Annotated in this window: 46 protein-coding genes (2 of these 46 cut by a window edge); 27 read left to right on the top strand and 19 right to left on the bottom strand. The window is 71.4% G+C overall.

Annotation, left to right across the window (positions count from 1 at the left end; translation table 11 throughout):
• Positions 1 to 906 carry the 3' portion of a PQQ-binding-like beta-propeller repeat protein gene (locus ACIPJI_RS10045; RefSeq protein ID WP_356621405.1) on the top strand. 327 nt of this gene lie to the left of the window's left edge, so 906 of the gene's 1,233 nt are visible here — the last part of the coding sequence; the start codon falls outside the window, past its left edge; its stop codon occupies positions 904 to 906.
• A gap of 92 nt (positions 907 to 998) precedes the next feature.
• On the opposite strand, the gene ACIPJI_RS10040 is transcribed toward ACIPJI_RS10045, so the two are convergent.
• From ACIPJI_RS10040 to ACIPJI_RS10025, 4 genes are all read right to left on the bottom strand, one after another.
• On the bottom strand, positions 999 to 2,105 hold the full coding sequence (locus tag ACIPJI_RS10040; RefSeq protein ID WP_402245454.1) for a nuclease-related domain-containing protein: 1,107 nt from the start codon (positions 2,103 to 2,105) through the stop codon (positions 999 to 1,001).
• Between the two features lie 565 nt (positions 2,106 to 2,670).
• Positions 2,671 to 3,312: a hypothetical protein gene (locus tag ACIPJI_RS10035; RefSeq protein WP_402245452.1), complete on the bottom strand. Its 642-nt coding sequence runs from the start codon at positions 3,310 to 3,312 to the stop codon at positions 2,671 to 2,673.
• A complete protein-coding gene (locus ACIPJI_RS10030; RefSeq protein ID WP_402245451.1) occupies positions 3,309 to 12,398 on the bottom strand; it encodes a DNRLRE domain-containing protein in 9,090 nt (3,029 codons plus the stop codon). The genes ACIPJI_RS10035 and ACIPJI_RS10030 overlap by 4 nt, the downstream gene beginning before the upstream one ends.
• A gap of 173 nt (positions 12,399 to 12,571) precedes the next feature.
• Positions 12,572 to 13,651 carry a polyprenyl synthetase family protein gene (locus ACIPJI_RS10025; protein WP_402245449.1) on the bottom strand — a complete coding sequence of 360 codons (1,080 nt, stop codon included), beginning with the start codon at positions 13,649 to 13,651 and terminating at the stop codon, positions 12,572 to 12,574.
• A 229-nt stretch (positions 13,652 to 13,880) separates the two neighbouring features.
• On the opposite strand from ACIPJI_RS10025, the gene ACIPJI_RS10020 reads away from it, so the two are divergent.
• The 3 genes from ACIPJI_RS10020 (at position 13,881) to ACIPJI_RS10010 (ending at position 17,208) form a co-directional block, all read left to right on the top strand.
• Positions 13,881 to 15,113, top strand: coding sequence for a GAF domain-containing protein (locus ACIPJI_RS10020; RefSeq protein ID WP_356621400.1), 1,233 nt, complete (start codon positions 13,881 to 13,883; stop codon positions 15,111 to 15,113).
• A gap of 173 nt (positions 15,114 to 15,286) precedes the next feature.
• On the top strand, positions 15,287 to 16,804 hold the full coding sequence (gene adh / locus ACIPJI_RS10015; protein WP_307708272.1) for an aldehyde dehydrogenase: 1,518 nt from the start codon (positions 15,287 to 15,289) through the stop codon (positions 16,802 to 16,804).
• A complete protein-coding gene (locus ACIPJI_RS10010; RefSeq protein WP_356621398.1) occupies positions 16,804 to 17,208 on the top strand; it encodes a DUF779 domain-containing protein in 405 nt (134 codons plus the stop codon). The genes adh and ACIPJI_RS10010 overlap by 1 nt, the downstream gene beginning before the upstream one ends.
• Positions 17,209 to 17,364: 156 nt before the next feature.
• On the opposite strand, the gene ACIPJI_RS10005 is transcribed toward ACIPJI_RS10010, so the two are convergent.
• The 4 genes from ACIPJI_RS10005 to ACIPJI_RS09990 all read right to left on the bottom strand — a co-directional run bounded on the left by ACIPJI_RS10005 (position 17,365) and on the right by ACIPJI_RS09990 (position 19,558).
• Complete coding sequence (locus ACIPJI_RS10005) at positions 17,365 to 17,439, bottom strand: 50S ribosomal protein bL37 (protein WP_373297613.1); 75 nt, start codon at positions 17,437 to 17,439, stop codon at positions 17,365 to 17,367.
• Between the two features lie 66 nt (positions 17,440 to 17,505).
• On the bottom strand, positions 17,506 to 17,955 hold the full coding sequence (locus ACIPJI_RS10000) for an SRPBCC family protein (RefSeq protein WP_356621397.1): 450 nt from the start codon (positions 17,953 to 17,955) through the stop codon (positions 17,506 to 17,508).
• Positions 17,956 to 18,070: 115 nt separating this feature from the next.
• Positions 18,071 to 18,526 carry a carboxymuconolactone decarboxylase family protein gene (locus ACIPJI_RS09995; protein WP_307710488.1) on the bottom strand — a complete coding sequence of 152 codons (456 nt, stop codon included), beginning with the start codon at positions 18,524 to 18,526 and terminating at the stop codon, positions 18,071 to 18,073.
• Positions 18,527 to 18,664: 138 nt separating this feature from the next.
• A complete protein-coding gene (locus tag ACIPJI_RS09990; protein ID WP_402245446.1) occupies positions 18,665 to 19,558 on the bottom strand; it encodes a DUF2867 domain-containing protein in 894 nt (297 codons plus the stop codon).
• A gap of 45 nt (positions 19,559 to 19,603) precedes the next feature.
• On the opposite strand from ACIPJI_RS09990, the gene ACIPJI_RS09985 reads away from it, so the two are divergent.
• Positions 19,604 to 20,197: a TetR/AcrR family transcriptional regulator gene (locus ACIPJI_RS09985; protein WP_402245444.1), complete on the top strand. Its 594-nt coding sequence runs from the start codon at positions 19,604 to 19,606 to the stop codon at positions 20,195 to 20,197.
• Between the two features lie 201 nt (positions 20,198 to 20,398).
• On the opposite strand, the gene ACIPJI_RS09980 is transcribed toward ACIPJI_RS09985, so the two are convergent.
• On the bottom strand, positions 20,399 to 21,457 hold the full coding sequence (locus tag ACIPJI_RS09980; RefSeq protein ID WP_402245442.1) for a Ku protein: 1,059 nt from the start codon (positions 21,455 to 21,457) through the stop codon (positions 20,399 to 20,401).
• A gap of 51 nt (positions 21,458 to 21,508) precedes the next feature.
• Between ACIPJI_RS09980 and ligD the strand changes: the two genes are divergently transcribed.
• From ligD to ACIPJI_RS09935, 9 genes are all read left to right on the top strand, one after another.
• Complete coding sequence (gene ligD, locus ACIPJI_RS09975) at positions 21,509 to 22,393, top strand: non-homologous end-joining DNA ligase (RefSeq protein ID WP_402245440.1); 885 nt, start codon at positions 21,509 to 21,511, stop codon at positions 22,391 to 22,393.
• Positions 22,390 to 23,295, top strand: a complete 906-nt coding sequence (locus ACIPJI_RS09970) for an ATP-dependent DNA ligase (protein ID WP_402245438.1) — start codon at positions 22,390 to 22,392, stop codon at positions 23,293 to 23,295. The genes ligD and ACIPJI_RS09970 overlap by 4 nt, the downstream gene beginning before the upstream one ends.
• A gap of 84 nt (positions 23,296 to 23,379) precedes the next feature.
• Positions 23,380 to 23,811: a DUF4440 domain-containing protein gene (locus ACIPJI_RS09965; RefSeq protein ID WP_356621391.1), complete on the top strand. Its 432-nt coding sequence runs from the start codon at positions 23,380 to 23,382 to the stop codon at positions 23,809 to 23,811.
• A gap of 250 nt (positions 23,812 to 24,061) precedes the next feature.
• The gene (locus tag ACIPJI_RS09960; RefSeq protein WP_402245436.1) at positions 24,062 to 26,191 is read left to right on the top strand and encodes a PBS lyase; all 2,130 of its coding nucleotides are present in this window, start codon (positions 24,062 to 24,064) and stop codon (positions 26,189 to 26,191) included.
• A gap of 56 nt (positions 26,192 to 26,247) precedes the next feature.
• Positions 26,248 to 26,553: a zinc-ribbon domain-containing protein gene (locus ACIPJI_RS09955; RefSeq protein WP_307708262.1), complete on the top strand. Its 306-nt coding sequence runs from the start codon at positions 26,248 to 26,250 to the stop codon at positions 26,551 to 26,553.
• A 137-nt stretch (positions 26,554 to 26,690) separates the two neighbouring features.
• The gene (locus tag ACIPJI_RS09950) at positions 26,691 to 28,082 is read left to right on the top strand and encodes an FtsW/RodA/SpoVE family cell cycle protein (protein ID WP_402245434.1); all 1,392 of its coding nucleotides are present in this window, start codon (positions 26,691 to 26,693) and stop codon (positions 28,080 to 28,082) included.
• Complete coding sequence (locus ACIPJI_RS09945; RefSeq protein ID WP_402245432.1) at positions 28,079 to 29,539, top strand: penicillin-binding transpeptidase domain-containing protein; 1,461 nt, start codon at positions 28,079 to 28,081, stop codon at positions 29,537 to 29,539. The genes ACIPJI_RS09950 and ACIPJI_RS09945 overlap by 4 nt, the downstream gene beginning before the upstream one ends.
• Positions 29,536 to 30,591, top strand: a complete 1,056-nt coding sequence (locus tag ACIPJI_RS09940) for an amidase family protein (protein ID WP_402245431.1) — start codon at positions 29,536 to 29,538, stop codon at positions 30,589 to 30,591. Before ACIPJI_RS09945 ends, ACIPJI_RS09940 begins: the two co-directional genes overlap by 4 nt.
• Positions 30,588 to 31,040, top strand: coding sequence for a DUF3291 domain-containing protein (locus ACIPJI_RS09935; protein WP_402245429.1), 453 nt, complete (start codon positions 30,588 to 30,590; stop codon positions 31,038 to 31,040). Before ACIPJI_RS09940 ends, ACIPJI_RS09935 begins: the two co-directional genes overlap by 4 nt.
• Positions 31,041 to 31,174: 134 nt before the next feature.
• On the opposite strand, the gene ACIPJI_RS09930 is transcribed toward ACIPJI_RS09935, so the two are convergent.
• A complete protein-coding gene (locus ACIPJI_RS09930; RefSeq protein ID WP_402245803.1) occupies positions 31,175 to 32,299 on the bottom strand; it encodes a ferritin-like domain-containing protein in 1,125 nt (374 codons plus the stop codon).
• A gap of 172 nt (positions 32,300 to 32,471) precedes the next feature.
• Between ACIPJI_RS09930 and ACIPJI_RS09925 the strand changes: the two genes are divergently transcribed.
• From ACIPJI_RS09925 to ACIPJI_RS09910, 4 genes are all read left to right on the top strand, one after another.
• Complete coding sequence (locus ACIPJI_RS09925) at positions 32,472 to 33,407, top strand: diiron oxygenase (RefSeq protein ID WP_402245427.1); 936 nt, start codon at positions 32,472 to 32,474, stop codon at positions 33,405 to 33,407.
• Between the two features lie 43 nt (positions 33,408 to 33,450).
• Positions 33,451 to 34,179: a TetR/AcrR family transcriptional regulator gene (locus ACIPJI_RS09920; RefSeq protein ID WP_307708257.1), complete on the top strand. Its 729-nt coding sequence runs from the start codon at positions 33,451 to 33,453 to the stop codon at positions 34,177 to 34,179.
• Positions 34,180 to 34,189: 10 nt separating this feature from the next.
• Positions 34,190 to 34,465, top strand: coding sequence for a hypothetical protein (locus tag ACIPJI_RS09915; protein ID WP_402245425.1), 276 nt, complete (start codon positions 34,190 to 34,192; stop codon positions 34,463 to 34,465).
• A gap of 243 nt (positions 34,466 to 34,708) precedes the next feature.
• On the top strand, positions 34,709 to 35,947 hold the full coding sequence (locus tag ACIPJI_RS09910) for an NlpC/P60 family protein (RefSeq protein WP_402245423.1): 1,239 nt from the start codon (positions 34,709 to 34,711) through the stop codon (positions 35,945 to 35,947).
• 4 nt (positions 35,948 to 35,951) lie between these two features.
• On the opposite strand, the gene ACIPJI_RS09905 is transcribed toward ACIPJI_RS09910, so the two are convergent.
• From ACIPJI_RS09905 to ACIPJI_RS09885, 5 genes are read right to left on the bottom strand one after another with little or no spacing between them, the layout of a single operon-like run.
• The gene (locus tag ACIPJI_RS09905; protein ID WP_402245421.1) at positions 35,952 to 37,187 is read right to left on the bottom strand and encodes a styrene monooxygenase/indole monooxygenase family protein; all 1,236 of its coding nucleotides are present in this window, start codon (positions 37,185 to 37,187) and stop codon (positions 35,952 to 35,954) included.
• A gap of 38 nt (positions 37,188 to 37,225) precedes the next feature.
• Entirely contained in the window at positions 37,226 to 37,897 is a 672-nt protein-coding gene (locus ACIPJI_RS09900) for an ATP/GTP-binding protein (protein ID WP_373465331.1), read from the bottom strand.
• Positions 37,878 to 38,276 (bottom strand): DUF742 domain-containing protein, encoded by a 399-nt coding sequence (locus tag ACIPJI_RS09895; RefSeq protein ID WP_189465957.1) that lies wholly within the window; start codon positions 38,274 to 38,276, stop codon positions 37,878 to 37,880. Before ACIPJI_RS09895 ends, ACIPJI_RS09900 begins: the two co-directional genes overlap by 20 nt.
• A complete protein-coding gene (locus tag ACIPJI_RS09890) occupies positions 38,276 to 38,758 on the bottom strand; it encodes a roadblock/LC7 domain-containing protein (protein ID WP_307708253.1) in 483 nt (160 codons plus the stop codon). Before ACIPJI_RS09890 ends, ACIPJI_RS09895 begins: the two co-directional genes overlap by 1 nt.
• Positions 38,755 to 42,030, bottom strand: a complete 3,276-nt coding sequence (locus ACIPJI_RS09885; protein ID WP_402245419.1) for a nitrate- and nitrite sensing domain-containing protein — start codon at positions 42,028 to 42,030, stop codon at positions 38,755 to 38,757. The genes ACIPJI_RS09890 and ACIPJI_RS09885 overlap by 4 nt, the downstream gene beginning before the upstream one ends.
• Positions 42,031 to 42,394: 364 nt before the next feature.
• Between ACIPJI_RS09885 and ACIPJI_RS09880 the strand changes: the two genes are divergently transcribed.
• A complete protein-coding gene (locus tag ACIPJI_RS09880) occupies positions 42,395 to 43,183 on the top strand; it encodes a hypothetical protein (RefSeq protein ID WP_402245417.1) in 789 nt (262 codons plus the stop codon).
• A gap of 28 nt (positions 43,184 to 43,211) precedes the next feature.
• Here the strand turns inward: ACIPJI_RS09880 and ACIPJI_RS09875 are convergent, their stop codons facing one another.
• Complete coding sequence (locus ACIPJI_RS09875) at positions 43,212 to 43,694, bottom strand: MarR family winged helix-turn-helix transcriptional regulator (RefSeq protein ID WP_307708250.1); 483 nt, start codon at positions 43,692 to 43,694, stop codon at positions 43,212 to 43,214.
• Between the two features lie 230 nt (positions 43,695 to 43,924).
• Here ACIPJI_RS09875 and ACIPJI_RS09870 point away from each other — a divergent pair, with 230 nt between their 5' ends.
• On the top strand, positions 43,925 to 44,749 hold the full coding sequence (locus tag ACIPJI_RS09870; RefSeq protein WP_356621382.1) for a lysozyme: 825 nt from the start codon (positions 43,925 to 43,927) through the stop codon (positions 44,747 to 44,749).
• 37 nt (positions 44,750 to 44,786) lie between these two features.
• On the opposite strand, the gene ACIPJI_RS09865 is transcribed toward ACIPJI_RS09870, so the two are convergent.
• Together ACIPJI_RS09865 and lon are read right to left on the bottom strand one after the other, a co-directional pair.
• A complete protein-coding gene (locus tag ACIPJI_RS09865) occupies positions 44,787 to 45,590 on the bottom strand; it encodes a pentapeptide repeat-containing protein (RefSeq protein ID WP_402245415.1) in 804 nt (267 codons plus the stop codon).
• A gap of 108 nt (positions 45,591 to 45,698) precedes the next feature.
• A complete protein-coding gene (lon, locus tag ACIPJI_RS09860; protein WP_402245413.1) occupies positions 45,699 to 48,110 on the bottom strand; it encodes an endopeptidase La in 2,412 nt (803 codons plus the stop codon).
• A 139-nt stretch (positions 48,111 to 48,249) separates the two neighbouring features.
• Here lon and ACIPJI_RS09855 point away from each other — a divergent pair, with 139 nt between their 5' ends.
• From ACIPJI_RS09855 to ACIPJI_RS09825, 7 genes are all read left to right on the top strand, one after another.
• Positions 48,250 to 49,062 (top strand): nucleotidyltransferase domain-containing protein, encoded by an 813-nt coding sequence (locus ACIPJI_RS09855; RefSeq protein ID WP_402245411.1) that lies wholly within the window; start codon positions 48,250 to 48,252, stop codon positions 49,060 to 49,062.
• Between the two features lie 113 nt (positions 49,063 to 49,175).
• A complete protein-coding gene (locus ACIPJI_RS09850; protein WP_402245409.1) occupies positions 49,176 to 49,817 on the top strand; it encodes a GNAT family N-acetyltransferase in 642 nt (213 codons plus the stop codon).
• 129 nt (positions 49,818 to 49,946) lie between these two features.
• Positions 49,947 to 50,642 carry a spermidine synthase gene (locus ACIPJI_RS09845; RefSeq protein ID WP_307708244.1) on the top strand — a complete coding sequence of 232 codons (696 nt, stop codon included), beginning with the start codon at positions 49,947 to 49,949 and terminating at the stop codon, positions 50,640 to 50,642.
• Between the two features lie 103 nt (positions 50,643 to 50,745).
• Positions 50,746 to 51,483: a response regulator transcription factor gene (locus ACIPJI_RS09840; RefSeq protein ID WP_037776309.1), complete on the top strand. Its 738-nt coding sequence runs from the start codon at positions 50,746 to 50,748 to the stop codon at positions 51,481 to 51,483.
• Positions 51,480 to 52,586, top strand: coding sequence for an ATP-binding protein (locus ACIPJI_RS09835; RefSeq protein ID WP_356621377.1), 1,107 nt, complete (start codon positions 51,480 to 51,482; stop codon positions 52,584 to 52,586). The genes ACIPJI_RS09840 and ACIPJI_RS09835 overlap by 4 nt, the downstream gene beginning before the upstream one ends.
• A gap of 323 nt (positions 52,587 to 52,909) precedes the next feature.
• Complete coding sequence (locus ACIPJI_RS09830) at positions 52,910 to 56,728, top strand: multifunctional oxoglutarate decarboxylase/oxoglutarate dehydrogenase thiamine pyrophosphate-binding subunit/dihydrolipoyllysine-residue succinyltransferase subunit (RefSeq protein ID WP_356621376.1); 3,819 nt, start codon at positions 52,910 to 52,912, stop codon at positions 56,726 to 56,728.
• 78 nt (positions 56,729 to 56,806) lie between these two features.
• Positions 56,807 to 56,989 (top strand): DUF6104 family protein, encoded by a 183-nt coding sequence (locus ACIPJI_RS09825; protein WP_005312030.1) that lies wholly within the window; start codon positions 56,807 to 56,809, stop codon positions 56,987 to 56,989.
• Positions 56,990 to 57,057: 68 nt separating this feature from the next.
• On the opposite strand, the gene ACIPJI_RS09820 is transcribed toward ACIPJI_RS09825, so the two are convergent.
• On the bottom strand, positions 57,058 to 57,435 hold the final stretch of the coding sequence (locus ACIPJI_RS09820) for a hypothetical protein (RefSeq protein ID WP_402245406.1). The gene runs 381 nt beyond the window's last position; the window shows 378 of its 759 coding nt (coding positions 382-759); its start codon lies off the right edge, out of view — the gene reads right to left on this strand; the stop codon is at positions 57,058 to 57,060.

The following is a 57,435-nucleotide window of genomic DNA, read 5'->3' as shown; positions in this document are numbered from 1 at the left end:
AAGGAACGGTGGTCGCGGCAGGGCATCACCGTCCCCGGCGCGAGGCTGATCATCGGCGGGGGGACGCTCTATCTCGCGAGCGCCGAGTACGACGGCGACGTGGTGGGCATCGATCCGGCCACGGGCAAGGAGACCTGGCGCAGCCGCCTGGGCAAGGAGTACGAACAGCCGCGCCCCATCGCGGCCGACGACCGTCATGTGTACGTCCTCGCCGGCATCCTGGAGGAGGACTTCTCGACGCCGACCAACGTGATCGCCGCGATCGACACCACCTCCGGCAAGATCGCCTGGCGTGAGCAGCGCGACAAGGGGACCGAGGAGTACGGCATCACCGCCGCGGTCGTCGGCGAGCGCCTCGCGTACACCGACTTCCGGGAGAACGTGACCGTCCGCGACACGACGACGGGCCGGCAGCTCTGGACGAAGAAGATCGGCCGGTCCAACCACCGTCGCTTCGCCGTGCACGAGGACCTGATGATCGTGGCCGACGGGCAGCGGTTGCGGGCGTTCGCGCTGGCCGGGGGCGCGGAGCGCTGGTCGCTCGCGACGGAGGAGTTCAGCGCGTTCAACGATCCGCAGGTCCTGGACGGGGTGCTCTACGCCTCCGACAGCGTGCGCGGCATGTGGGCGGTGGACCCCGGTACGGGCAAGAAGATCTGGCACAACGAGGACCTCCTGGAGACGGCGGCGGAGGCGTGGCAGTTCACCAAGGTGGACGGCACTCTGTACGGCGCGACCGAGCACGACAAGGACGGCGGAGTGCACGCCTTCGACGCGGCGACCGGGAAGCTGCGCTGGACGTACAACGACAAGACCGGCGCCATCCAGCAGTGGTACGTGGTGGGCGCGGGCAAGCGGCTGGCCGTGATGCACGCCAAGCGGCTGTACGCGCTGCCGGCCGTCTGAGCGGACCGGGCGGCGGGAACCGGACCGGGCCCCGCCCTGGGAGCGCCGGGAAACGGGTCGGGCCTCGGCGGCGGCGCGTCTCCAGTCGTGCGCTACGCCTCCTGCCAGACCTCCGCGAGACGGGCCACGTCGTAGACGCGGTCCGCCTCGTGGGCGGTGAGCTCGCCCGCCAAGGGGGCCAGCGCGGACACTTGGCGTTCGCGGTAGACGCGTACGTCGGTCTGGGTGGCCGCCACGTCGAGGGACGCGGCGTCCACGAACACCAGCACGGGCTGGACGCGGACCGGGAAGTCGCAGTAGCTCTCCAGGACCTTCCGGACAAGGGCGGCCTCGGCCCGGCACTCGGCGATGTACGGGCGCGGGTCGCCGTCGTCGATGCGAACGGTGTCGTCGTCGGCCCGTACGGACTGCTGCGGGTGGTACTCGGTCCGGACCGTGAACACGCCGCCCGGGCCGATCAGCAGATGGTCGATGTCCGCGCCGTCGGCGAGCGGGATCGAGTGCAGGACGCGCCAGCCGTGACGGGTGAGACGGCCCAGTTCGGCGCCGGTCCGGCGTTCACCGAGCAGTTCCTTGCGACGCGCCTCGTCCATGGGGCGGCGGCGCAGGAGTCGCGAGCTGAGGCGTTCGAGCCGGCCGGAGTCCGGGGCGGCGGCGGAATCACCGGACGGGGAGTTGGCGCGCAGCGTCGCGCCGGGCCGGCGGGAGGCGAGGTCGTTCTCCGGGGTCAGGCGGGGCAGCCGGTCCCCCGGGCCGTGGCGTACGAACGGTTCCGCCCCTGCCGGATCGGGGAAGCCCCGCGCGGGTGCGGCAGGCGGTGGCGCGACGACCGTACGGTGCGCCTCGGCGGCTCCGCCGGTGGCGGCAGGTCCGACCGCGTCGGGGTACGCGTCACCCCGGGGGTACGCATCACCGCCGGCGTACGGGTCGGCGTACGAGTCGGCGTACGTGTCACCGTCACCGTCGGTGTCGGCGAGAGCGCCCGGGTGGACGAACACCTGCGGTTCGGCGCGGGTCAGCAGTTCGGGAGCTCTGCGGGCCAGCGCGTCGGTCACGTCGTCGCGATAGCGGGCGTGGACCACGGTGATGCCGCCGGTCCTGCGGTCCGCCCAGCCGATGGGCGTCCCGTCGGGCAGATTGACGTACAGGCGGTCGTGCCCGAAGTACTGCCAAGCGGTGACCGTCAGTTCCTCGAGCATGCCCTGCCTCCTTCGCCCCTGAGTGGAGCACGACCCTGCGGTGATGTCCGGTGCCGCCGGACGGCGGCACCGGCCCCCGTGGACACAGACTCACCCGTGAACGCGCCGCGCAGAAGGGCGCAGACCGGGCGCATTGGTCGACGGGGTGTCACGCGGAGGCGGGACCTGGGTCTATGCCGTCGGTACGTGCCCTCGGACAGCGGTCGACGGCGCGGCGGGGCGCACGGGCGCAGGAGACAGCAGCGGCTCCCGGGGCGCGGACTCCGGCCGCTCGACACCGGTTCCGGGGCCGTTGCCCGGCACTCGGTGGGCCGGTTCCGGCCGGGTACCGACCCCATGTTCCGACCACGTCAGTTCACGCGTCCCACGCCCCCGTACCGTAGGGCTCCGTGACGGTCGCCGCTCGTCTCGTAGCCACCGTAGCCGCCCCGCTGGACCCGGCGTCCGCGGATGCAGACCGCGGCCCCGGCCGTCGGGAGCCCCGCACCCGGGCCGGTATCCACGCCCTGACCGCATGGCGGCGCCCGCCTCCCTTTACGGGGAGACGGGCGCCGTCGTGTCACTGTCAGGACCTGCCGGCCTCCTCGTTCGAGTAGCACCGGGCGATCACGTCGGCATACGGACGGGCGAACGCCTCGCTGCGGGCGAGCATGGCCGTGAGGTCGATCCCGGTTCCGTCCGGCCCGGCCGAGGAGAGGGAGCGGATGTCGGCCGTGCGGGCCTCGGACTCGAGGGTCGCGAAGTCGACCTCCTCCCACTCGCCCCCCGGATAGTCCTCGGTGCCCATGTCGTACCGGGCCTCGGCCAGTTCGTCCGCTCGCTCGAAGGCGTGCACGAGGTGCTCGGTCGCCTCCGGCTCCTGAAGGGCGTCGAGCACCTCGGTGGCGAACACCAGGTGGTCGACGACCTCGGTCTCGAAGGGCGGCCCGTCGGGGTCGCTGTCCTCGAGTACCCCTTCCAGCCTGCCGCGGAGCCCGTCGAGTTCCTCGTCGGACACCTCGGACCGATCCGTGGCGGCATCGTGTCGGCAGATCCGCAGCGCGACGTCCCGCGCCGCGGCGAGTGCGTCGTGGTGCCGCTCGAACCAGGGAGCGAACTTGGGATCCTCCAGGAACCCGCAGTAGCGGACGAGCAGCAGCGCGGCCACCCGCTTACGGTCCTGCGGCGCCAGCAGTGACGCCTGTTGCACGTCGTCGTCCGCGCTCATCTGCGGAACATCCTCTCGCCGAAGAACTGGAACCTACCCGCGAGCGTCTGCACGAAGCCCGGGAAGGTCGGTCCGGAGAGCTTGAGACCCCGGCCCCGCACCGCATTCTCGCAGTACGCGCAGACGTTGCGGTTGGCCGCTCCGCCCAGGAACTCCCAGCCCTGGCTGTCCATGTACTGCAGCGCGGTCATCTCCGCGTGCCCCTTGCCGTTGGCGAACACTTCGCCCGCGGACTCGTCCAGCTTGCTCTTGATGGCCTTCGGGACGTAGCGGCGGTTGGAGGCGACGATGGTACGGATGTTGCCCGCCTGGTCACGCGCCATGACGACGGCGGTGGTGTCGTTCTTGTAGGCATAGCCGCCGTCCTTCTTCCCCGGGACCTTCAGGTTCTCGTGGAGGGCGCCGGCCTTGTCACTGGCCGCCTGGTCGTAGTCGGGACCGCACTCGTTGTGGACGAGGAGGCTGCGGCCGCCGGCGACGACGTAGTAGTCGTGGTCGGCCGCGACCGTGAGGTTGTGGACCCGCTTCTTGGCGTGGTCGTGGTCGACCGCCGTGATCTGGACCCACGTGCCGGACGAGGTGCGCAGCCACATCCCGGGCTCGAGCTGCTCGGCCTTGGCCCAGCGGCCCGAGTCGGGCAGCCAGTAGTGGTGGCCCGCTGTCGAGGTGATCTCGCCGGTGGCGTGGCCCTTTGTGCCGTCGACGTCGACCGTGAGGGTGACCAGGTGCTTGTCGCCCTCGTGGCTGCGGGTGTCGGTGACCTGCCGGCCTCGGGTCTCGCCGCTCTCGACGTCCGTCGCGAGGACGTGGTCGCCCTCGCGCAGGTCCTCGATGGCCTTGGTGGAGCCGTCGGCGAGCACGACCTGTGTGCCCGGTACGAAGCTGTTGACCTTGCAGGTCTTGGCATCGGTCTTGGCCGGGGTGCTGGGGGCGTCGCCGTCCGCCTTGCGGACGTCGTTGCCCGCGTCGGCCGCGTCCCCGGCACGGTCGGTGGTCTTGCGGGCGTCGTTGGCCGAGTCGAGGGCGTCCATACCCTTCTCGGCGTACCTGCCCGCCTTGACGGCGGACGCGCCGTAGCCGACCAGCGGGATCGCCGACGACATCGAGAGTGCGGCGTCGACGTAGTTGCCTTCCGCCGCGTACCAGATGCCGTTGGCGACGTCGGCGACTTCACCGACGACCGGGATGAGGCCGACCACGTCGAGGGCCGCGTGGCCGATGTCGGACAGCGAGAGCCCGAAGAGGTGTCCGTCGAGTTCGACGAAGCTGATCGGGTTGCCGCCGGCGAAGGCGTAGCGGTTGCCGGTGAACGGGTCCGTGGCCAGCGACATGTCGGCGAGCGCGCCGCCGTACGAGTCGCGGGTCAGGAAGCGGTTCAGGCCCGGGTCGTAGTTCCGGAAGCCCATGTCGTACGTGCCCGACGCCTTGTCCCAGCGGGACGAGTTGTAGCGGAAGGCGTTGTACGACTCCTTGTCGGGGTTCTGTGCGTCGGGCTTGTCCTCGCCGGTCATCTGCGACTCGTCGTCGCTGCCGTAGGCCGTGTAACCGTACGTGGACCGGGTCTTGCCGTCCTCCTTCGTGATGGCCTCGACGTCACCGCGCGGGCTGGTGGTGTACTGCGAGTACTCCTTGGCCCCGTCGTCCTTGTGCTTGATCTGCGTGGCCCGCTTGCCGGATGCCAGGTACTGGTACGACTTGTCGGCCTTGCCGTCGATCTCCTCGCGCAGCAGCGTGCTGTCGAGGCCGAGGTAGGTGAAGGCCGTGGTCTTGGGATCGGTGCCGGAGGTCGACTGCGAGACGGTCCGGTCGAACGGGTCGAAGACGTAGCTGGTGGTGGTGGCCGCGGCGCCGGTTCCGGAACGGGTCTTCACCGTCCGGTCGAACCCGTCGTAGTAGTACTTCTCCAGGCTCTGACCGCCGGTGCTCGTGGTGTCGAGCCGGCCCAACGGGTCGTAGTTGTAGGTGGAGGCGACCCCCGCCGTGGTCGACGACAGCAGGCGGTTGCGGTCGTAGCGGTGGGTGGTGGTGACGCCCGCGACCGACTGCTCGGTGATGTTGCTGTTGGCGTCGTAGCTGTAGGTCTCCGTGGACGGCGAGTCGCCGGCCTTGCCGACCTTGGTGACCCGGTCCTGCGGGTCGTAGTCGAAGGTGTAGGTGTTGTTGATGTACGCCGTGCTGTCGTCGGCGTTCATCAGTTTGAGCACGTCCTTGGAGCGGTGCCCGTTGGGCGAGTACTCGAGGTCGTGCTGGGAGACGACCGTGCCGCCGGACGTCTTCTCGACGGACTGCTTGACCGAGCCGTCGAGGTAGTACGTCAGGTCGAGCGTGTTGCCGTTGGGCTTCGTCTGCCGCAGCAGCTGTCCGCGCCCGGTGTACGTCAGCGTGGTGATCTGCTGGTTGCCGGCCGTCGGCGAGTCGGCGTTGGTGACCTTGGCGACAAGGCCGCGCGCGTCGTACTCGATCTTCGACCAGGTGAGGTCGTGGGTGGAGGTGAGCGGGTTGCCGTTCTCGTCGTAGGTCAGTGCGGAGGTGTTCTTCACCGCGCCGGCCGCGAGTTCCTCGACCTTGCTGACCCGGTTGATCCCGTCGTAGGCGATCCGGTAGGTGTCGATCTTCGCGCCGGGGCTGTTGTCCTTCACCTCCACCTTGTTGGCGTTGGCGTCGTAGGCGTAGGTGAAGTCCTTCTGCTCGGTGTCGCTCTCGCCCGTGTTGTCGCGGACCAGCTTCACCGCGTCGGCGAGAACCGTGCCGTTGGCCTTGTCGGTGAGGGTGACCTTCTGCGGCCCGTCCTCGACGAAGGCGTGCTTTCCGAGCGAGATCCAGGTCCCGGGATCCCGGGTCTGGTCGACGGTCCGGCTGGTGGTGCCGCCGTCGTGCGTGACCGCGAATGTGGCGTCGGTGGCCGCCCCGGAGACCTTCGGGTGGCGTACGAACACCTCGTACGTGCCGTTCTGCGGGATGTTGAGCTGCCACACGAACTGTGCGGTGCCCGTGCCCGCGGGGTGCGAGGCCATGTCGTGGCCGTACTGCTGCTCGGCCTGGCCGCGGGTCCAGGTGCCCTGGGTCGCGGTGTTGTGGAAGTCCGAGCTGTCGACGAGCACGGCCTGCCGGCCCACCGGCACTCCGTTGTCGAAGAACGCCCTCTCATTGCCGGACCGGTAGAAGTCCCAGCTCAGCGTGCGCTGCTGGGAACCGCCGGCGGAGGTGATGGTGTTCTTCGTCTGCTGGCCGAGTTCGTTGTAGTCGTAGGACGTCGTGATGTCCCACGGGTCCTTGGACGTCCTCGCCCAGCCGTTGTCGTAGTAGGTGTACCGGGTGGTGTTGCGGACCGTCTGACCGTCGGACGGGGGCGCCGAGACGGACTCCAGGTTGCCGACCTCGTCGTAGGCGTAGACGGTCGTGTCCGGAGTCGTGTACCCAGGGGTGTCCTTGTCGAACGGGGAGCGTTCCTCCTTCACCCGGTTGAGCTCGTCGTAGACCGTCTCCGACGTGAAGTCGTCCGGGTCGTCGGCGGTCGCCACTCCGCGCGGGGTGATCGTGCGGGTCTTGTTGCCGACCGGGTCGTACTCGTACCTCGTGGTGTGGTACTTGATCGTGCCGCCGGCGTCCTTGCTCACCGGGACACGGGACTCCACCAGGGCACCGCGCTCGTCGTACGAGGCGAGCGACTCGTTGCCCTCGGCATCGGTACGGCCGATCGCGAGTCCGTCCTTGTCGTACCGGCCGGAGGTGGTCCAGCCGAGGGCGTCGGTGGTCCGTGTCACCCGGTGGTTCAGGTCGTACTCGTACTTGGTGCTGTAGTCGTCGGGGTCGGGTGTGGCGTTCGTCCTCGGGTCGGTTTCCTTGACGATGTTGCCGACGCTGTCGTATTCCGAGGTGGCCCGGCCGCCGTTCGCGTCGACCACTGCGACGGGCTGATAGATCGCGTCGTAGGTGGTCGTGGTGGTGTGGTCACCCGCCGTCGCCGTCTCATTGCCCTTCGGCGAGGTGGTCGTCAGGACATTGCCGACCTTGTCGTAGGTCGTGGTGGTCCTGCGGGGCGCGTCGGTCGCGAGGTCGCCCGGCACGGTGGACTCGGTGACCTGGTCGGCCTTGTCGTACACCGCAGTCGACACGGCACCGTTGGGCGCCGTGACCTTGGTGATGTTGTCGTTGGTGTCGTAGACCGGCGCCGGGGTCGTGATGAACACGCCCGCTGCCTGGTCCTTGGGCTCCTTCTTCTCCAGCGGCCGGCCGAAGGCGTCGTAGGTCTGGGTGACCTCCGCGCCCTTGGCGTTGGTGACCTTGAGGACGTTGCCGCGCGCGTCGTAGGCGAAGGCCGAGGTGCCGCCCGCGGCGTCGGTGATCTCGGCCGGGTAGCCGACCGGCTGGAAGCCGCTGTTGACGGTCGCGTGGCCGTTGGCGTCGATCGACCGGGTGACCTGGCCGTAGGTGTCGTACTCGGTGCGCGAGGTGTAGTCGCCCTCGGTGGCGGACGCCACGCCCTTCGGGTCGGTCACCGAGGTGACGTTGCCGCGGGTGTCGTAGCCGAACTGCCAGGTGCGGCCCTCGGGGGACTTCTTCTGGAAGAGGTCGGCGATGTGGCCGTCCAGGCCGGTGGCGTAGGTGAAGGTCTGAGCCTCGGTGCCGTTCTTGTTGGCCTCGGCGTCCTTCTGCTCCAGCGGGTAACCGGTCTTCGGGTCGTAGGCCCAGGTGGTCACCGCCCCGTTGGCCTCTTCGAGGCGCGTGACGTTGTTGTCCGCGTCCCAGGCCAGCTTCGTCGTCTCCGACTTGGCGTTGGTGATGGTGTTCGGGCGGCCGTAGCCGTCCAGGGACTGGGTCGTGGTGTGGTTCTCGGCGTCCGTCACCTTGGTCTCGATGAACGAGCCCGCGGTGCCGTCCGGGTCGCGGTAGACGTAGCCGGTGGTGCCGGCGAGGCGGTCGGTGATCGTCTGGGTGTTCCAGTGGAACTTCGGGTCGTCACCCTCGCTCGGGTAGTAGTAGTCGAGCGAGGTGGCGTTGCCGCGCGGATCGGTGACCTTGACCAGCTTGGCGTTCTTGTTGCCCTGGGTGGCGTCGTACTCGAAGCCGAACACCTTCGGCTGGGACGAGCCCGCACCGTCGGTGAGCCTGGTGAGCAGGCCCTTGTCCGAGTATTCGAAAGTGAGCTTGCGGCCCGAGATGTCCGTCATCGACCTGACGTGGTCGATGATCTTCGGGCTGGTGGTGTCGGCCTTCGTCCAGTAGTCGACGGTCAGGCTCTGCCGCCCGGCCGGGTCGGTGATGTACCGCAGGAATTTCAGCGGCTTGTTGTTCGACTTCCGCTCTTCGTACGTGTAGGTCTGCGTGTTGCCGTTCTTGTCGGTGATCGACGTCAGGTAGCCGTCGCAGTCGAAGAAGAACTGCGTCCGGTCGGGCCGGGTCAGCGACCAGGCCTTCGGGTCGCCGTCCTTGTTCGGGGTGCAGTCCACGCCCTCGCCCTGCCGCAGCAGGTAGTGGACGCCGGCCGGGGCCTTCCACGTACCGTCGTCCTGCTTGCGGAAGGTGTGCTCGGTGCCGTCGCCGTCGGGCAGCGTCACCTGGGTCGGGTTCGGGTTGGGGTGGAAGTCCAGCGCCGTGCCGAGCCGCAGCGGCATCGCGGCCTGCGCCGACCAGCCGTGGCCGAGGACGGTGTCGGAGGTGTCCTGCGAGTTGTAGGCGAAGCGGGCGAACGTGGTCAGTCCGCGGCCCGGGTTGGAGAAGGCGTTGTACTGCCAGACCGTGTTGCCCGCGTACAGGTTGGTCATCAGGGTCGAACCGGCGCCGGTGTTCTTGCCCGCGTACGAGTAGAACTTCTCCAGGCCGAGCTGGTTCGAGGTCGGGTCCTCGACGCGGACGTTCTGCGCGAGCGGCGCGATGGACTCCGTCGCCGACAGCCAGGTGCCCGCCGTCCGGTTGCGCAGGTCCCACTTGAGGACGTAATCGAGGCGCTTGTTGCCAGAGTCCGAGTTGATGGGGGCCTGCAACGCCGCCTTGACGGTGGCCGACTGACCGGGCAGCAGGTCCTCCGGCAGCGCCGTGGAGAGCTGGTTGCCGCCGGTGGTGGCGTCGGTGCCGTCGGGCAGCGACCAGGTGTAGGAGAGGGCCTGGTCGGCCGCCTTCCACACGCTGGTGGTGGTGTTGGTGACGGTGACGTCGACGGTGTACCGGTCACCGGGCGTCATCCGGGCGGGGGTGTAGGGCGAGAAGTACGTCGAGTCCGTGGACCTGGCGAGGTAGGTGACGACGAGCTGCGGGCGCAGCTGCGGCTCCTCGGCCTCCGAGGACAGGAAGAGCGTCCGCTCCTGCGGGCCGGTGGCCGACTCGTTCTGGAGCTTGATCGCGAGGCCCTTGTCGGACGCCGGGTCGCTCACCCAGGACTGGGCGAGCGAGGTGACGTTCCAGGACTGGCGGGCGGGGTCGTTGGTGACCGTGCCGACGGTGTCCGCGACGGCCGGGTCCATGTCGCCGCCGGGCGTGGTCCACGCCGTGGTGGCGTCCGCCTTGTTCCAGGAGGCGTCACTCTCGGCGAAGTCCTTCTTCAGGGCGTGGACCTCGTAGACGGCGCCGTCGCTGCCGGTGGTCGTCGTGGTGCCCCACAGGTCCAGCTGGGCGTCGATGACGCGGGAGGCCGACGGCACCTGGCTGAGCGCCGGGAACTTCAGCAGCGCCCGGGTCGTGCCGTACGTCGACGAGTTGTTGCCGACGGACAGCCACGGGTGACCGATGCCGGACTCGGTGATGGCGTCGTGACCGGTGGCGGGCCGGGCACTGGAGAGTGTGGTGTCCGCCGCGTCGCCTTGCAGGACCAAAGTGGTGCGGCCCGCCTTGGGCAGCTTCACGATCCGTGTCGGGGCGGGAACGACCTGGCCGTCCTTGGTCTTGACGGCGACCATGTAGTAGAAGACGTTGCCGAACGCGTCCACCGAGTCGGCCGGGGTCGGCGTCGCGGTGGTGTCGGTGTACGAGGTGGTGCTCTCCGGGACGGGCGCGATCAGCGTCTGCGGTGACGGCGTGAACGTCTGGAAGACGCTGCGGTGCACCTGGTACTCGACGATGTCGTCCCGGTCGCTGATCGGGTCCTGGTCCTGGTACGCGGCCCAGTTCAGCTCGGCCCCGGTGGCGTGGATCACGGTGGGGGCGTGCAGCGTGGCGCCCGGCCGGCCCCAGGTGAGCACCAGCTTGGGGTAGTTGGCGACCTCGCCCTTGTAGGCGTACTCGGCGGCCTCGTAGCGCGGGCCGCCCTTGGGGGCGTTCGCGCTCTCGTCGCCCGCCTTGACCACGAAGCCGTGGTTGGTGTGCGTGCCGTCGATCCAGGACTGGACGGTCCTGGTCACCGGGAAGCTGTGCCAGGTGTTGGCCTCACCGGGCTTCTTGGTGACCACGCCGCCCTTGGTGAAGCGCACGGCGTCGGCCAGGACGGCGGTCGAGGTCGACGCGGGGCCGTCGCCGAGTACCACCTTGCCCGCGGTGCCCGCCTTGAACGGGTGGGTGCCCAGCGTCTTCCACACGCCGCCGCTGCCGGCCCGCTGGTCGACGGCGTACGTGGTGCTGCCGCCGGCGTGGGTGACGGTGTACGGGGCGTTCCCGGCGCGGTCGGAGGCGGGCACGTAGTGCGCCTCGACCTGGTAGTCGCCGTCCTCGGGGAGGTTCGGCTGCCAGGTGTACGTGTCGCCCGCGACCGAGTCCTTGTTGTACAGGTAGTCCTTGTTGACCGCGTACTGCGTGTAGGCGGTGTTGCCGGACGCCGGCCAGGAGCCCTTCGCCGCGGTGGTCCCGCTGTCGCGGTCGTCGACGAGGACGGAGGTGCCGGACAGCTCGCCGGTGATGCCGGAGGCGTTGTCCCACGTCGCGGTGGTCTCGTCCCAGGCGGCGGTGGCTCGGTGCGCCTCCAGCCGGACCTCGCTGTCGCCCGTGGTGTGGGTCTGGTCGAAGTACAGCTTGAGGTCGGCCGAGTCCAGCTTCGTGCCGGCCGGCACGGCCCCCAGCGGGAACCTGAGCAGGGCCCGGGAGGAACCGCTGGTGGTGTTGCCGACGGACAGGCGCCAGTTGCCGTCGTAGTTCGACGCCGGGCCGTCGGAGCTGATCATCACGTCCTGCGACTGGGAGGCCGTGGGCGCGATGGAGATGGTCGGGTCGACGATCACCGGGTAGCGGCGCTCGGGCGCCCCCAGCCACGCGGCGTCGGGCCGCAGCGTGAGCGTGTACGAGGTGCCCTTGCCGCGCAGGGTCTGCTCGACCCGGTCCGTGCCGGCGACCCCGTACGGCGACTCGCCGTCCTTCTTGGCGTCCGTCATGAAGGGGGCGGGGATGACCAGTGCGGGGCGGGTGGGGCCGGAGCTCTCGCTGTAGAGGGCGATCGAGCCGCCCGCCCGGCGTTCGGCCTTCAGGCCGCCGGTGGTGAGGGTGAACTCGTAGGACGGCGCCGTGGTGGGCGCCGCGTTGAGGACGATGCCCTCCTTCACGGTGCCGTTGCCGACGGTGTAGGTCAGATCGGCGCCGTCGCCCAGCGCGTTCTTGTAGGTGACCGTGGACCCGTCGGCCTCCGGCTTCAGGCTGCCGGTGGCGCCCTTGACGCCGATGGCGGCCCAGCGGCCCTCGTCGAGCTCGAAGCGGACAAGCTCACCGGGACGCTCACCGAAGTAGGTGCGCGCCACGTTGGTGGTGTTGGCCAGGGTGAAGCCCTTGCGGTCCGCCGGCCTCACGGTGGGGTCGATGGCCCGCCAGCTCTTGCCCGCGTCGTAGTGCGTGGGAACGGCGGAGACCTCGGACTGGATCCGCCCGTCGGACAGCTGCCAGTGCCGGGAGCCGGGGGTGCGCCGGTCGGTGAGCTCCTTGACCCGCTCGGGCTTCGGAGCGGCCCTGCCCTTGGGCAGGTGCTCGTTGCTGGGCACGGCGGTGTCCGGCAGTTCCGGGGGTTTCGCTGCCGGCTTGTCGTCGTCGTCGAGGCCGAAGAAGTCCTTCAGCCCTTCCGTGAAACCGGAGCCGCCGCCGGATGGCGCGGCGAACGCCGGTTGCGGTACGCCCGTGAGGGCCACCGCCACGACGCAGCTGATCACCAGCGAGCGTCGCATCCGTCTCTCTGACATCGTCTCTCCTCGCTCAACTAACGCCTTCCAGGGGCGAGTTGTAGCGAGGTTGGCCCTGCCCATGTCAAGCAAGGCGACATTTGGTACTCAGGGCGCGAGACGGGCGGAGGTGGTGACGGACCCGCCGCCCGGCCAGGGTGCCGGACCCCCTGGCCGGCCGGCGGGGCTGCGCGTCAGAGCAGGACGCGGGACGAGCTGGTCACCAGGTCGGTCAGTGGCGGCAGGAACTCCGGGTCGCCACCCAGGCCGGTGAGGATGCGCAGGGCGTGGTCGCGGAAGCCGTGGATGTCGTGGCGGAAGCGGTCGAGTGCGGCGGGGGCGCGGAGGAGGCCGGTCAGCGTGGTGCGGGCCGCGGCGGAATCGGGGGCGGCGGCGTGCAGGGCCGTGATCCGGTCGGAGTGTTCGGGGGCGGCCCCGTCGAGGGCGCAGGCGAGAAGGTAGGTGACCGTGCCGTTCCGCAGGTCCTCGTCGCGGCCGGACAGCAGGTCCTCCTGGTCGTTGAAGAGCTGCCACAGGATGCCGAAGACGGAGCCGAACTCACGCCAGCGGTCCACTCTCTCCGCATCCGCTCCCGACAGCGTCGCGGCCATTGCCGTGATCATCGCGAACGGTGCGCCGGACTTGCCGCGGTAGACCTCCGCGACCACCTCACGCGTCGCGCGCCCGGCCTCCCCGCCCAGATCGGCCAGCTGGCCCTCGGCCGCCGCGGCGGCGCACCGCAGCGCCTCGTCCGTCAGTGCGCCGCGCACCGGTTCGGGGACGGGCAGCGAGCGCAGGATCCGCAGGGGCAGGACGTGTCCGGTGACGACGGAGGCGAGGAGCGCCTCGTGCGCGCCGAGGGCGCCGCCGGCCACGATCGAGGTGTTGCCGTCGGCGATGTCGTCGAGGTAGCAGGCGGAGGTCCACCACAGGTCGTGGACGGCCGCTATCGGAACGGCGGGGCCGGGATCGCCCGTCTCCGCGCCGTGCACGAGCAGAGCCAGCGCGGACAGCGGGTACGTGAACGTCTGGTGCCGTAAGAGGCCGGCGACCGCGGTCCTCAGCTCGCTCGAGGACGGACCGAGGCCTTCGAGGGCGCTGTCCACCTCGGCGTCGATGTCCGCTGCGAACTTCTGGTGCAGGTCCACGTACGCGTTCGCGTTCCCTGCGGCGATCCCGGTGCCCGGCCGGTCGCGTACGCCGCGTGCCGCGCGTTCCGCCGCTGCGGCCCCACGTCGGTGGTCGCCGCCTATGTGATCTCCAGAGCTCGTCATTCCGGGATCGTAACCAGCGTGCGACGGGCGGTGGTTGGGCCTCCGGAAGCGGAATGCCGCGGCTTCCCATCGGCTGTGCGGCCGGCATGAGCGACGCCGCCGGCCCGCCGGGGTCGTCCCCCGGCCGCGCCGCGGCCCACCGGAAGATTCAGCCCGACGGCATGGTGCGCCGTCCGCCCTCCGCGGGAACAATGGTCGGTCGTCCCCCCGATCCGCGACAGGGGAGAACATGTCACAGCGCAGTGACCTCCGGCGGCGCAGGGCCGCCCTGGAGGACGAGTGGTCCCGATGGGTGCCCGGGTCGAAGGCGGCCACATGGTCACCGGCCGGCGGCGAGACGTTGCGGCCCGAGGTCACGGAGTCCTGGGTGCGGTCGCTCAGCAGCGTCGATCCCGGCCGGGACAGCGCCCCCGTCTCGGACGGTGGCGCGGTGCACCAACGCTGGGCCCGATCACCACTGCGCGGCCCCGTCGAGGGGCTGACGGACGAGCTGCACAGCATCGCCGACGACGCCGGGTTCGTCACCGCGGTCACCGACGAGTGCGGCACCATCCTGTGGACGTGCGGCGGCCGGACCATGCAGCGTCGCGCGGAACGGGTCAACTTCGCGCCGGGCGGCCGGTGGGACGAGCAGGCCATGGGGACCAACGCGCTGTCGCTGGCGCTGCGTACGGGCCGCCCGAGCACGATCTTCTCCGCCGAGCACCTGGTCACCGCCCTGCACGGCTGGGTCTGCTACTGCGCGCCGATCCGCGACGCCGGCGGCCGGATCCTCGGCGTGCTGGACCTGTCGACCACCTGGGACCGCTCGCACCCGCTGGCCATGTCCACGGTGCGCACGCTGGTCTCGACGATCGAGACCCGGCTGCGGGCGGAGCCGCCGGGGCCGCGCACCGGGGGCGTGCGGCTGCGGTGCCTGGGGGCGCAGGGAGCCGTGCGGGACGGTACGCCACTGCCGTTGCGGCCGCGTCAGCTGGAGATCCTGACCCTGCTCGCGCTGGAGCCCGACGGCTTCCCGCCGGAGCGGCTGCGCGAGGCGCTGTACGGCGAAAGGCCCGTCACCGCCTCCACGTTCAAGGCGGAGATCTCCCACCTGCGCCGCGCCCTGTCCGGCGGCATCGCGACCCGCCGCTACGCGCTGACGACGCCCGTCGCCTGCGACGCCGTCGATCTGCTGCGCGCACTGGAGACCGGCGACACCGCCGCCGCGCTGCGCCTCTACCGCGGGCCGCTGCTGCCCCGGTCGGAGGCGCCGGGGATCGTGGAGTGGCGGGCCCAGCTGGAGGTCGCCGTACGGGAGGCGGTCCTCGCCAGCGCCCGCCCGGAACACGCCCTCCGCTACGGCGAACGGGCCCCGTACGACACGGAGGTGCACCAGCACGCGCTGCGCCTGCTGGGACCGGGCGACGCCCGCCGGGCGCTCGCGGCCGGGCGGTTGAGCACCGCCCTGCGCGACGACTGACAACCAACCGGAGGCCCGGGCCCCCGGCGCAAGCGCGGGGCCACGCCCTCGACCGTCCGAGGCGGCCGGGCCGCGCCAACCCCGCGCCAACCTCGCGCGCCCACAGTGTGCTCAGCGCAGCGGCGTGACCGCCGCCGTGCCACCGCACTCGCCATCCACCGAGGAGAGCCGCCATGGTGTACGCGCAGCCAGGTTCCGAGGGCAGCATCGTCGACTTCGCCCGGCGATACGACAACTTCATCGGGGGCGACTGGGTCGCCCCCGTGGAGGGCCGGTACTTCGACAATCCGACGCCGGTGACGGGCAAGGTCTTCTGCGAGGTCGCCCGGTCGACGGGCGCGGACATCGACCTGGCCCTGGACGCGGCCCACGCCGCGGCGGGCAAGTGGGGCCGGACGTCCGCCACGGAACGGGCCAACATCCTCAACCGCATCGCGGACCGGATCGAGGAGAACCTCGAGAAGATCGCCGTCGCGGAGACATGGGAGAACGGCAAGCCGGTGCGCGAGACGCTCGCGGCCGACATCCCCCTGGCCGTGGACCACTTCCGGTACTTCGCCGGCGTCGTCCGCGCCCAGGAGGGCAGCATCGCGGAGATCGACGCGGACACCGTGGCGTACCACTACCACGAGCCGTTGGGCGTGGTCGGCCAGATCATCCCCTGGAACTTCCCCGTCCTGATGGCCGCCTGGAAGCTGGCGCCCGCGCTGGCCGCGGGCAACTGCGTCGTCATCAAACCGGCCGAGCAGACGCCGGTCAGCCTGCTGCTGGTGGTCGAGCTGATCGCCGACCTGCTCCCGCCGGGGGTGCTCAACGTCGTCAACGGCTTCGGCGTCGAAGCCGGCAAACCGCTCGCCTCCAGCCCGCGCGTCGCCAAGGTGGCGTTCACCGGAGAGACCACCACCGGGCGTCTGATCATGCAGTACGCCAGCGAGAACATCATTCCCGTCACGCTGGAGCTGGGCGGCAAGAGCCCGAACATCTTCCTGCCCGACGTGACCGCCGCCGACGACGACTACCTGGACAAGGCCGTCGAGGGCTTCGTGATGTTCGCGCTCAATCAGGGCGAGGTCTGCACCTGCCCGTCCCGGGCGCTGATCCACTCGTCGGTCTACGACGAGTTCATGGCCCGCTGCGTCGAGCGCACCAAGGCGATCGTCAGCGGCGATCCGCTGGACCCGGCGACGATGATCGGCGCGCAGGCGAGCAACGACCAGTACGAGAAGATCCTTTCGTACATCGACATCGGCACCCAGGAAGGCGCCGAGATCCTCACCGGCGGCGGGCCGCGCACGGTGGCAGGGCTGGAAGGCGGCTACTACATCGAGCCGACGATCTTCCGCGGCAGGAACGACATGCGGATCTTCCAGGAGGAGATCTTCGGCCCGGTCGTCTCCGTCACGACGTACGACTCGGTCGACGAGGCGCTGAAGATCGCGAACGACACGCTGTACGGCCTGGGGGCGGGCGTGTGGACCCGGGACGGGAACACCGCGTACCGCCTGGGCCGGGAGATCAAGGCCGGCCGGGTGTGGACCAACTGCTACCACGCCTACCCGGCGCATGCGGCGTTCGGCGGCTACAAGAAGTCCGGCATCGGCCGGGAGAACCACAAGATGATGCTCGACCACTACCAGCAGACGAAGAACCTGCTGGTCAGCTACTCGGCGAAGAAGCTCGGATTCTTCTGATGGCCGAGCGGGCGAGGCGGGTGGCACTGTCGGCCGCCGCCGAGGAACTGGTGGGACGACTCGCCGCGCGGCACGGGCCGGTGATGTTCCACCAGTCCGGTGGCTGCTGCGACGGCAGCGCGCCCATGTGCTACCCCCGGGGCGAGTTCAGGGTCGGCGGCTCCGACGTGCTGCTCGGCGAGGTGGCCGGCGGCACCCCGTTCTGGATGAGCGCGGACCAGTACGCGTACTGGCGGCACACCCACCTCACCGTCGACGTGGTGCCCGGACGGGGCAGCGGCTTCTCGCTGGAGGCGCCGGAAGGAGTGCGGTTCCTGCTCCGGTCCCGGCTTCTCACGGACGCCGAGCTGGCCCGGATCGAGGCGGAGCCGCCCCTGCCGACGGGTGACGAGGTGACCGGCTGACCGATTCACCGGCCGAGCGGCTGAACGGCTGACCACCCGGCCGGGCGGCTGCGCGGCACGGACCCGCCGGCCGGACGCTCCACGGCCTCACGGCACGGGAGCCGGACCCGTAGTGCCGGGTCCGGCTCCCGTGAGTCCGTCTGCGCGACGGCTCGGTCAGGCGTTGGGGCGCTTGCCGTGGTTCGCGCCCTTCTTCTTACGGGCGCGCCGCTTGTTGCCTCGCTTGGACATGCGCGTCTCCCTCGGATCGGGACCTTTCGGACGCCGCCAGTCTAGGAACCGAGCCCTGGGGCCGCATCAGCGCGCCGGGGTCAGCACACGCTCCAGGTCCGCCAGGTCCTTGCCGATCGAGCCACGCACCTTGCGCGCCATCAGCGGGGCGGCGAGGCGGTAGTAGCCGCCCGTCTCGCCGCGCACCCGGATCCGGGCCAGGGTGCCGTTCCGCCGTGGCGCGAAGGTGTACGTGACGTGCATCGGCATCGGACCCGCCACAGAGACCATGTCGAGCAGCCGGAGCGGCTCGTGGGCGGCCACCCGCAGCACGTAGTCGATCCGCTTGCCCAGGAAGTAGGCCGTCCGGGTCACCTCGGCCCCGACTCCGAAGCCGCCGCCCTCGGCCTCCCGCGTCAGTGCGGCGCGGCGGATGCCCTGGGTCCACTCGTGGTCGTGGCGCCAGTCCATGGCGTAGGACGCGACGCGCTCGGGCGGCAGCGGGATCAGACGCTCGGCCGTCTCGTCGATGCTCATACCGCTCACCCGCTCCGCTCCCGGCCGGACCTGCCGACCTGCCGACCTGCCGACCTGCCTGCGGTAAGGATCGCGGCGGCGGGCCCGCACCGCGACCGGCCGGGGCGGCGCGGGCCTACCAGCCGGCGCCGGCGATCTGGCGGGTCGTGGCGTTGAACCGGTTGAACATGTTGGTCACGCCGATCATCAGCGTCAGCGAGGCGAGCTGCTTCTCGTCGTAGTGCTCGGCGGCCGCGTTCCAGACGTCGTCCGGGACGGGGTCGGACCGGTCGGCCAGCCGGGTCGCCGCCTCGGTCAGCGCCAGGGCCGCACGCTCCGCGTCGGTGAAGTACGGCGCTTCCCGCCAGGCCGCGACGGCCGCCAGCCGCTCCTCGGTCTCCCCTGCCTTGCGGGCGCTCTGCGTACCGGCGACGACGCAGTAGCTGCACCCGTTGATCTGACTGGCCCGCAGGTGCACCAACTCCAGGGTCGCCGAGGGGACTCCGCCCGTACGGACCGCCTTGAGCAGGTCGAGTACGGGCTGCATGGCCTCGGGGACGACGACTGCCGGGTTGCTGATCCGTGCCTGCATGATCGTGCTCCTCATCGCTTCCGCTCCGTTCTTGCTCCGTCACTGACATGACCCTCGGCGACGGGCGGATGTGACAGGCCGGGCGGAATGCCCGGGAACGCCTTGCACGGGCAGCTGCCGGCCGGGGCGCCGTATCCGTCAGCGCGGCGCCGGTTCGGCCGGGCGCAGCGGTGCGGGCGCGGCCCGGCGGGCCAGCCGGTGGCGGGTACGGGTGAGCATCAGACGGGCCGTCAGGGGGTGGAAGTGGCGCACCAGGGCCCAGTACAGGCGGCCGCGCAGGTTGTGGATCGTGACGACGGTGGTGAGCGTGGCCGTGTCGTCCTCGATCAGGAGCGAGGCCCGGAAGTCGAGGTGTCCGGCGTCCTTGCCCAGGAGGATCTCGTTCGGGGCGGTCGCACGGACGGGGAACGGGAGGACGGTGCGCCAGGCTTCGGGATCCCGGGGCATTCCGGGATTCAGCGGGATCCGGCAGGCGTCCATGAAGTCCGGCTTCTCATAGGCCTGTCGGGCCAGGGTTGCCGACGCCGGGGGCGGGGCGGCCTTCGCCCGGTCGCCGACGGCGCGGTGCAGGAGGCGCGCCCTGCGGGTCCAGCGGGTGGGCCGCAGCGGGGCGCCGGGGCTGGCGGCGCGGACGGCGTTGTCGAGCAGTTCCTCGACCATCGTGTCGTGCAGGGGCCCGATCACCAGCGCCCACAGCAGGGTCTCCCGGACGTTCTGCCGCTGTTCGAGCACATGCCGCACCAGGCACCGGCCGGGGCCGAGCGGCTCTATCTCCAGCGCGTGGAAGCCGTTCTCCGGGGGCGGGAAGTCGAAGCGTATGCGGCGGCCGGGCTCGTACTCGCCGACCGCGTAACGGACGAAGCCGTGGCCGCCGGCGGCGCCGACACCGAGCGGACGGTCGAAACGGATGGGGGGCCACACCGGAGTGGGGCTGAGCGGGTCGTCGGGGGCCGAGACGCGGTCCAACAGGGCCCCGGCGGTCTCCGCCGGGGCGTCGACGATCCGCTCGTGAACGTTCCGCAGCGTGCGCATCACGCACCTCCATACGGTGGCGTACGTTTCTCCGTACGGTACCGTATGGAGATGCGGAAAGGTGAGACGGAGAAGAACCGGGAGCGCAAACGGCTGACCGTCGGCGACTGGGCGGACGCCGCTCTCGCGGCCATGGCCGAGCGCGGGCTCGCCGGAGTCGCCGTGGAGCCGCTCGCCGCCCGGCTCGGCACCACCAAGGGCAGCTTCTACTGGCACTTCACCAACCGGGACGCGCTCGTCGCGGCGGCGCTCGAGCGCTGGGAGGAGATCTGCACCGAGCAGATCATCGTCGCCGTCGAGGCGGAGGCCGATCCGGAGAAGCGGCTCCGCACCCTGCTGCACCACGCGACGACGTCGGCCGCGGACGATCCGCTCGAGGTGTCACTGCTCGCCACCGCCGCCGACCCCCGCGTGGCCGCGGTCCTTCAGCGGGTGACCGAGCGCCGCATCGGGTACGTGGCCGGGCTCTTCGAGGAGTTGGGCTTCGGCGCGCAGGAGGCGGCCCGGCTCGGCCTGCTGGCCTACAGCAGCTACCTCGGGCACACCCAGCTCAGCCATGCCGTCCCCCACGTCCTGCCCGCCGGCGCCGGACGGGACGCCTACCTCGAGTCGGTCATCGACACCCTGCTCCGCCGGTAACCGCGCACCGCCCCCGGCCGGCACTCGGCCGGACCGTCGCCCACCGCGACCCGGCCCGGAGCCCCGGCCCGCGGGCCGCGTGCCGGAGCGGACCGCGCCGACCGCGCGACGCCCGCCACCGCCGGGCGCGGCCGGAGCCCGGCGGCCAGGCCCGCCACCTCCGACCCGCGCTCCCGGCCCCCCCCGCAGGCGGAGGAGCGCTCAGGCCGAGGAGCGCTTCCGCTGTGCGGCCTTCTTCGCCGCCGGCTTCTTCTCCGCGGAGGACGCCGACTTCTCCGTGGACCTGGACGCCGACTTCTTCGCCGCCGTGGAAGTCGACTTCGTCTTCTTGGCGACCGTCTTCTTCGCCGCCGTCTTCTTCGCCGCCGTCGAGGTCGACTTCTTCGTACCGCCGGACGACTTCGGCGAGGCCGCGGCACGCCGCCCCTTGATCGGCGTCACCCGCGCCTTCTCGCCCGAGGGCTCCTCCACCCCCTCGCCCCGCGCCTCCTGCGCCGCCCGCACGCTGCTCTCCAGCGCCGCCATGAGGTCGATGACCTTGCCGCCCTCGCGTTCCGCCGGGGCATGCTCGGGGAGCTCGCCGCCTCCCTCCACCTTCGCGGCGATCATGGACTCGACCGCCTCGCGGTAGTCGTCGTGCAGCGAATCGAGATCGACCTCACCGAGGGTGTTCATCAGCGCGTCCGCCAGGTCGAGTTCGGCCTCCCGTACGGCCACGTCGGTCTGCGGCGCCACCCCCTCCGGCTCTCTGATCTCGTCCGGCCACAGCAGCCCGTGCATGGCGATCACTTCGTCCACGACCCGGAGCATGCCGAGCCGTTCCCGGCCGCGGAGCGCGAACTTGGCGATCGCCACCCGATCGGAGCGCTTGAGGGCCTCGCGCAGCAGCGTGTAGGGCTTGGCGGCCGGAGCGCCGTTGGCGGAGAGGTAGTAGGCCGCGTCCATCTGAAGCGGGTCGATCGCGGAGGCGGGCACGAAGGCGACGATCTCGATCGTCTTCGCCGTCGGCAACGGGAGGGCCGCGAGATCCTCGTCGGTGATCGGGATCATCGAGCCGTCGGCGTCCTCGTAGGCCTTTCCGATCTCGGACTGCGTGACCTCCTTCTCCTCCAGTTCGCAGACCTTGCGGTAGCGGATCCGGCCGCCGTCGGCGGCGTGGACCTGGCGGAAGGAGACGGAGTGGTTCTCGGTGGCGTTGACCAGCTTGATCGGGATGCTGACCAGCCCGAAGGAGATCGCGCCGTTCCAGATGGATCGCACGTTTCATCCCTTTCGTCCGAGAAAATTCGGGTTCCGTGGGATTCTCATCGTATGACGCCGATCACAGAGGTGGAGGGGCGGCGCCTGGCGCTCACCAACCTGGAGAAGGTCATCCATCCCGCCACCGGGACCACCAAGGGCGAGATCGTGCACTACTACGCCGTCATGGCGGAGGCGATCCTCCCTCACCTCAAGGGCCGCCCGGTGTCCTTCCTGAGGTATCCGGACGGGCCGGACGGGCAGCTGTTCTTCACCAAGAACCCGCCCCCGGGCACCCCGGACTGGGTGCGCACGACGCCGGTCCCCCGCTCGGAGGATCCCAAGGCCCGCCAGGTCGTGATCGACGACCTCCCGTCACTCGTATGGGCGGCCAACCTGGTGGTCGAGTTCCACACCCCGCAGTGGCGGGCGGACGAGCCCGCCGTCGCCGACCGCCTGGTGTTCGACCTCGATCCCGGGGCGCCCGCGACCATCGCCGAGTGCTGCGAGGTGGCTGTGTGGCTGCGCGAGCGGCTCGCGCGGGACGGGCTGGAGGCGTACGCCAAGACGTCCGGCTCCAAGGGCCTGCATCTGGTCGTACCGGTGACGCCCACCCCCTCGGAGCAGGTCTCCGCCTATGCGAAGTCGCTGGCCGTCGAGGGCGAGGCCGAACTGCCGAAGCTGGTGCTGCACCGGATGGCGCGCTCGTTGCGGCCGGGCAAGGTCTTCGTCGACCACAGCCAGAACGCCGCCGCGAAGACGACCGCCACCCCGTACACCCTGCGGGCCCGCACGGAGCCCGCCGTCTCCGCACCGGTCACCTGGGAGGAGGTCGAGGAGGGCCGCGCGGACGAGGGCCTCGCCTTCCGGCTCCACGACATCGCCCCCCGGCTGGAGCGGTACGGGGACCTCTTCGCCTCCGTGGACGACCCCGGCAGCGCCGGACGCCTGCCGTGACACTGCCCCGGCCACCCCTGAAGGTCGCGCTCGCCGAGTCGGTGAACGCGCTGCCGCGGGGCGCCGGCCTGGCCTACGAGCCGAAGTTCGACGGGCACCGCCTGGTGATCTTCCACATCGGTGGCGAGGTGCTGTTGCAGGCCCGCTCCGGACGGATCGTCACGGCCGCCTTCCCCGACCTGGTCGCCGCTGCGCGGGAACTGCCCGAGGACACGGTGCTCGACGGCGAGGTCGTGGTGTGGCGGAACGGGCGCACCGACTTCGCCGCCGTACAGAAGCGAGCGGCCGCCACACCGGGCAGGGCGCCCGCGCTGGCGCGCGCCCTGCCCGCCTCGTACGCCGCCTTCGACCTGCTCGCGGAGGGCGGCGTGGACCTGCGCCCGCTCGCGTACGAGAAGCGGCGGGCGCGGCTGGTGGCGGTGGCCGGGCCGCTGGGGCCGCCGCTCCAGCCCGTGCCGATGACGCGGGACCGGGCGGAGGCGGAAGGCTGGTACGAGAGCCTGCCCGGGATCGGCGTCGAAGGGCTGGTGATCAAGCGGCTGGACCAGTCGTACCGGGGCGGTGTGCGGCTGTGGCGCAAGCTGCGGCACACCCGCACCCATGACGCGGCCGTCGTCGGCTTCACCGGCAGCGGGGAGCGTCCGGCCGCGCTGGTCGTCGTACTGCCCGACGACGACACCCCGGTGGTGTCCGGTCCGATGGCGCCGGCGCTGCGGACACAGGCGGGGACCCTGCTCGCGAGGCGGGCGGGTGGCGGGAGCGGCACGGCGGTGGCGACCGGGATCGGCGAGGTCACCTACCGGGCGGTGGAGCCGGGAGTGACGGCGGAGGTGGAGCTGGGTACGACGCGGCACGCCGTGACGACGGTGGTACGGCTGCGGTCACCGGAAGAACTCGATTAATCAAGTTTGACTAATCGAGTGTGCGGGCAGTACCTTCTGCGACGCACACGTGTGGCCCCAGTTGATGAACGGCAAGGAGAAAGTGTGACCTTTCTGCCCGACACCGGATACACCCCGAGCGCGGAGGAACTGGCGAGCATCCAGGAGTGGTTCGCCGCCTACGACGCGCACAGCGCCAAGCGCGACGTCGGGCGTATGGCGGACATGGCAGTGTTCCCGCTCAACCTGATCAGCGACGACGCCGCGGGCAACGGCGCCTCCGCCCAGTGGGACCGCCGGCAGTTCGTCGAGACGATGAGCCATGTGATGGGCGATGGGAGCGACGACATCTCCTTCGAGTCGGTACGGACTCCGGTGTTCCTCTCCCCCGCGATGGCCGTCGTCTTCACGGACTCGACCATGACCATGGACGGCCGGACCCAGCAGCTGCGGTACGCCGACATCCTGATCAAGCAGGACGGCAAGTGGGCGTTCCAGACGATGATGCAGGGCGGCTGGGGGGACAACCTCCGCTAGAAACGGCCCTGCCGACCGGGGGGCGTCACCCCCCGGCACCTCCCCGGTCGGCAGGGCGCGAGCACCACGGGCACCGCCTCACGGCGCCGGTCCGCAGGCACCGCGGACCGGCCCGCGACGGCGGCAACAGGCCTGGATTCAACAACCCCGAGACAACCCCGTCGGATACCGGTCAGGATGTCGGATCCTTGGGGCACACTTCCCCCAGACACAAGGTTGAGACCCAAGGTTTCTTGGGAGGGGGACAATCGTGTTCGCGGGAATCGACGAGGTCGAGTGGGCCTCTCTGGAACACGCCTACGGCCCGGCCGACGATGTGCCGGAGCTGCTGCGAGGACTGGCCTCCGGGGATCCCGCCGAGCGCGAGAGCGCACTCGACGCCATGTACGGGGCCGTGCACCACCAGGGCGACGTGTACGACTCGACGCTGGCCTGCATCCCGTTCCTGATGGAGCTGGTCGCCGACCCCGCGGTCGAGGACCGGGGCGGCATCGTCGAACTGCTCACCAGCATCGGCAGCATCGACCTGGACGGCGACGACGAACTCGACCCGGAGGACGAGGAGTTCGAGGACGCCGCGAACTACGCCATGGCCGCCTCCGCGGTGACCGCGGGGGCGGACGTGTTCCTCGGCCTGGTCGACGACCCGGACCGCGGTGTGCGGCTCGCCGCGCCGCTCGCGCTGGCCACCCTGCACACCGACCCGGTGCGGGTCCTGCGCCTGCTGCGGGCCCGGCTGGACGCCGAGCAGGACCCTGAAGTGCGGCTCGCGTGCGTGGAGGCCACCGGGCGGATCGCGCTGCGGCACCAGGGCCTGCTGCCCGAGGTGGTGGAGTGGCTCACCGGGCTCTCCGGGATGGCGTACGGGGCGGGTCTCCGGTTGGCCGCGATCGCGCAGCTGGCCCGCTGCGCCCCCGGTGCGCTGCCCTCCGACGTGGTGCCCGGGGTGACGGGCCTGCTGCGTGAGCTGCGCACGGAACCGGTGGCGGTGGTCCCTGCCGCCGAACGGCTCCCGTCACCGACGCTGCTCGGCCAGCTGCGCCAGGTACGGGCCGCCGACACCGTGGGCCGCCGCGCACCCTGGACGGCCGACCTGCTGCGCACCCTCCACTCGGGCCTCGGCGACCGGGTCGAGGACCGGATAGCGCTGCTGGCGGACCAGCTGTGCAGCCCGGACCGGGCGCAGCGGATCGACGCCGTACGGATGAGCAGCGCGCTGCTGCGGACATGGCGGGGCGCGTACGGGGAGCTGGTCGGCCTGATCGGCGACCAGCTCGCGGAACCGGAGCCGCGCCTCTCCGCAGCGGCGGCGTACGCCCTGGGGGACCTGTTCGGCCTGGCGGAGCCGGCGGCGGACGCGCTGGCGCGGCGGCTGGCCGCCGAGCCCGGCAGCTGGGTGCGCGAGTGGGAGGGCGGGCCGCCGACGCTGGGGCCGGCCGTCCTCGCGCTCGCGCGGGCCGGCGACGTGCGGGTGGTGCCGGTGCTGGCGCGGCTCCTGGAGCTGCCCGATGTGCCACGGGACCTCGGGCACTCGCTGGACCGGCTGGGCGGGGCCGCCGCCGCGCTCGCACCGGCGCTGCGCGAGCGGCTGGACGTACTGGAGCTGGACGACCGGGCGTCCGACGGCGCCGTGCCGCTGTTGCACGGGTTGTCCGTGCTGGGGGCGGACACGGCGGCGGGCTCGGTCCCCTCGGTGCTGCGTGTACTGCGGGAGGCGTCCGGCGAGCGGCGTGGCTGCCTGACCGACGCGGCGGTGCGGACGCTCACCGCTTTCGGGCCCGCCGCGCACGAGGCGGTGCCGTATCTGTGGGGGCTGCTGCGCGAGGCGGGGTACCAGCCGGCGGCGGCCCGGCGGTCCGCCTGCGGCGCCGTGGCCTGCTTACCGCCGGCGGCGGCCGCCAGGGCCGCGGGCGCCCTGTGGGCGATCGAAGGTGACGCGGCCGCGGTGGTGCCGGTGCTGTGCGCGGTGCTGAACGCGCCCGAGCAGGCCGCCCGCCGGTCGGCGGCCTCGGTGCTCGCATCCATGGGGACGGCCGGCACGCCGGCCGCGCCGCAGCTCGCCAGGCTGCTGCGGTCGATGGAACCGTGGACGCGGGTGCGGGCGTCGGAGGCGCTGTGGCGGGTGACGGGGGATCCCGACGGCGCGTGGCCGGTACTGCGCGCGGCCTGGGAGACGATGCCGCGCACCCGGGTGCCCACCGCGGCGTGTCTGGCGGACATGACCACGGCGGGCGCCGAGGGAGCGGTGGGCCTGGTCGACCGCGAGCTGCTGTCCGCAAGACGTCATAACGCGATCGACAACGGGGCGGACAGTCATGACATCGTGGAGGACGAGAGACTGCTGGCTCTGTGCCGGCGGGCGGTTCACCGCAGGCCATGACTTCGCATGCCGGGCGGAGCGTGACGGCGGACCATGAACGGGGAGGACCCGACAACATGATCATCTTCGGTACCAAGGGTTACATCTACCAGCTGGCGATACTGACACTGGTGTGCGGCCACTGCGGCAATCCTTCCGCGCACACGCTCAGGAAGCGCGTCACGAAGTTCACACTGTTCTTCGTGCCGCTGTTCCCCTTCTCCACGAAGTACGCCACCCAGTGCACCTTCTGCGGCGCCGAGCAGCAGATCTCCTCGGAGCAGGCGCAGCAGCTCCAGGCGCAGTCCGCGGGCGGCCAGGGCGTCCAGGGCGGTCAGCCGCACGGTCAGGCCCAGCAGGGGCAGCACCCCTACCAGCGCTGAGCCGGCGGCGGCGCGGGCGCGGCGGACGGAGAGCGTCTCCGCCGCCGGCCGACGCTGCGTGACGACCTCTCTGTTCGACGTCGGCGCACTATGACATAAAGGGACAAACGGACTCGCCGCTTGCTACGTTGCGTGGCATGACCGCAACGACAGCGGGCACTTCGGCGCCCGAGCCGTCTCCCACGCCCCGTCCGCCCAAGCGGCGGGGCGTCGAACTGTCGCTCCTCCTCGGCGCCGTCCTCATCTGCGTCCACGGTTACGTCGCCGTCGGTCTCGCCAGGAACGGCGCCGTGCCGCCGGACGCGGCCGGATACGGAGCGGGCCTCGGCGTCCTGGCCCTCCTCGCGCATCTGGCCGTACGCCTGCGGGCGCCCTACGCCGACCCCCTGCTGCTGCCGATCGCGGTCCTGCTCAACGGCCTCGGCCTGGTGCTGATCTACCGGCTGGACCTGGAGACCCCGCTGGAGCGGGCGGCCCCCGCCCAGCTCGTCTGGTCCACCTCCGGTGTCGCCCTGTTCATCGTGGCCGTCGTCGTCCTGCGCGACCACCGGATCCTCCAGCGGTACGCGTACATCAGCGTCACCGCCGCGCTCGCACTTCTCTGCGCCCCGATCTTCTTCCCCGCGGTCAACGGGGCCAGGATCTGGATCCGGATGGGGCAGCTGTCCTTCCAGCCCGGCGAGTTCGCGAAGGTGCTGCTCGCCGTCTTCTTCGCCGCGTACCTCGCCGGCAACCGGGGCGCCCTCACCCACGCCAGCCGGCTGATCCGCCGGCTCCAGCTCCCCACCGGCCGGGTGCTCGGACCGATCGTCACGGTGTGGCTGGTCAGCGTCGGAGTCCTCGTCCTCGAACGGGACCTCGGGACCTCGCTGCTCTTCTTCGGGCTCTTCGTCGTCATGCTCTACGTGGCGACCGGTCGGATCAGCTGGATCGTGGTGGGCCTGCTGCTGGCGTCGGCGGGCGCGTACGCCGTCGGCTCGCTCGAACCGCACGTCCACAGCCGGGTCGAGGACTGGCTCGACCCGTACGCCGGCATCGAGTCCGGGGAGGGCCCCGGTCAACTGGCCCAGTCCCTCTTCGCCTTCGCCGCCGGCGGGATACTGGGCACCGGTCTTGGACTCGGCCATTCCGTGCTGATCGGCTTCGCCACCAAGTCGGACTTCATCCTCGCCACCGCGGGCGAGGAACTGGGGCTCGTCGGTCTCAGCGCGATCTTCCTGCTGTACGGGCTGCTGGTCGCCCGTGGACTGAGCGCCGGGCTCGCGCTGCGCGACCCGTTCGGCCGGCTCCTCGCGGTCGGCCTCTCCTCCATCGTCGCGCTCCAGGTGTTCGTCATCGCGGGCGGCGTGACGGGCCTGATCCCGCTGACCGGCATGGCGATGCCGTTCCTCGCGCAGGGCGGCTCCTCCGTGGTCACCAACTGGGTCATCGTGGCGCTGCTGATGCGGCTCAGCCACTCGGCCCGTATGCCGCTGCCCGTGCCCGTGGAGGTGGGCGTCCACGCCCCGGCGCCGGCGGTGCGGGGGTGACCAGATGCATTCGGCACGCCGCCGTGTTCAGCCTGCTGCTCCTGCTCGCGCTGCTGGCCAACGCCGCCCGCGTGCAGGTGCTGGAGGCGTCGGCGCTCGAGAAGAATCCGGCCAACCGCCGGGCGGCGATCGCCCGTTACGCGGAGCCGCGCGGTGACATCCTGGTCGACGGGAAGCCGGTCACCGGGTCCAAGGACACCGGTGAGCAGCTCCGTCACGAGCGCACGTACCGCGACGGGCCGCTGTACGCGCCGGTGACCGGGTACTCGTCGCAGACCTACGGCACCTCGTTCGTCGAGCACGCGCAGGACCCGGTCCTCAGCGGCAGCGATCCGCTGCTGGCGCCGTTCCCCTTCTGGGGCGACCTGAGCCGCGGCAGGCCGTCCGCCGGGGACGTCGCCACCACCGTCAAGGCGGCCGTGCAGCAGGCCGCGTACCGGGGCCTCGCCGGCAGGCGGGGCGCCGTCGCGGCGCTCGAGCCCTCGACGGGCAAGATCCTGGCCCTGGTCAGCAGCCCGTCCTACGATCCGGGGCTGCTCTCCGGCAACGGGCCGGACGTCTCCCGGGCCTGGGCCCGGCTGAACGGCGCGGACGCGCAGCCGATGCTGAACCGCGCGATCCGCCAGACCTATCCCCCCGGCTCCGCGTTCAAGATCGTGACCGCCGCCGCGGCCCTGGAGAGCGGCGTGGTCGACGACGTGGACGCGCCCACGCGCACACCGGAGCCGTATCTGCTGCCCAGCACCCGCACCCCGCTGCCGAACGCGACGAGGGGATGCGAGGACGCCTCGCTGGCCTACGCCATCCAGTGGTCGTGCAACACCGTGATGGCGAATCTCGGAGCGCGGGTCGGACTGCGGGACATGGTCGCGACCGCCCGGGGGTTCGGCTTCAACGACCCCGGGCTGCGGATCCCCTCGGGCGTGACGGCCTCCAACTTCGACACCGACATGTCCCCCGACCAGCTGGCGCTGTCCTCGATCGGGCAGTTCAACACGAGGGCCACCCCACTGCAGATGGCGATGGTCGCGGCGGCCGTCGCGAGCGGCGGCGACATCCGCAGCCCCTACCTCGTGGAGCGGGTGACCAGGGCGAACGGCGACCTGATCGCCCAGAACGGCCCCCGCGCCTACCGTCAGGCGATGACCCCGGTCACGGCGCAGCGGCTGCGGGAACTGATGGTGCGGGCCGTCGAGGAGGGCACGGGCGACAACGCGGCGATCGCGGGCGCGACCGTCGGCGGCAAGACGGGCACCGCGCAGCACGGCATCGACAACACCGGTCTCCCCTACGCCTGGTTCATCGGATGGGCCCAGGCATACGACGCGCCCCGGCCGGCGGTCGCGCTGGCCGTGGTCGTCGAGGACGCCTCCGCGGTACGGGAGGACATCAGCGGCGGAGGCAGCGCCGCCCCCGTCGCGCGGGCCGTGATGAAGGCGGCACTGTGGGACTCATGAACATCGCTGCGTCGCTGGACGCCATCGGGCGGCTCGACCCGGAGGTGAGCGCCTTCGTCGAGGTGTGGGCCGAGGAGGCGCTCTCCCGTGAAAGATCGACGGACACCGGCCTCCCCCTGGCCGGGATGCCGTTCGCGGTGAAGGGCCCCTCGGGCATCCGGTCCTACGCGGCGCGGCGGCTCACCGCGGCGGGCGGAGTGTCCGTCGGCTCGACGTCGGTGCCAGGCCCCGGCACCCCCTGGCAGACGTGGGGCCTCGGCGCGCACGGCCCCACCCGGAACCCCTGGCGGCCGGACCGCACTCCCGGCGGATCCTCCGCGGGGTCGGCCGCCGCGGTCGCGGCCGGCATGGTGGGCCTGGCGACCGGCAGCGACGGTGCGGGATCCGTACGGATCCCGGCGGCCTGGTGCTCGGTGTTCGGACTGAAGACCACGAACGGGCTGCTGCCCTCGCCCGACCGCACGGGCCTTGCCTCCGCGGGTGTCCTCACGCCGACGGCGGCGGACGCCCGGGCGTATCTGCGCTGCGTACTGGACACCTACGAGCCGGTGGCGCCGGTCCTTCCGCTGCCGGCGGTCTGGTCGGCCGACCTGGGCTTCGCGGACACGGATCCAGAGGTGGCCGCGGTCGCGCTGGCGGCGGTGGAACGGCTGGAGTCCGCCGGTGTCGTACGGCTCGCGGAGGCCCGCCCGGTACTCATGGACCCGTGCGACGCGTGGACGGCGGTACGGGCCGGCCGGCCGGCGCGAGGAGCGGCGGTGCGGGCCGAGAACGACCGCCGCCTGGACGTCCTGTTCGCCGACGCGGCCGTCCTGCTGACCCCCGCCACCCCCAACCGGCCGCACGGTCACGACGGCCCCGGGGACGTCTACTCGACGGCGCTGACCTGGGCGTTCAACCTGAGCGGCCACCCTGCGGCCAGCATCCCGGCGGGCTTCACGGGCGACGGCTGCCCGGTGGGGCTCCAGTTGGTGGCGGCCCGGGGGGCGGACGTCTCACTGGTCGAAATGGCGGTGGCGGCGGAGAAGGGCCTGATTACTGTGCGGCCATGACCTCCTACGAGCTCGCCCAGGTGAACATAGGCCGCCTCAAACACCCGCTGGACTCACCGCAGTTGAAGGACTTCGTGGACAACCTCATCCCCGTGAACGCGGTCGCGGACGCCGCCGACGGCTTCGTCTGGCGGCTCCAGACGGAAGCCGGTGACGCGACCGATCTGCGGGTCTTCGGCGACGACTGGCTGATGGTGAACATGTCGGTGTGGCGGGACACCGACGCCCTGACCGCCTTCATGTACCAGGGTGTGCACCGGGAGCTGCTGGCCCGGCGCTACGAGTTCTTCGAGCGGATGCACGAGGTGATGACGACGCTGTGGTGGGTCCCCGCCGGTCGTCGGCCGACGGTCCGCGAGGCGGAGGAGCGTCTGCTGCACATCCGCGAACACGGGCCGACCCAGCGGGCGTTCACCCTCCGGAAGTCGTTCCCGGCGCCCCAGATGTGACCGGCGGCGCCGGTCACCCCCGGCGCTCGCCGAACATGCTCCCGAGGGCGAGCGCCTCGGGACCGCGTCGAGCGGTTCGCGGCGGCCGGCGGCCGGGCGCCGCCCTGCCGGACCGCAGGACGGCGTACGCCTGCCTACGGTGCGTCCGCGCCCTCCGCGATCGCGTCCGCCACCTCCGCCACCCGCTCCTGCTCCTCGGCCGCGAACCGCTCCCGGTCGAGCTGTTCCGCGATCTCCTCGTCCTCGGACATCAGCAGGTCGAGGCTGGCGTCTCCCATCTCGAAGACCCCCATGTCGAGATATGCCTTCTGCAGTCGCTCGCCCCACAGGCCGATGTCCTTGACGCACGGCACGATCCGGCTGAAGAGCAGCTTGCGGAAGAGGTGGAGGAACTCCGACTGCTCCGAGTACTCCTCCGCCTCCTTCTTCGAGACGCCGAAGTTCTCCAGGACCTCGATGCCGCGCAGCCGGTCGCGCATCAGGTAGCAGCCCTCGATCACGAACTCCTCGCGTTCGCGCAGTTCCGCGTCGCTCAGCTGCTTGTAGTAGTCGCGCAGCGCCATCCTGCCGAACGCCACATGGCGTGCCTCGTCCTGCATGATGTACGCGAGGATCTGCTTCGGCAGCGGCTTGGTCGTGGTGTCGCGGATCATGCCGAAGGCGGCGAGGGCCAGGCCCTCGATGAGGACCTGCATGCCGAGGTAGGGCATGTCCCAGCGGGAGTCGCGCAGGGTGTCGCCGAGCAGGGACTGCAGATTGTCGTTGATCGGGTAGAGCATGCCGATCTTCTCGTGGAGGAAGCGGCCGTAGATCTCGGCGTGCCGGGCCTCGTCCATGGTCTGGGTGGCGGAGTAGAACTTGGCGTCGAGGTCCGGGACCGATTCGACGATCCTGGCCGCGCAGATCATGGCGCCTTGCTCACCGTGGAGGAACTGGCTGAACTGCCAGGACGTGTAGTGCTTGCGCAGCTCGCCCTTGTCCCGTTCGGTCATCTTCGCCCAGTGCCGGGTGCCGTACAGGGTGAGCGCCTCGTCGGGCGTGCCCAGCGGGTCGTACGGGTCGACCTCGAGGTCCCAGTCGATACGCCTGGCGCCGTCCCACTGCTTGTCCTTGCCCTTCTGGTAGAGGGCGAGGAGACGGTCGCGGCCGGCCCCGTTCTCCTGGCCGGGAAAGATGGCCTGCCAGCTGAAGCGGGCGGCACCCGAGGCCGGGACCTGCCAGAGCGGGTTGTCCGGTGCGTGGATGTAGCGGTCGTGCATCGACACTTCCGGCTCCTTCACCTCGTACTCCTGGGTACGCGAGGACAGTTGGCAGGCTCACACGCTGATAGACGCTCAGTCAACAAGTCGTGCGCAGGGGATTGACGAGCTTACTGACGGGGAGTCTCATAACACCGACGCCGGTAATCCGACTCGCGAGGTGCCCTCAGCCATGACGACAGTGACCGACCGCGACGTGCAGCTGCTCCGCGACGCACTCGGCCCGCTCCGGGACCGCGAACAGGTCGCCGCGCGCCTGCTCGAGTCCTCCGCCAAGCACTCCTTCGACCCCGACAAGGAGCTCGACTGGGAGGCGCCCGTCGAGGAGGGCAAGTGGTTCTGGCCCCCCGAGCTGGTCTCCCTCTACGACACCCCGCTGTGGCGGAGGATGTCCGAGGAACAGCGGATGGACCTGGCCAGGCACGAGGCCGCCTCGCTGGCCTCGCTCGGGATCTGGTTCGAGATCATCCTGATGCAGCTGCTGGTGCGCCACATCTACGACAAGTCGGTGACCAGCAACCACGTCCGCTACGCCCTCACCGAGATCGCGGACGAGTGCCGGCACTCGATGATGTTCGCCCGCATGATCCAGAAGGGCGGGGCGCCCGCGTACCCGGTGCCGCGCGTCTACCACAACCTGGCCCGCGTGCTGAAGACGGTCTCGACCACGCCCGGCTCGTTCGCCGCCACCCTCCTCGGCGAGGAGATCCTCGACTGGATGCAGCGCCTGACCTTCCCCGACGAGCGGGTGCAGACGCTGGTGCGCGGCGTCACCCGCATCCACGTCGTCGAGGAGGCCCGCCATGTGCGGTACGCCCGCGAGGAGCTGCGCCGCCAGATGGTGACCGCGCCCCGCTGGGAGCAGGAGTTCACCCGGCTCAGCTGCGGCGAGGCGGCCCGCGTCTTCAGCGTCTGCTTCATCAACCCGCAGGTGTACGAGAACGTCGGCCTCGACCGCCGCGAGGCCGTCGCCCAGGTGAAGGCCAGCGGGCACCGGCGCGAGGTCATGCAGACCGGCGCACGCCGGCTGACCGACTTCCTGGACGACATCGGCGTGCTGCGCGGGCCCGGCCGCAGGCTGTGGAAGAGTTCCGGCCTTCTCGCGTGATCGCATGAGGGCCGCCGCGCACGCTGCGGTTACGCTGCGGAGCATGACCAGTCCCGCTCCCGCGACCCGCGCCTACCGACGGCTCAGCGTCGAGGAGCGCCGCACGCAACTGCTCGCCGCGGCGCTCACTCTCTTCGCGCACCGGCCGCCGGAGGAGATCTCGCTCGACGACGTGGCGGAGGCGGCCGGGGTCTCGAGGCCGCTCGTCTACCGGTACTTCCCCGGCGGCAAGCAGCAGCTCTACGAAGCGGCCCTGCGCTCGGCCGCCGACCGGCTGGAGCTGTGCTTCGCGGAACCGAAGGCCGGTCCGCCGACCGAGCGCCTGACCCGGGTGCTGGACCGCTATCTGGCCTTCGTGGACGAGCACGACGCCGGGTTCAGCGCGCTGCTGCGGGGCGGCAGCGTCGCCGAGACCTCCCGTACGACCGCGATCGTCGACGAGGTACGGCGGGCCGCCGCCGAGCAGATCCTCGTCCACCTCGGCGTGGACGGCCCGGGGCCGCGGCTCCACATGATGGTCAGGACCTGGATCGCGGCGGTCGAGGCCGCCTCGCTGATCTGGCTGGACGAGGACAAGCAACCGCCGGCGCACGAGCTGCGCGAATGGCTCGTCGACCATCTGGTCGCGCTGCTGACGGTGACGGCGGCGACCGACGAGGAGACGGCCGGCGTCGTCGCGGACCTGCTCGCGCAGGAGACCGCGGCCGGACCCGTCGGCACGCTGGTGCGCCGGCTGGGACCCGTCGTGGGCGGCGCCGCCCACCTGCTGTGAGACTGGTGAGGTGAGAAGCGAGAACACCCCCTTCGAGGGCGGCCCCCTGGACGGGCGCGTGCTCCCCGTCCTGGTCGGCCCCACCGGCCACCCCCCGAAGTGGTACAAGGTGCCCGTACCGAACGACGACGGCTCCCCGCCCACCGTGTACGCGTACCGCCGGGTCCCCTCCGGCTACACGAAGCGCCTCGGACTCCAGCGTGGCTGGAAGTACGAGTACGCGCCCGGGGGCGTGGAGCGGCGCGAGATCAGGTGGCCCTGGTCGAAGCCGGGCGGAGCGGCCTGAGGACCTGTACGGAGACCTGCCCCGGGCACGCGGTGTCCCGGTGAGGCGGTTGCTCCGGGACACCGACCGTGCCGCGGACCGACGCCGCGCCCTGCGGCAAGCAGCCGCGCCGCTCGCGGGTGCATCGTCCCTGCACGGGTGACCTCGTTGCGCCGGGCCGCTCTCCTGCGGTCGCCGTCGCCCGGCACACGGCGCAGCCTCGACCGGGGCGGAACGGCCGCCTTCAAGGCCGGAGGTGATCGGGTGTCAGGCAGGTATTCACTGCGCGCCGTCTGCGTCGGCGTGCTCGTCGTCGCCGCGACGGCCACCACGCTCCCCGCGACGGCGGACTCCCCGGAGCCCCGCCACGGCGCCGTCGACAAGCTGCTCGGCGAGCTCGGTGACACCGTCATGGAGCGGTTCGCCGGCAAGGAACCCGCCGCAGGGCCACCGCTCCCCCTCGAGGAGCTCACCGCCGCGCCGGACATGACCGGGGTACTCACCCGGCTGCGGGAGCTGTACCGGCAGGCGGAGGAGGCCGGTGAGACCTACAAGAGCACCGAGGACGCGCTGGAGAGACAGCGCGCGGAGACCGCGCGACTGTCCCGCGCCCTCACCAAGGCCCGCAAGGCCCTCGTCGCCGGCCGGGCCGACGCCGGACGCATCGCCCGCGTGCAGTACCAGGGCAACTCGGACCTCTCCGCGTATCTGCGTCTGCTTCTGGCCCCCGACCCGCAACAGGCCCTCGACCAGGGTCACTTGATCGAACGGGCGGCGAGCGGACGACTCGCCGCCATGGACCGGCTGGAGGCCGGGGAGAAGCGGGCCCGAGAACTGGCGGCGGCGTCCCGCCGGGCGCTGGAGCGGGAAGTACTCCTCGCCGCCCGGCAGAAGAAGGCCAAGGACACCGCCACGGCCAGGCTGCGGACCGCCGAAGGGCTGCTCGCCTCCCTGTCCGCGGAGGAACTGACCGCCCTGGCCGGACAGGAGCGCCGGCAGACCGCCGACGCCCAGGAGAAACTGCTGGCCACGGGAGCGCTGGAGGGGCAACGCACGCCGTCGACACAGGGGGACCGTGCGCTGGCGTACGCCGCCGAGCAGATCGGCAAGCCCTATGTGTGGGGAGCGGAGGGCCCCCAGGCGTACGACTGCTCCGGGCTGACCTCGAATGCCTGGGCCAGTGCAGGCCGTGCGATCCCGCGGACCAGCCAGGAGCAGTGGGCCGAGCTCAAGAGGGTGCCGCTGCGTGACCTGCGCCCCGGTGACCTGGTCGTCTACTTCCCCGAGGCCACCCATGTCGCGATGTACCTCGGCGACGGCATGGTCATCCAGGCGCCGCGCCCCGGCGCGCGCGTCAAGGTCTCCCCCATCGCGTCGAACCCGCTGCTCGGAGCGGTACGCCCCGACCCGGCCGGCCCGGCGCTGCCGTCGTACACCCCGCCCGAGCTGCCGGACGACGCGACGGCCGGCTCGGACGAGGGGTACGACAGGGCTTTCGGCTGACCTGTCAGGCTCCGGAGACCGACGCCAGGTAGGCCTCTGCCTTCTCCGGCTCGTAGAAGAAGTTCTCGAAGTCCGCCGGGTCGTTGAAGCCGTTGGCGAACCGGTCGGCGACCGGCTGGAGCACGCCGCCCGCGCCGATCAGGTTGAGCACGTGCTCCGGCGGGACGCCCAGCATCGCGTTCGTCCACTTGGTGACGTGCTGCGCCGTGTCCCAGTAGCGGTCGAAGGTGCCCTGCATCCACTGCTCGTCGAACGGCCGGTCGCCGTGCTCGGTGATCGACGCGAGGTAGGAGGCGGCGCACTTGGACGCGGAGTTGGAGCCCTGGCCGGTGATCGGGTCGTTCGCCACGACGACGTCCGCGACGCCGAGCACGAGCCCGCCGCCGGGCAGCCGGCCGATGGGGTTGCGCACGGTCGGGGCGTACCGGCCGGCGAGCGTGCCGCCCGCGTCGGTCAGCTCGACCTTGGTGGCCCGCGCGTACTCCCAGGGCGTGAACTTCTCCATGAGCTCGAGCGTCAGCGCGAGGTGCTCGGAGGGGTCCTTGACGCCCTGGAAGACGTCCAGCGGCCCGCCGGGGACGCCCTCCCAGAAGAGGATGTCGGCCCGGCCGGAGGTGGTGAACGTCGGCATGACGAACAACTCGCCGACACCGGGGACCAGGTTGCAGCGGACCGCGTCGTAGTCGGGGTGCTCGGGGCGGGGGCCGAGACCGTGGACGTACGCCACGGCGAGCGCGCGCTGCGGCTCCGAGTACGGGGAGCGGGAGGCGTCACGGCCGAACATGGAGACCAGTTCGCCCTTGCCGGCCGACACCAGCACCAGGTCGTAGGTGCGGGAGAAGTAGTCGAGGTCGGAGACGGCGGCGCCGTGGATGACGAGCTGACCGCCGCGCTGGGCGAACGTCTCCATCCAGCCGGCCATCTTCACGCGCTGGTCCACCGACTGCGCGTAGCCGTCGAGCTTGCCGACCCAGTCGACCGCGCGGCTCGCGTCGGGCGCTGCGACCGAGACGCCGAGACCCTCGATCTTCGGGGCCTGCGACTCCCAGAAGTTGATGCCGAGGTCCCGCTCGTGCTCGAGGGCGGTGTGGAACATGCACTGGGTGGACATGACCCGGCCGGACCGGATCTCGTCCGCCGTGCGGTTCGACATCAGGGTGACCTCGTAGCCCCTGGACTGGAGGCCGAGGGCGAGCTGGAGGCCGGACTGACCGGCACCGACTATGAGTATCTTCCGCATGGCGGGTTCTCCGTGGTTCTGCGTCGCGGTTCGGGAGGCTATTCGGGGGTGGCGTCGAGGGCGTGGGCGACCAGCGCCAGCAGCGACTCGATCACCGTGATCCGGTTACGGGCGTCCATGATCACAACCGGTACGTGCGGCGGCACCGTCAGGGCCTCCCGTACGTCCGCCGCCTCGTACGCGGTCGTTCCCTCGAAGTGGTTGACGGCGACGATGTACGGCAGCCCGCAGCTCTCGAAGTAGTCGAGGGCCGGGAAGCAGTCGGGCAGCCGCCGGGTGTCGGCGAGCACGATCGCCCCGATCGCCCCGCGCACCAGGTCGTCCCACATGAACCAGAAACGCTGCTGGCCGGGCGTGCCGAAGACGTACAGCACCAGGTCGTCGTCGAGCGTGATCCGGCCGAAGTCCATGGCCACCGTCGTGGTGACCTTGTCGGGCGTGGCGGTGAGGTCGTCGGTCTCCTCGCTCGCCCGGGTCATCAGCGCCTCCGTCTGGAGCGGCGTGATCTCCGAGACGGAGCCGACGAACGTCGTCTTGCCGACGCCGAAACCCCCCGCGACGACGATCTTCGTCGCGGTGGGCGCACGGGTGGTGTCCAGCTGCCAGGCCTGCACCGCCTCTTCGGTACGGGCCTCGGGCGCCGCATCGGGAGACGTGTCGAGGGGCGCGGCGTCGGGCCGTGCGAGCGTGTCAGAGGCGGCGGAGTCCACTCAGCACCCTTTCCAGCAGTGCGCGGTCGGGCTGGCCGGTGCCGTGACCGGTCCCGTACACACGGATCTTTCCCTGGTCCGCCAGGTCGCTGAGCAGCACCCGGACGACACCGAGCGGCATCTTGAGCAGCGCCGATATCTCGGCGACGGTACGCATACGGCGGCACAGTTCGACGATCGCCCGCAGCTCGGGCATCACCCGGGACGCGAGAGTGCCGCCGGGCAGTTCCCTGCGCTCGGGCGGCGCCTCGAGCGCGGCGACGAACGTCTCGACGAGCAGCACGTGCCCGAAGCGGGTACGGCCGCCGGTCAGGGAGTACGGGCGGACCCGGGCGGGACGTTTGCCGTCACCGCGCACGGGAAGTCGGGGGCCGGTCATCACAGACCACTCTCCATCGATTTGCGCAGTTCACTGCGGACTTCGGGGGTGAGTACGTGTCCGGCACGGCCTACGAACAGCGCCATGTGGTAGGCGACGACGCTCATGTCGCAGTCGGGTGTCGCGTGCACCCCGAGCAGGGAGCCGTCGCTGATCGACATGACGAAGAGGCTGCCCTCCTCCATGGCGACCATCGTCTGCTTGACGCCTCCGCCGTCCATCAGGCCGGCGGCCCCGACGGTGAGGCTGCCGATGCCGGAAACGATCGTGGCGAGGTCCGCGCTGGAGCCCTTCGGGCCCTCGCGGGGGGCTACGGCGGCCGGGGCTGCGTTCAGCTCCGCGTCGGAGGAGAGCAGCAGCAGCCCGTCGGACGAGACGACGGCGACGGAGCGCACCCCTGGCACCTCCTCCACCAGATTGCCCAGCAACCATTGAAGGTTGCGGGCCTCGCTGCTCAGGCCGAACGTGCCGGTCGCAGTCAACTGCGTGCCTCCTCGACTGTGTCCCCCGTCTCCGCTTCGGTCTCCCGCTGGTCCGTCCGGTCCCGGTCTCTGCGGTGCGCCGGGTCCGCCGGTTGTGTCTGTGCTGTGGTCTCCGCGAGTTCGGCCTCCGCGTCACGGCGGCCGTCCTTGGCGCCCTGGTGGAAGCCGCCGAGCCGGCGGCGCAGGGCCTCCGCGTCGACGCTTCCGGTGCGCCCGGCAGGGGCGGCAGCGGGCTGGACGGACTTCGGCGTGCGCTTGGGCAGGCCCTTGTCCGTGACCCGGTCCCAGGCGGCGGGAGCGTCCGGCGTGCTTCCCGCGGGCTCCGCCTCCTGCTCCGGCTCCGGCCCCTGCTCGGGCTCCCCCGGTTCCTCGGGCTGCCTCGGCAGCCGCATCGTGAACGTCTCCTGGTCGACGCCGGTGGTCACCGGATCGCCGTCGGCCGTGCGCTCGTGTGTCTCCGGCTCCGCGGCGGCGGCGAGGATCGCCCGCTCCGCGGCCTCGACGAACGGGTCGGGCTCGAGCCGCTGCTCGGCCTGCGGGTCGGGGTCCTGGCCGTACGCGAGGCCGTGCTCGTGCTCCTGCGCGAGGTCGTCGCCGTCGTGGCTGCCCGCGTGGTCCTGCGTGATGTCGTCGCCGGGGCCGGCCAGGCCGTCGTCGAGCACGTCGGCGCTGTCGAACCCGGCGAGGAGTTCGGTGTCCGCCGCCGTGGCGTCGGCCGCTGCGGCCTGGGCGGCAGGTTCCGTCGGTGCGGCCGGTGCGGCGGGTTCGGCCGATGCGGCCGGCTCGCCCTGGGCGGCAGCTTCTGCCGGTGCGGCCGCCTCCTCCTCGTGGCCGGGCGCGCCGGAGCCTTCGACCGGCTCCGCTCCGCCGGACGGGGCGTCCTCGGTACCGTCCGCGTCCGGGCCGGCACCGTCGGCGTCCGCCGGGTCCGCGTCCTGCCGCCGCGGGCTCTTGGGCAGGGCGTTCGAGTTCGCCTCTGCCACCGAGCCGGGGAGGTTCAGCGCCGGCGCGGCCCCCGGCACCGGTACCTGGCGCCCCGCCGTCGCGGGCGGTCCCGTCGGCAGCAGTGCCTGCGGCACCACGACGACGGCGGTGATCCCGCCCTGCTTGTGCTCGCGGAGCTGGATCCGCACCCCGTGGCGTGCCGCGAGCAGCGCGGCCACGCGCAGTCCGAGGCCCTCGCCCTCACGGCCGGCCGGGGGCTCGGTCTCGTACGACTCGGGGTCCTCGAGCCGGGCGTTGACCTCGGCGATGCGGCTCGCGGTCATACCGATGCCCGCGTCCTGGACGGAGAGCATCACCTCGCCGCTCTCCAGCAGCCAGCCAGAGAGTTCCACCTGGGCGTCCGGCGGCGAGAACGAGGTGGCGTTCTCCAGGAGTTCGGCGACCAGGTGGCTGAGGTCGTCCGCGGCGAAGCCGGCGACCTGGGCGTGCGGCGGGAGGGACTGGATGACCACCCGCTCGTAGCGCTCGATCTCGCTGACCGCGGCGCGCAGCACGTCGACGAGCGGAACGGGGCCGACATGACCGTGTCCGTGGTCGGTGCCGGCGAGGACCAGCAGGTTCTCGCTGTGCCGGCGCATGACGGTGGCCATGTGGTCGAGCTTGAAGAGCGTGGCGAGGCGCTCGGGGTCCTGCTCGCGTTCCTCCAGCTTCTCGATGACGCCGAGCTGGCGCTCCACGAGTCCGAGGGTGCGCAGCGAGAGGTTCACGAAGGTGTGGTGGACGGTGTGGCGCAGCCGGTCCAGTTCGCGGGCGGTCTCCTCGGTGCGCTGCCGCAGTTCGGCACGCGCCTCGGTCAGCTCGGCCTCGAGCGCGGCGCGCGAGCCGAGGAGTTCGCCCCGGTCGGCGTCGAGTTGCGCGGCTCGTGTCCCGAGGTCACGGAGCTTGCCGTGGAGGGTGTTGAGGGACCGTACGACCTGGGCGAACTCGTCGTTGCGGCCGGTGAAGCGGACCGGTTCCTCGCTCTGCGGGACCGGGGCGTCGGCGAGCCTTGCGGCGCCGATCCGCAGGACGGCGAGCGGGCGGGTGAGCGTGCGGGACACCGCGGCGAGCACGCCGACGGTGACGACGACCAGTCCGCCGAGGAGGGCGATACGGATTTCGAGCGCGGTGAGGTCGTCGTCGCGCAGCTGCTCGAACCGTTCGGTCCGTTCGGTGACGAGGGAGGACTCCGCGCCGCGCATCTGCTCGATCCGGGCGGTGAGCGCGGCCTCCAGCTCGGCGGGGTCGGTGCCGCGCTCCGCGTCGGAGAGCCTGGGCTGGTCGGTCAGGCGGGTCAGGTAGGTCTCGGCGGTCTTGACCTCGGGCCCGGTGACGGTGGCGGCGAACTTGTCCCGGGCGGCCGGTCCGGCGGCCTGGTCGAAGTCGGCGAGGGCGGCCAGTTCGCGTACCCGTGCCTGCTGTGCGGCGGCGGTGAGGGCGTTGCGGGTACGGGCGTCGGCGCCGGTGTCCTCGCCGGCGCTCTCCACGGGGAGCCCGGTGACGGGGTCGTAGGAGAGGACCGGGTCGGGCCGGGGCACGGCGAGCGCGGCGAGCAGCAGTCCCCGGGCGGCGGAGGCCTGCTCGACGGCGAGGCCGAGCTCGGCGGGGGCCCTGGTGGCGTCGGCGGCGCGCGGCGGCGTCCGGTCGGCGAGTTCGCCGGCCAGGGCGTGCAGCGCGGAGATGACCGCGGTGTAGGCCTGGTGGGTCTCCATCGCGGTGCCCTCGCCGGACAGCGCGGTACGGCGGACCGACGGCACGGACGCGAGCGAGCGCCGGAGCTCCGCACGGTCGGTGTCCAGGGTGTCGCGCATCTCGTCGAGCTGCCGGTCGACGCGGTCGCCGAGGCTGTCGGAGACCTTGCGGCGGTCCTTCTTGTCGCCCTTCTGCTCCTTGCCGCCGGCCGCGATGTACGCGGTGAGCTCGTCGCGTTCGTCGGCGAGCGAGTGGGCGAGGGTGACGGCCTGCCGGTCCAGCGCGGCCAGGGTGACCAGCCGCTGGGACTCGGTCAGGTCGCCGGAGGCGGCGAGGATGCCGGGAGTGCCCGCGGCGACGACGACGAGGCCGGCGACGGCGACACCGGCGACCAGCCGGTTGCGTACCCGTCGGGAGCGGCCGGCCGGCACCTGCGCGGGTGCGGCCTGTTCGGCTGTGTCCCGCACGGCTGGGTCCTGGGCACGGGGCGCCGGGATCTGCTGGGGAGGGACCGGGGCCTGAGGGTCGCCCGGTGCTCCCGTGGACGGGGTTCCAGTGGGCCTGCCGCCGTTGCCCCGAGGCCGCTTCTTCTGCACCGGTGCTCGCAATCTTGCTTGACTCGTCCACCCATGAAGCAGAGATGACGACCGGTCACGCGCGTAAGCCCCACCCCTGGTACGGCTTCCGACCATTCCAGTGCCTTTGGGAGGGAGGCGCGCATCGGCCGCTCCGCCACCCGAACGAGTGAACAACACTCGTGAGTTGGCGAACAACTTCCCCGAGCCGCCCGTCGGCCCGCGCGGAGCCCCTGGGTTGGACCTTCCGGCCCCCCTTTGGCACTATGTGCGCCCGCACCTTCGCACAGTCGCCCATTCGGGGCGAAGCACACCGTCTGACCTGCTGGTACGGGCCAAACGCCGTCTGCGAGGACCTTGTGAAGGTCTCATGCAGACTGGGTTCATGCGCATCGAACTGGCCACCTCCCCCGGCTCTCCCGAACGCCCCAACGAGGACTGGGTGTCCGTCGCCCTGCCCGCTTCGGGCCAGGGTGGAACCGTCGTGGCGCTCGACGGCGTGACGCCTCCGAGCGGTGAAGCGGGGTGCGTGCACGGTGTGCCGTGGTTCACCGCCCGGCTCGGCGGCTCCCTGGTCGAACTGTCCGGTTCGCGGCGTGACCTGACACTTCGGGAGGTGCTCGCCGAGGCGATCCGGCGCACCGCGGACGCCCATCGCGACACCTGTGACCTTTCTCACGTGCGCACACCTCAGGCGACGGTGGTGCTGGCGCGTTGGGGCGGGCCGGAGGAGGAGGTCGAGTACCTGGTGCTCTCCGACTCGACGCTGCTGCTCCTGTCCCCCGACGGGTCGGTGTCCGCGGTGCTGGACGACCGGCTGGACCGCCTGCCGCGCGAGGCGCTGCGGACCCATGCCTCCGCGGACGCGCTGCGGAACGCCGAGGGCGGGTTCTTCACCGCCGCGGCGGACCCCGAGGTGGCCCGGCGCGCGGTGGCGGGCAGCGTTCCGCGCGAGCGGGTGAGCGCCGTCGCGGCCCTCACCGACGGCGCCTCGCGCTGGGTGGACATGTTCGGTGCGGGTGACTGGGCGAAGTGCGTGGCGCTGCTCCGTGAGGAGGGCGCCCAGGGCCTGATCGACCGGGTGCGGGAGCTGGAGGTGGAGGCAAGAGCCCGTACGGCGGTGATCCGGTGGAAGCTCCACGACGACGCCTCCGCGGTCTTCGCCGAACTGTGACGTCGCGAGGGCTCCCCGGCTCCGCCCGTCAGCTCTCCGCGCGGGCGTTGAGCTGGTGCAGCAGCCGTGCCAGCTCCGCGACCTCGCGCGGGTCCCAGCCGGCCAGCTTGTTGCGGTACCGGTCACGGCGGGCGTCACGCACACGGCGGAACCGGGCTGTTCCTTCTTCCGTGAGCCGTACGAGGGAGGCGCGGCCGTCGGCGGGGTCCGGTTCGCGGGTCACCAGGCCCAGTTCCTCGAGGGCCCGCAGCTGCCGGCTCATGGTGGCCTTGCCGACGCCGAAGTAGCCGGCCAGTTCGGTGGCCCGCTGGGCCCCGGCCTCGTCCAGCCGTACGAGGAGCCCGTAGGCGGCGGGCTCGAGCTCGGGGTGGACCTCGCGGGCCATTTCGCCGGAGGACGCGCGGGCGCGGCGCAGAAAGACGGCCAACTCCCGCTCGAGCGCGAGGAATTCCTGGTCCACACCACTCCCGCCGTTCGGGCCCGCTCCACCCGCCGTACCGCCTTCGTGCACGTCAGCACCCCTCGCGCGCTTTCCGGGTCGTGAAAGTTTCTCGACGCGGCCGGTATTGCCGCAGCTCCGCCAGTATTTCGCAGGCGTAGACCAACGGCGGCGCCGAGGTCCCCTTCCTACGGTGGGTCTACGTGCGTAGCGTCCTTCATGGCATGTCCACACCATTCACTCCGCCACGACATGTCGACACGTCGTCAGGTCACCCCCACCGAGGCCTTCGGAGGCACGCTATGCCCGTGCACAGATCCGGAACGACCGGTCGTCGGCGCCTCGCCGCGGCCGGCACTCTCCTCGCAGTCCTCTCCCTCCTCCTCACGCTCCCCGGCACCGCCACGGCCGACCCCAAGCCGGAACGCGGCTCCGCCCACATGGGTATGGGCGTCGTCGCCCACGACGGCCAGGGCGGCCCGCCGCGCGACACCCGTGCGGTGCAGACGGAAGGCGTCGACGTCTCCAGCCACCAGGGGAACGTCGACTGGTCGGCTCTGTGGACCAGCGGCGTCAAGTGGGCCTACGTGAAGGCCACCGAAGGCACGTACTACAAGAACACGTACTTCACGCAGCAGTACAACGGCTCGTACAACATCGGCATGATCCGGGGCGCGTACCACTTCGCCACCCCGAACACCACGACGGGCACCGCCCAGGCGGACTACTTCGTCGACAACGGCGGCGGCTGGTCCCGCGACGGCAGGACCCTTCCCGGCGTCCTCGACATCGAATGGAACCCGTACGGCGCCGCCTGCTACGGCAAGTCGCAGGCCGGGATGGTCACCTGGATCCGCGACTTCCTGAACCGCTACAAGGCACGCACCGGCCGTGACGCGGTCATCTACACGGCGACCAGCTGGTGGACGCAGTGCACCGGCAACTACGCCGGTTTCGGGGCCACCAATCCGCTCTGGATCGCCCGCTACAACACCACGCCGGGCACCCTCCCGGCCGGCTGGCCCTACTACACGATGTGGCAGTACACGTCGTCCGGGCCGATCGTCGGCGACCACAACAAGTTCAACGGCGCGTACGACCGCGTCCAGGCGCTCGCCAACGGCTGACCCCGGCTCACGGGGGCCCGTCCCGCCGCCCCGGTCGTCACGACCAGTGCGCGGGGCGGGTGAACCCGTCGGGCAGCCGGGTGGCCGCGTCGCCCCTGGCCGCGTTGAGCTGCGGCTGGGTGAGGAAGATGCAGCCGGTCAGATCCGCGCCGGACAGATCGGCGTCCCTCAGGTCGGCGCCGATGAGGTCGGCCAGCCGCAGATCGGCACCCGTCAGGTCGGCCGCGATCAGATACGCGCCGCGCAGACTGACACCCCGCAGATCGGCGTTCCTGAGCCGGGCGCCCATCAGGTCCGCTCCCCTGCGGTCCTTCTTCTTCCGCCCGGTGCCCGCACCCGCGCGGACGAGCTCGCTGGCGCGCAGCAGCAGGACGTTGACCTGCTCGCGTTCGGCGCCGACGTCCAGCTTCAGCAGTGCGCCGGGGGCGAGCCGGGTGAGCTCCTCGATGTGCTCCCGGCGCCGGCGCAGCTTCCCGTGGAGCTCACGGGCGGCGTCCAGCGTCAGCGCCTGGGCCACGTACCAGAGCAGTTCGTGCAGCTGCCGTACGACGGGGAAGACCTCGAACATCTGCCGGGCCGTGGCAGGGGCCTCACGCCAGCTCGTCCCGCCGTAGGTGACCTGTGAGACCTGCTGCCCCGCGCCGAAGCAGTCGTAGACGGTGCAGCCGGAGTAGCCGCTGTCCCTGAGGCGTGCGTGGATGCCGCAGCCGAAGTCGGCGGACAGGTTGGTGCAGGGCTTGCCGGCGTCCTTGCTCACGGCGAAGTCGGCCGAGGCGGCGAAGGGCAACGCCACACAGCACAGGCCGAAGCAGTTCGCGCAGTCGGCACGCAGGGTCTTCATCCGTCCATTGTGCGGGACCCGCGAAGAGCCCCGGTGCGGCGGCCGAGGGGCAGACGGAGGGGCCCGGAGGTGGATCACCACCCTCCGGGCCCCTCAGTGCCGCACGGGTCAGGCCGCCGCGGTCACCGGCACGTCCGCCGAGGACAGCGCGATCTCGAGCACCTGCCGGACGTCGGTCACCGGGTGGATCTCGAGCTTCTCGAGGATCTCCGCCGGGACGTCGTCCAGGTCGGGCTCGTTCCGCTTCGGGATCACGACCGTGGTGATGCCCGCCCGGTGGGCGGCGAGCAGCTTCTGCTTCACGCCACCGATGGGCAGCACCCGGCCGGTGAGCGAGACCTCGCCGGTCATCGCCACGTCCGTACGCACCTGGCGTCCGGAGAGCAGCGACGCGAGCGCCGTGCTCATGGTGATGCCCGCGCTCGGCCCGTCCTTGGGCACCGCGCCCGCCGGGAAGTGGATGTGCACGCCCCGGTCCTTCAGGTCGGCGACCGGCAGCTCCAGTTCGGCGCCGTGCGAACGCAGGAAGCTCAGCGCGATCTGCGCGGACTCCTTCATCACGTCACCGAGCTGACCGGTCAGGGTCAGTCCGGCCGCGCCGGTCTCCGGGTCGGCGAGCGACGCCTCCACGAACAGGACGTCCCCGCCCGCGCCGGTCACGGCGAGCCCGGTGGCCACGCCGGGCACCGCGGTGCGGCGCTCGGCCGGGTCCTGGGCGGACTCGGGCACGTGGTGGGGCCGGCCGATGAGCCCGCGCAGCTCCTCGTGGGTGACGGTGAACGGCAGGTCCCGGTCCCCCAGCTCGTGCTGCGCGGCGACCTTCCGCAGCAGCCGCGCGATGGACCGCTCCAGGTTCCGCACACCGGCCTCACGGGTGTACTCGCCTGCCAGCTTGCGCAGCGCGGAGTCGTCGAGCGTCACCTCACCGGCCTCGAGTCCCGCCCGCTCCAGCTGGCGCGGCACGAGGTGGTCACGGGCGATGACGACCTTCTCGTCCTCCGTGTAGCCGTCCAGGCGCACCAGCTCCATACGGTCGAGCAGCGCCTCCGGGATGGCCTCCAGCACGTTGGCGGTGGCGAGGAACACCACGTCGCTGAGGTCGAGCTCGACCTCGAGGTAGTGGTCGCGGAAGGTGTGGTTCTGCGCGGGGTCGAGGACCTCGAGCAGGGCCGCCGCGGGGTCGCCGCGGAAGTCGGAGCCGACCTTGTCGATCTCGTCGAGCAGGACGACCGGGTTCATCGAGCCGGCCTCCTTGATCGCACGCACGATCCGGCCGGGCAGCGCGCCGACGTACGTACGCCGGTGGCCGCGGATCTCGGCCTCGTCCCGTACGCCGCCGAGCGCGACGCGGACGAACTTGCGTCCCATGGCGTGCGCCACGGACTCGCCGAGGCTGGTCTTTCCGACACCGGGCGGGCCGACGAGCGCGAGCACCGCGCCCCCGCGCCGCCCGCCGACCACGCCCAGCCCCCGCTCGGCGCGCCGCTTGCGCACCGCCAGGTACTCGGTGATCCGCTCCTTCACGTCCTGCAGACCCGCGTGCTCGGCGTCCAGCACGGCCTTGGCGCCCTGGATGTCGTACGAGTCCTCCGTACGCTCGTTCCACGGCAGTTCGAGGACGGTGTCGAGCCAGGTGCGGATCCAACTGCCCTCGGGGCTCTGGTCGGAGGCCCGTTCGAGCTTCTCGACCTCCTTGAGCGCGGCTTCCCTGACCTTCTCCGGCAGGTCGGCCGCCTCCACGCGGGCCCGGTAGTCGTCGGACTCGTCCTCGCCGTCCTGGCCGTTGAGCTCGCGCAGTTCCTTGCGTACGGCGTCGAGCTGACGGCGCAGCAGGAACTCGCGCTGCTGCTTGTCGACGCCTTCCTGGACGTCCTTGGCGATGGCCTCGGCCACGTCCTGCTCGGCGAGGTGCTCGCGCAGTTGCTCGGTGGCGAGCTTCAGCCGGGCGACCGGGTCACTGGTCTCCAGCAGCTCGATCTTCTGGGCCGTGGTCAGGAAGGGTGAGTAGCCGGAGTTGTCCGCGAGTTGTGAGATGCCGTCGATCTGCTGCACGCGGTCGACGACCTGCCAGGCGCCGCGCTTCTTCAGCCAGTCGGTGGCGAGCGCCTTGTACTCCTTGACCAGTTCGGTCACCGCGCCGGGCAGCGGGTCGGGCACGGTCTCCTCGACCACGGTCCCCTCGACCCACAGGGCCGCGCCGGGTCCGGTGGTGCCGGCGCCGATGCGGACGCGGCCGACGCCGCGGATCAGCGCACCGGGGTCGCCGTCGGAGAGCCGGCCGACCTGCTCGACGGTGCCGAGCACACCGGTCGCGGCGTAGGTGCCGTCGACCCGGGGAACGAGCAGCACCTTCGGCTTGTTGCCGGAGGGCCGGGCGGCAGCCTGGGCGGCCTCGACCGCTGCCCGCACCTCGGTGTCGGACAGGTCGAGCGGCACGACCATGCCGGGCAGCACGACCTCGTCGTCGAGCGGCAGGACGGGCAGTGTGAGCGGTGAGTTCGCCTTGATATCGGCAGCCATGATCTCCCCTTAGGCAGTCAAGTTGAGCTGTATCGACTCAATGGTTATGAGCCCTTGATTGTTCCCCGGCCGGTGTTCGCTGTGAGCGATCGGCGAAATCCGGTGGGCGACAGGGCGCGACACGGGCGACAGTGACCCGATGGAGAGCAAAGGGCTGAACCCGGACGGGACCATCGCACGCGAGGGTGCGCTCGACCGCGTGACCCCGGCCTTCGCACCGGTGGTGGCCGCCGCCCGCAGGGAGATCGCCGGCCGCTTCTCGGACGGCAGGCTGCACAGCGCCTATCTCTACGGGAGCATTCCGCGCGGCACCGCCGTGCCCGGCGTCTCGGACCTCGACCTGCTGCTGGTCCTGCACGCGGAGCCCACGGCCCGGGACCGGACGGACGCCGACGCGGCGGAGGCGGCCCTCGACGGAGAGTCCGCCGCGATCGACGGCGCCGGCATCCTGCTCGACGGCGCCGGGACGGCACTCGCCGAAGCGGAGCGGTACGACCTGGGCTTCTTCATCTCCTGCCTGTGCACCCCGCTGACGGGCGAGGACCTCGCCGCCCGCCTTCCCGCCCAGTACCCCACCTCACTGCTGGCCCGTGAGACCAACGGTGACCTGGCCCTCGTCCTGCCGCGCTGGCAAGCCCGGCTGCGGGCCGCCGTGACGGACACCGACCGGCGCACCCTGTGCCGGACGGCCGCGCGGCGGCTCGTACGGTCGGGTTTCACGCTGGTCATGCCCCCGTGGGGCGGCTGGACCAGCGATCTGGAGGCGTCGGCGGAGCTGTTCGCCGGCCACTACCCGCAGCGGGCCGCCCAGATGCGGGCGGCCGCCGCGGCCGCCCGCAGCCCGACCCCGGACGAGGCGGTGATCCGCACGCTCGTCGAGGAGCTCGGGCCGTGGCTGACCGCGGAGTACACAGCGGTTCACGGGACCAAGGCGGCGCGGCCGGCGCCGTGAGCGCCCCCGTGACCTACGTCACCCCGAAATCGGCTCGCGATCGCCCGGCACCGCATTATGTAATGACCACCGCAGGACAGCATCTATTACCGACTCGCTTGAGGAGTTCCCGGATGCCCTTCCGGTCGACCGCGGAAATCGTCCATGCCTGGGTCCACGGCTGGGTCGTCTCGCGCGGCGCCGCGGACCCCGTGCCCAGACCCTGGGGCTTCACGGTGGACGTCGGCCAGGTCAAGCACGCCACCCGCCACGTCCTCACCGCGGACGACGAGGCCACCGTGCGCAAGGTCGCCGCAGAGGTGGCCGCGCCGACGGTCTGGCTGAAGGTCTTCGCCGATCCCGACCGCGTCCTCGAATGGGCGGGCCCCGAGTGGGCCGTCGACGAGCCCGGCTGGCTGATGTCCACCGAGCTGCGCCGGACCCCGACCACCGTGCCCGCCGGCTACACGCTGAGGACCTGGACGCGCGGCGGTGTCGTGCGGGCCCTGGTCGTGGGACCCGACGGTTCGTTCGCGGCACGCGCCCAGATCGCCCCCACCGGGCGCACGGCCGTCGTCGACCAGGTGGAGACCGCCCCCGAGCACCGCCGCAAGGGCCTCGGCCGGCTGGTGATGCACACGCTCCACAACGCCGCCCTCGACCACGGAGCCCGCGTCGGCGTACTGGGCGGCACACCGGACGGCCGGGCGCTCTACGAGTCCCTTGGCTGGCACACCCACGCACCGCTGGTCAGCCTGTACCACCGGCCGGCCTGAGCGCCCCGCAGCCCACGCGGGCGGGCCAGTCCCCGTGGCCGCCCGATCGGTTTGTCCCCTTCACATGGGCCCGGCCAAGATGGGGCGCGATCCGTGTCGTCCCGCACAGCCGCCCGGAGGTCGAGAGCCATGCCGTTCCCTGCCGCAGACGCCCCTGTCACCCTCGACCGACGGGAGGGATCCTGTGGCGAGGTCGTGCTCCGCAGACGGGGGTCCGGTGAAGAGTCGGTGTACGAGATCATCGCGAACGGCTGCTTCCTGATGGACACCTCCGACGGGAGGTCGGAGCGGCTGCTGGTCGACGCCGCGCGCCGGGCGATCGGCACCGGGAACGTGGCGCCCCGCGTCCTCATCGGCGGCCTCGGGGTCGGGTTCTCCTTCGCCCACGCCGCCGCCGACCCGTCCTGGCGGCGGATCGCCGTCGTGGAGCGGGAGGAGGCCGTCATCGACTGGCACCGCAGCGGTCCGCTCGCCGCGATCTCCGGCGACGCCCTCGGTGACCCGCGCTGCGTGATCCTCCACACGGATCTCGTCGAACACCTCCGCTCGACCACGGACCGTTATGACGCTCTGTGCCTGGACATCGACAACGGGCCCGACTGGACGGTCACCGAGGACAACGGTGATCTCTACTCGCCGTCCGGACTCGCCGCGTGCAAAGGCGCGTTGGACCCCGGCGGGGTGCTGGCCGTATGGTCCGCGAAGCCGTCCACCAGCTTTGAGGACGCGTTGCGGAATGCCGGGTTCACTGGGGTAAGGACCGAAGAGATCCGCCTTGCCCGGGGCGTACCGGACGTGGTCCACCTCGGCGTTCGCCCTGCGTAGCCGGGACGCCGTCGCTGCCTTTACGCTGCTGGACTACACACGGGATCCACCTTCGAACCGGATCCACATGCAGCTCGCAGAGAACGCGTACAAGGGCGGGGCGATGGAGCAGACACACACCACGCAAAACGGCGTCGCGGCCACACCCGGGGCCCAGCGCCGGGTGCTGGTGGTCGAGGACGACGCCACGATCGTCGACGCCATCGCCGCACGGCTGCGGGCGGAGGGCTTCCTGGTGCAGACGGCACTGGACGGCCCTGCCGCCGTCGATGCCGCGGACGCCTGGCAACCGGACCTGATGGTCCTCGACGTGATGCTGCCCGGCTTCGACGGGCTGGAGGTCTGCCGCCGGGTGCAGGCACAGCGACCCGTTCCGGTGTTGATGCTCACGGCCCGTGACGACGAGACGGACATGCTCGTCGGGCTCGGCGTCGGGGCCGACGACTACATGACCAAGCCGTTCTCCATGCGGGAGCTCGCTGCCAGGGTGCACGTCCTGCTGCGCCGCGTGGAGCGGGCGGCGCTCGCCGCGGTGACGCCGCGCAGCGGCATCCTGCGCCTCGGCGAACTGGAGATCGACCACGCTCAGCGCCGCGTACGGGTCCGGGCGGAGGACGTCCATCTGACGCCCACCGAGTTCGACCTGCTGGTGTGCCTCGCGAACACACCCCGCGCCGTCCTCTCCCGTGAGCAGCTGCTCGCCGAGGTGTGGGACTGGGCGGACGCCTCCGGGACCCGCACGGTCGACAGCCACATCAAGGCGCTGCGCCGCAAGATCGGTGCCGAGCGCATCCGCACCGTCCACGGGGTCGGATACGCGCTGGAGACGCCGGCGCCATGAAACGGCGGCGGCCGGGCGGTGGACCGGGCAGGCGGTTGAGTACCGCGTCCATCACGATATCGATCAAGACGAAGCTCAGCACGCTCGTCGTGGTCTCGGTCTTCATCACCACCGGTCTGATGCTGATGGCGTTCCACAGCAAGACCGAGGTGCGTTTCATCACGGTCTTCACGATCATCGCGACGCTGCTGATCACGCAGTTCGTGGCGCACGGCCTGACCGCCCCGCTGGACGAGATGAACACGGTCGCCAAGGGCATATCCCACGGCGACTACACCCGCCGGGTGCGCGGCGCCGACCGCCGGGACGAGCTCGGCGACCTCGCCTCCACGATCAACCGCATGGCCGACGACCTCGAGGCCGTGGACCGGCACCGCAAGGAACTGGTCGCCAACGTCTCGCACGAGCTGCGCACCCCCATCGCCGCGCTGCGCGCCGTGCTGGAGAACGTCGTCGACGGGGTCTCCGCCGCCGACCCGGAGACGATGCGCACCGCGCTGAAGCAGACGGAGCGCCTCGGCCGTCTGGTCGAGACACTGCTCGACCTGTCCCGGCTCGACAACGGCGTGCTGCCGCTGAAGGCCCGGCGCTTCGAGGTGTGGCCCTATCTGTCCGGGGTGCTGAAGGAGGCCAATCTCGCCTCCTCACGACGCAACCTGGCCTCCGGCTCCGGCCATCACACCCGCACCGACGTCCATCTCCACCTGGACGTCTCACCGCCGGACCTGACCGCGCACGCGGACGCCGAGCGGCTGCACCAGGTGGTGGCGAACCTCATCGACAACGCCGTGAAGCACTCGCCGCCGCACGGCCGGGTGACGGTACGGGCCCGGCGGGGCCCGCACCCCGAGTCGCTCGACCTCGAGGTGCTGGACGAGGGTCCGGGCATCCCCGAGCAGGAGCGGCACCGGGTCTTCGAGCGTTTCAACCGGGGCGGCGTCCCCTCACCGCACGGTCCGGGCAGCGACGGCGGTACGGGCCTGGGGCTGGCGATCGCGCGCTGGGCGGTCGATCTGCACGGCGGCCGCATCGGGGTGGCCGAATCCGCACACGGCTGCCGCATCCAGGTCACTCTTCCGGGCCTCAGGACGGCACGCCCTTGACGTAGGGTTCGAACCGGAAGTGCAGATTCTCCGTGTAAGTGTTCGGTACACGGGAAGGCGATGTGCACAGCTGCGGAAAGCAGCCGGTCAGCACGTCGCCGGGCCTCCGTCAGGGGTGCGGGCCAGGGGCCCGTAGCCGCCGTCAGGCGTACCCCCACGCGACCGAACCATGCTTGTTTCCCGCCATTAACAGCCCCGAAACGCGCCGTTCGGTGTGACTTGCGCGACGTTGACCGGCCCGGCCTGCACCTCCCGGCCAGGGAGGCGTAGCCTTTATTTCCGCTGTCCATCACCTTGTGAAGCGGAAGAGGGCGGTTCTCGCCGTGTCGTCTCAGTCCCCCAGTAACTCGAGCATCTCGACCGACCAAGCCGGGCAGGGTCAGAACCCTGCCGCCGCCTTCGGTGCCAATGAGTGGCTCGTCGACGAGATCTACCAGCAGTACCTCCAGGACCCGAATTCGGTCGACCGTGCCTGGTGGGACTTCTTCGCCGACTACAAGCCGGGAGCGGCCGCCTCGGCGGACACTCCCGCCGCCGGCGCGAAGCAGACTCAGAGCGACGCAGCCGCGGGTGCCGCGGCCGCACCCGCCCCGGCCGCCGCCGCTCCGGCCCCGGCCGCGACCCCGGCGCAGCCCGCGCCGGCCGCCCCGGCCCCGGCCGCCCCCGCCGCTCAGGCTCCGGCTCCCGCTCCCGCCAAGGCGGCCCCCGCGGCCGCCCCGGCGAAGCCCGCCGCCAAGCCGGCGCAGGCCGCGAAGGCCGACGGCACGCAGGCCGACGGTCCCGAGTTCGTGACGCTGCGCGGCCCGGCCGCCGCGGTCGCGAAGAACATGAACGCCTCGCTGGAGCTGCCCACGGCCACGTCCGTGCGCGCGGTGCCGGTGAAGCTGCTCTTCGACAACCGCATCGTCATCAACAACCACCTCAAGCGCGCCCGTGGCGGGAAGATCTCCTTCACGCACCTCATCGGGTACGCGATGGTGCAGGCCATCAAGGCCATGCCGTCGATGAACTGGTCCTTCGCGGAGAAGGACGGCAAGCCGACCCTGGTCAAGCCGGACCACGTCAACTTCGGTCTGGCCATCGACCTGGTGAAGCCGAACGGCGACCGCCAGCTGGTCGTCGCGGGCATCAAGAAGGCCGAGACGCTGAACTTCTTCGAGTTCTGGCAGGCCTACGAGGACATCGTCCGGCGCGCCCGCACCAACAAGCTGACGATGGACGACTTCACCGGCGTCACCGTCTCGCTGACCAACCCCGGCGGCCTCGGCACCGTCCACTCCGTGCCGCGTCTGATGCCCGGGCAGTCGGTCATCATGGGCGTCGGTTCCATGGACTACCCGGCCGAGTTCCAGGGCACTTCGCAGGACACCCTGAACAAGCTGGGCATCTCCAAGGTGATGACCCTCACCTCGACGTACGACCACCGCGTCATCCAGGGCGCCGCGTCGGGCGAGTTCCTGCGGATCGTCGCCAACTTCCTCCTCGGCGAGGAAGGTTTCTACGACGAGATCTTCGAGTCGCTGCGCATCCCCTACGAGCCGGTCCGCTGGCTCAAGGACATCGACGCCTCGCACGACGACGACGTCACCAAGGCCGCCCGCGTCTTCGAACTGATCCACTCCTACCGGGTCCGCGGCCACGTCATGGCCGACACCGACCCGCTGGAGTACCGCCAGCGCAAGCACCCCGACCTCGACATCACCGAGCACGGGCTCACGCTGTGGGACCTGGAGCGCGAGTTCGCCGTCGGCGGCTTCGCCGGCAAGTCGATGATGAAGCTGCGCGACATCCTGGGCGTGCTGCGTGAGTCGTACTGCCGCACCACCGGCATCGAGTTCATGCACATCCAGGACCCGAAGCAGCGCAAGTGGCTGCAGGACCGGGTCGAGCGCGCCGCCACCAAGCCGGAGCGCGAGGAGCAGCTGCGCATCCTGCGCCGGCTGAACGCCGCCGAGGCCTTCGAGACCTTCCTGCAGACCAAGTACGTCGGCCAGAAGCGCTTCTCGCTCGAGGGCGGCGAGTCCGTCATCCCGCTGCTCGACGCGGTCATCGACTCGGCGGCCGAGTCGCGCCTCGACGAGGTCGTCATCGGCATGGCCCACCGTGGCCGGCTGAACGTGCTGGCGAACATCGTCGGCAAGTCGTACGCCCAGATCTTCCGCGAGTTCGAGGGCAACCTCGACCCGAAGTCGATGCACGGCTCCGGCGACGTGAAGTACCACCTGGGCGCCGAGGGCACCTTCACCGGTCTCGACGGCGAGCAGATCAAGGTCTCGCTCGTCGCCAACCCCTCCCACCTGGAGGCCGTCGACCCGGTCCTCGAGGGTGTCGCCCGCGCCAAGCAGGACGTCATCAACAAGGGCGGCACGGACTTCACCGTTCTGCCGATCGCCCTGCACGGTGACGCGGCCTTCGCGGGCCAGGGCGTCGTCGCGGAGACGCTCAACATGTCGCAGCTGCGCGGCTACCGCACCGGCGGCACGGTCCACGTCGTCATCAACAACCAGGTCGGCTTCACCGCCGCCCCGGAGTCCTCGCGTTCGTCGATGTACGCGACCGACGTGGCCCGCATGATCGAGGCGCCGATCTTCCACGTGAACGGCGACGACCCGGAGGCCGTGGTCCGCGTCGCGCGGCTCGCCTTCGAGTTCCGCCAGGCGTTCAACAAGGACGTCGTGATCGACCTCATCTGCTACCGCCGCCGCGGTCACAACGAGGGCGACAACCCCCAGTTCACCAACCCGCAGATGTACAACCTGATCGACAAGAAGCGCTCGGTGCGCAAGCTCTACACCGAGTCGCTCATCGGTCGTGGCGACATCACGCTGGAAGAGGCCGAGCAGGCGCTCCAGGACTTCCAGGGCCAGCTGGAGAAGGTGTTCGCGGAGGTCCGCGAGGCCACCAGCCACCCGGCCCCGGCCCATGTCCCGGACGTCGAGGCCGAGTTCCCGGTCGCGGTCAGCACGGCGGTCTCCCAGGAGGTCGTCAAGCGGATCGCCGAGTCCCAGGTCAACATCCCCGACAACATCACCGTGCACCCGCGGCTCATGCCGCAGATGCAGCGCCGCGCGGCGTCCGTCGAGGACGGCACGATCGACTGGGGCATGGGCGAGACCCTCGCCATCGGCTCGCTGCTGATGGAGGGCACCCCGGTCCGTCTCTCCGGCCAGGACACCCGCCGCGGCACGTTCGGCCAGCGCCACGCGGTGCTGGTGGACCAGGAGACCGGCGAGGACTACACCCCGCTGCTCTACCTGTCCGAGGACCAGGCCCGCTACAACGTCTACGACTCGCTGCTCAGCGAGTACGCGGCGATGGGCTTCGAGTACGGCTACTCGCTGGCCCGCCCGGACGCGCTGGTCATGTGGGAGGCCCAGTTCGGTGACTTCGTCAACGGCGCGCAGACCGTCGTCGACGAGTTCATCTCCTCCGCCGAGCAGAAGTGGGGCCAGCACTCCGGCGTCACGCTGCTCCTGCCGCACGGCTACGAGGGCCAGGGCCCGGACCACAGCTCCGCGCGTCCCGAGCGCTTCCTGCAGATGTGCGCGCAGGACAACATGACGGTCGCGATGCCGACCCTGCCGTCGAACTACTTCCACCTGCTGCGCTGGCAGGTCCACAACCCGCACCACAAGCCGCTGATCGTCTTCACCCCGAAGTCGATGCTGCGTCTGAAGGCCGCGGCGTCCAAGGTGGAGGAGTTCACCACCGGCGGCTTCCGCCCGGTGATCGGCGACGAGTCGGTCGACCCGAACGCCGTCCGCAAGGTCGTCTTCTGCGCCGGCAAGGTCTACTACGACCTGGAGGCCGAGCGTCAGAAGCGCGGCGTCACGGACACGGCGATCATCCGCCTCGAGCGTCTGTACCCGCTGCCGGGTGCGGAGGTCCAGGCCGAGATCGCCAAGTACCCGAACGCCGAGAAGTACCTGTGGACGCAGGAGGAGCCGGCGAACCAGGGTGCCTGGCCGTTCATCGCGCTCAACCTGATCGACCACCTCGACCTGGCCGTCGGCGCGGACATCCCGCACGGCGAGCGTCTGCGCCGCATCTCGCGCCCGCACAGCTCGTCCCCGGCGGTGGGCTCGGCGAAGCGCCACCAGGCGGAGCAGCAGCAGCTCGTCAACGAGGTCTTCGACGCGTAGCCGGCAGCCCGGCTGCCTCGACGAATGCCCGGCCCGGCCCCGCGAACACCTCGCGGGGCCGGGCCATATTCTGTTCACATGTACTTCACCGATCGCGGTATCGAGGAGCTGGAGAAGCGGCGCGGCGAGGAGGAGGTCACCTTCGAGTGGCTCGCCGAGCAGCTTCGGACCTTCGTCGATCTCAACCCGGACTTCGAGGTCCCCGTCGAACGCCTCGCCACGTGGCTGGCCCGCTTGGACGACGAGGACGACGAGGAGTAGCGGTCCGCCGCGCGTGGCTCGTCCCCGCGCCGTCCGTTCCCGGCCCGGGGCGTGGGACCCGCGGCCTGTCAGGACCGCAGCCGCTCCCGTACCGGCGGCACCAGCCCGTGCACGATGAGCACCGCCCCCGCCACCGCCCATCCCCCGCTGCGCCGCCGCGCCCCGAGCGCCACCAGTGCCAGCCCCGCCGCCAGCTGGACCGCGCCCGCCGCGCGGAGCCAGGAGGCGCGCGGCCGGGCCGCCGGCTCGGGCGCCCCGGCGGAGTCGGTCTCCTCGACGGCCGCCGCGAGCGCGGCGGTGCGGAGGGTGTCCGCCGGGGCGCCCGGCGCCAGGCCGGCGGGGAGGGCGAGGCCGTGACGGGTGAGCACGGCCGTCAGGCCGACCAGTCTGGCCCTCGCGTCGGACTCCGGGTCGGGGACCGTCAGCGGCTCCAGGGCCTGGAGGTC

Source organism: Streptomyces sp. NPDC086835 (genome assembly GCF_044745705.1).
Classification (GTDB): domain Bacteria; phylum Actinomycetota; class Actinomycetes; order Streptomycetales; family Streptomycetaceae; genus Streptomyces.
This window is presented reverse-complemented; position numbering and strand designations above follow the sequence as displayed.

What these genes read in the sequence shown, in the direction of transcription:
- ACIPJI_RS09995 (WP_307710488.1), bottom strand. Translation starts at nt 18,526, where the DNA reads ATGCAGGCACGGATCAGCAACCCGGCAGTCGTCGTCCCCGAGGCCATG.
- ACIPJI_RS10035 (WP_402245452.1), bottom strand. Translation starts at nt 3,312, where the DNA reads ATGAGCGCGGACGACGACGTGCAACAGGCGTCACTGCTGGCGCCGCAG.
- ACIPJI_RS09850 (WP_402245409.1), top strand. Translation starts at nt 49,176, where the DNA reads ATGCCCTTCCGGTCGACCGCGGAAATCGTCCATGCCTGGGTCCACGGC.
- ACIPJI_RS09935 (WP_402245429.1), top strand. Translation starts at nt 30,588, where the DNA reads ATGACCTCCTACGAGCTCGCCCAGGTGAACATAGGCCGCCTCAAACAC.
- ACIPJI_RS09865 (WP_402245415.1), bottom strand. Translation starts at nt 45,590, where the DNA reads ATGAAGACCCTGCGTGCCGACTGCGCGAACTGCTTCGGCCTGTGCTGT.
- ACIPJI_RS10030 (WP_402245451.1), bottom strand. Translation starts at nt 12,398, where the DNA reads ATGTCAGAGAGACGGATGCGACGCTCGCTGGTGATCAGCTGCGTCGTG.
- ACIPJI_RS09835 (WP_356621377.1), top strand. Translation starts at nt 51,480, where the DNA reads ATGAAACGGCGGCGGCCGGGCGGTGGACCGGGCAGGCGGTTGAGTACC.
- ligD (WP_402245440.1), top strand. Translation starts at nt 21,509, where the DNA reads ATGACGCCGATCACAGAGGTGGAGGGGCGGCGCCTGGCGCTCACCAAC.
- ACIPJI_RS09950 (WP_402245434.1), top strand. Translation starts at nt 26,691, where the DNA reads ATGACCGCAACGACAGCGGGCACTTCGGCGCCCGAGCCGTCTCCCACG.
- ACIPJI_RS09925 (WP_402245427.1), top strand. Translation starts at nt 32,472, where the DNA reads ATGACGACAGTGACCGACCGCGACGTGCAGCTGCTCCGCGACGCACTC.
- ACIPJI_RS09920 (WP_307708257.1), top strand. Translation starts at nt 33,451, where the DNA reads ATGACCAGTCCCGCTCCCGCGACCCGCGCCTACCGACGGCTCAGCGTC.
- ACIPJI_RS10000 (WP_356621397.1), bottom strand. Translation starts at nt 17,955, where the DNA reads ATGAGCATCGACGAGACGGCCGAGCGTCTGATCCCGCTGCCGCCCGAG.
- ACIPJI_RS10040 (WP_402245454.1), bottom strand. Translation starts at nt 2,105, where the DNA reads ATGCTCGAGGAACTGACGGTCACCGCTTGGCAGTACTTCGGGCACGAC.
- ACIPJI_RS09870 (WP_356621382.1), top strand. Translation starts at nt 43,925, where the DNA reads ATGCCCGTGCACAGATCCGGAACGACCGGTCGTCGGCGCCTCGCCGCG.
- ACIPJI_RS09855 (WP_402245411.1), top strand. Translation starts at nt 48,250, where the DNA reads ATGGAGAGCAAAGGGCTGAACCCGGACGGGACCATCGCACGCGAGGGT.
- ACIPJI_RS09840 (WP_037776309.1), top strand. Translation starts at nt 50,746, where the DNA reads ATGGAGCAGACACACACCACGCAAAACGGCGTCGCGGCCACACCCGGG.
- ACIPJI_RS10020 (WP_356621400.1), top strand. Translation starts at nt 13,881, where the DNA reads ATGTCACAGCGCAGTGACCTCCGGCGGCGCAGGGCCGCCCTGGAGGAC.
- ACIPJI_RS09930 (WP_402245803.1), bottom strand. Translation starts at nt 32,299, where the DNA reads ATGCACGACCGCTACATCCACGCACCGGACAACCCGCTCTGGCAGGTC.
- ACIPJI_RS09825 (WP_005312030.1), top strand. Translation starts at nt 56,807, where the DNA reads ATGTACTTCACCGATCGCGGTATCGAGGAGCTGGAGAAGCGGCGCGGC.
- ACIPJI_RS09990 (WP_402245446.1), bottom strand. Translation starts at nt 19,558, where the DNA reads ATGCGCACGCTGCGGAACGTTCACGAGCGGATCGTCGACGCCCCGGCG.
- ACIPJI_RS09895 (WP_189465957.1), bottom strand. Translation starts at nt 38,276, where the DNA reads ATGACCGGCCCCCGACTTCCCGTGCGCGGTGACGGCAAACGTCCCGCC.
- ACIPJI_RS09880 (WP_402245417.1), top strand. Translation starts at nt 42,395, where the DNA reads ATGCGCATCGAACTGGCCACCTCCCCCGGCTCTCCCGAACGCCCCAAC.
- ACIPJI_RS10010 (WP_356621398.1), top strand. Translation starts at nt 16,804, where the DNA reads ATGGCCGAGCGGGCGAGGCGGGTGGCACTGTCGGCCGCCGCCGAGGAA.
- ACIPJI_RS10025 (WP_402245449.1), bottom strand. Translation starts at nt 13,651, where the DNA reads ATGACGAGCTCTGGAGATCACATAGGCGGCGACCACCGACGTGGGGCC.
- ACIPJI_RS09905 (WP_402245421.1), bottom strand. Translation starts at nt 37,187, where the DNA reads ATGCGGAAGATACTCATAGTCGGTGCCGGTCAGTCCGGCCTCCAGCTC.
- lon (WP_402245413.1), bottom strand. Translation starts at nt 48,110, where the DNA reads ATGGCTGCCGATATCAAGGCGAACTCACCGCTCACACTGCCCGTCCTG.
- adh (WP_307708272.1), top strand. Translation starts at nt 15,287, where the DNA reads ATGGTGTACGCGCAGCCAGGTTCCGAGGGCAGCATCGTCGACTTCGCC.
- ACIPJI_RS09845 (WP_307708244.1), top strand. Translation starts at nt 49,947, where the DNA reads ATGCCGTTCCCTGCCGCAGACGCCCCTGTCACCCTCGACCGACGGGAG.
- ACIPJI_RS09940 (WP_402245431.1), top strand. Translation starts at nt 29,536, where the DNA reads ATGAACATCGCTGCGTCGCTGGACGCCATCGGGCGGCTCGACCCGGAG.
- ACIPJI_RS09955 (WP_307708262.1), top strand. Translation starts at nt 26,248, where the DNA reads ATGATCATCTTCGGTACCAAGGGTTACATCTACCAGCTGGCGATACTG.
- ACIPJI_RS09985 (WP_402245444.1), top strand. Translation starts at nt 19,604, where the DNA reads ATGGAGATGCGGAAAGGTGAGACGGAGAAGAACCGGGAGCGCAAACGG.